The 57,671-nt window shown below is 62.7% G+C and carries 43 protein-coding genes and 1 pseudogene (1 of these 44 running past the window's edge); 24 read left to right on the top strand and 20 right to left on the bottom strand.

The window, feature by feature from the left end; genetic code table 11:
• The 3 genes from M2400_RS20045 to dnaQ all read left to right on the top strand — a co-directional run.
• Window positions 1-127 carry the 3' end of a class I SAM-dependent methyltransferase gene (locus tag M2400_RS20045; RefSeq protein WP_010171669.1) on the top strand. The gene continues 632 nt to the left of window position 1, outside the view, so only the last 127 of its 759 coding nucleotides appear in the window; its start codon lies off the left edge, out of view; it ends in the stop codon at window positions 125-127.
• A 102-nt stretch (window positions 128-229) separates the two neighbouring features.
• Window positions 230-682, top strand: a complete 453-nt coding sequence (gene rnhA, locus M2400_RS20040; RefSeq protein ID WP_053255695.1) for a ribonuclease HI — start codon at window positions 230-232, stop codon at window positions 680-682.
• Between the two features lie 70 nt (window positions 683-752).
• The gene (dnaQ, locus tag M2400_RS20035) at window positions 753-1,493 is read left to right on the top strand and encodes a DNA polymerase III subunit epsilon (RefSeq protein WP_169389386.1); all 741 of its coding nucleotides are present in this window, start codon (window positions 753-755) and stop codon (window positions 1,491-1,493) included.
• A gap of 3 nt (window positions 1,494-1,496) precedes the next feature.
• Here the strand turns inward: dnaQ and M2400_RS20030 are convergent, their stop codons facing one another.
• Window positions 1,497-2,357 (bottom strand): LysR substrate-binding domain-containing protein, encoded by an 861-nt coding sequence (locus tag M2400_RS20030; protein WP_371132002.1) that lies wholly within the window; start codon window positions 2,355-2,357, stop codon window positions 1,497-1,499.
• Between the two features lie 240 nt (window positions 2,358-2,597).
• On the opposite strand from M2400_RS20030, the gene M2400_RS20025 reads away from it, so the two are divergent.
• The 17 genes from M2400_RS20025 (at window position 2,598) to M2400_RS19945 (ending at window position 26,209) form a co-directional block, all read left to right on the top strand.
• Window positions 2,598-3,434: a transporter substrate-binding domain-containing protein gene (locus tag M2400_RS20025; protein WP_177121558.1), complete on the top strand. Its 837-nt coding sequence runs from the start codon at window positions 2,598-2,600 to the stop codon at window positions 3,432-3,434.
• Between the two features lie 2 nt (window positions 3,435-3,436).
• Window positions 3,437-4,243, top strand: coding sequence for a transporter substrate-binding domain-containing protein (locus M2400_RS20020; RefSeq protein WP_259197860.1), 807 nt, complete (start codon window positions 3,437-3,439; stop codon window positions 4,241-4,243).
• Entirely contained in the window at window positions 4,236-5,657 is a 1,422-nt protein-coding gene (locus M2400_RS20015; protein ID WP_177041693.1) for an FAD-binding oxidoreductase, read from the top strand. Before M2400_RS20020 ends, M2400_RS20015 begins: the two co-directional genes overlap by 8 nt.
• Window positions 5,654-6,865 carry an aminotransferase class I/II-fold pyridoxal phosphate-dependent enzyme gene (locus tag M2400_RS20010; RefSeq protein WP_259197862.1) on the top strand — a complete coding sequence of 404 codons (1,212 nt, stop codon included), beginning with the start codon at window positions 5,654-5,656 and terminating at the stop codon, window positions 6,863-6,865. Before M2400_RS20015 ends, M2400_RS20010 begins: the two co-directional genes overlap by 4 nt.
• Window positions 6,862-7,596, top strand: coding sequence for an amino acid ABC transporter permease (locus M2400_RS20005; protein ID WP_177041697.1), 735 nt, complete (start codon window positions 6,862-6,864; stop codon window positions 7,594-7,596). The genes M2400_RS20010 and M2400_RS20005 overlap by 4 nt, the downstream gene beginning before the upstream one ends.
• On the top strand, window positions 7,586-8,269 hold the full coding sequence (locus M2400_RS20000) for an amino acid ABC transporter permease (RefSeq protein WP_177114627.1): 684 nt from the start codon (window positions 7,586-7,588) through the stop codon (window positions 8,267-8,269). Before M2400_RS20005 ends, M2400_RS20000 begins: the two co-directional genes overlap by 11 nt.
• Window positions 8,256-9,080, top strand: coding sequence for an amino acid ABC transporter ATP-binding protein (locus M2400_RS19995; RefSeq protein WP_177041701.1), 825 nt, complete (start codon window positions 8,256-8,258; stop codon window positions 9,078-9,080). Before M2400_RS20000 ends, M2400_RS19995 begins: the two co-directional genes overlap by 14 nt.
• Window positions 9,081-9,096: 16 nt before the next feature.
• On the top strand, window positions 9,097-9,693 hold the full coding sequence (locus tag M2400_RS19990; protein WP_177041702.1) for a cysteine dioxygenase: 597 nt from the start codon (window positions 9,097-9,099) through the stop codon (window positions 9,691-9,693).
• A gap of 132 nt (window positions 9,694-9,825) precedes the next feature.
• Window positions 9,826-10,473: a glutathione S-transferase family protein gene (locus M2400_RS19985; protein ID WP_177041704.1), complete on the top strand. Its 648-nt coding sequence runs from the start codon at window positions 9,826-9,828 to the stop codon at window positions 10,471-10,473.
• Between the two features lie 25 nt (window positions 10,474-10,498).
• Window positions 10,499-13,213 (top strand): cystathionine beta-lyase, encoded by a 2,715-nt coding sequence (metC, locus tag M2400_RS19980; RefSeq protein ID WP_259197867.1) that lies wholly within the window; start codon window positions 10,499-10,501, stop codon window positions 13,211-13,213.
• Window positions 13,214-13,321: 108 nt separating this feature from the next.
• Window positions 13,322-13,822 (top strand): thiol peroxidase, encoded by a 501-nt coding sequence (tpx, locus tag M2400_RS19975; protein WP_259197868.1) that lies wholly within the window; start codon window positions 13,322-13,324, stop codon window positions 13,820-13,822.
• Between the two features lie 230 nt (window positions 13,823-14,052).
• Window positions 14,053-15,360, top strand: a complete 1,308-nt coding sequence (locus M2400_RS19970; RefSeq protein WP_177076489.1) for an MdtA/MuxA family multidrug efflux RND transporter periplasmic adaptor subunit — start codon at window positions 14,053-14,055, stop codon at window positions 15,358-15,360.
• A complete protein-coding gene (locus M2400_RS19965) occupies window positions 15,357-18,458 on the top strand; it encodes an MdtB/MuxB family multidrug efflux RND transporter permease subunit (RefSeq protein WP_177041712.1) in 3,102 nt (1,033 codons plus the stop codon). The genes M2400_RS19970 and M2400_RS19965 overlap by 4 nt, the downstream gene beginning before the upstream one ends.
• Window positions 18,455-21,562 carry an efflux RND transporter permease subunit gene (locus M2400_RS19960; RefSeq protein ID WP_177041714.1) on the top strand — a complete coding sequence of 1,036 codons (3,108 nt, stop codon included), beginning with the start codon at window positions 18,455-18,457 and terminating at the stop codon, window positions 21,560-21,562. The genes M2400_RS19965 and M2400_RS19960 overlap by 4 nt, the downstream gene beginning before the upstream one ends.
• Window positions 21,559-23,037, top strand: a complete 1,479-nt coding sequence (locus M2400_RS19955; protein ID WP_259197871.1) for an efflux transporter outer membrane subunit — start codon at window positions 21,559-21,561, stop codon at window positions 23,035-23,037. The genes M2400_RS19960 and M2400_RS19955 overlap by 4 nt, the downstream gene beginning before the upstream one ends.
• A 259-nt stretch (window positions 23,038-23,296) precedes the next feature.
• Window positions 23,297-25,390 (top strand): bifunctional diguanylate cyclase/phosphodiesterase, encoded by a 2,094-nt coding sequence (locus M2400_RS19950; protein WP_259197873.1) that lies wholly within the window; start codon window positions 23,297-23,299, stop codon window positions 25,388-25,390.
• A gap of 72 nt (window positions 25,391-25,462) precedes the next feature.
• Window positions 25,463-26,209: an SDR family oxidoreductase gene (locus tag M2400_RS19945; protein ID WP_177041720.1), complete on the top strand. Its 747-nt coding sequence runs from the start codon at window positions 25,463-25,465 to the stop codon at window positions 26,207-26,209.
• A 134-nt stretch (window positions 26,210-26,343) separates the two neighbouring features.
• Here the strand turns inward: M2400_RS19945 and mapR are convergent, their stop codons facing one another.
• The 3 genes from mapR to M2400_RS19930 form a co-directional block, all read right to left on the bottom strand.
• Complete coding sequence (mapR, locus tag M2400_RS19940; RefSeq protein WP_177131400.1) at window positions 26,344-27,753, bottom strand: GntR family transcriptional regulator MpaR; 1,410 nt, start codon at window positions 27,751-27,753, stop codon at window positions 26,344-26,346.
• A 166-nt stretch (window positions 27,754-27,919) separates the two neighbouring features.
• Complete coding sequence (gene ccoG, locus M2400_RS19935; RefSeq protein WP_177041723.1) at window positions 27,920-29,335, bottom strand: cytochrome c oxidase accessory protein CcoG; 1,416 nt, start codon at window positions 29,333-29,335, stop codon at window positions 27,920-27,922.
• A 184-nt stretch (window positions 29,336-29,519) separates the two neighbouring features.
• Window positions 29,520-29,759, bottom strand: a complete 240-nt coding sequence (locus tag M2400_RS19930) for a DUF3203 family protein (protein ID WP_177076481.1) — start codon at window positions 29,757-29,759, stop codon at window positions 29,520-29,522.
• A 120-nt stretch (window positions 29,760-29,879) separates the two neighbouring features.
• Between M2400_RS19930 and M2400_RS19925 the strand changes: the two genes are divergently transcribed.
• Window positions 29,880-30,374, top strand: coding sequence for an MgtC/SapB family protein (locus M2400_RS19925; RefSeq protein WP_010171626.1), 495 nt, complete (start codon window positions 29,880-29,882; stop codon window positions 30,372-30,374).
• Here M2400_RS19925 and M2400_RS19920 read toward each other — a convergent pair.
• Window positions 30,371-30,928: a hypothetical protein gene (locus M2400_RS19920; RefSeq protein ID WP_259197879.1), complete on the bottom strand. Its 558-nt coding sequence runs from the start codon at window positions 30,926-30,928 to the stop codon at window positions 30,371-30,373. The two genes, M2400_RS19925 and M2400_RS19920, sit on opposite strands and share 4 nt — an antisense overlap.
• Before the next feature lie 176 nt (window positions 30,929-31,104).
• Window positions 31,105-31,263, bottom strand: coding sequence for a hypothetical protein (locus tag M2400_RS19915; RefSeq protein ID WP_167664995.1), 159 nt, complete (start codon window positions 31,261-31,263; stop codon window positions 31,105-31,107).
• A 205-nt stretch (window positions 31,264-31,468) separates the two neighbouring features.
• On the opposite strand from M2400_RS19915, the gene M2400_RS19910 reads away from it, so the two are divergent.
• The 3 genes from M2400_RS19910 to glgB all read left to right on the top strand — a co-directional run bounded on the left by M2400_RS19910 (window position 31,469) and on the right by glgB (window position 39,218).
• Complete coding sequence (locus M2400_RS19910) at window positions 31,469-33,466, top strand: alpha-1,4-glucan--maltose-1-phosphate maltosyltransferase (protein WP_259197882.1); 1,998 nt, start codon at window positions 31,469-31,471, stop codon at window positions 33,464-33,466.
• A gap of 173 nt (window positions 33,467-33,639) precedes the next feature.
• Window positions 33,640-36,987, top strand: a complete 3,348-nt coding sequence (treS, locus tag M2400_RS19905) for a maltose alpha-D-glucosyltransferase (protein ID WP_177041731.1) — start codon at window positions 33,640-33,642, stop codon at window positions 36,985-36,987.
• Window positions 36,984-39,218 carry a 1,4-alpha-glucan branching protein GlgB gene (gene glgB, locus M2400_RS19900; protein WP_177041733.1) on the top strand — a complete coding sequence of 745 codons (2,235 nt, stop codon included), beginning with the start codon at window positions 36,984-36,986 and terminating at the stop codon, window positions 39,216-39,218. Before treS ends, glgB begins: the two co-directional genes overlap by 4 nt.
• Before the next feature lie 44 nt (window positions 39,219-39,262).
• Here glgB and M2400_RS19895 read toward each other — a convergent pair whose 3' ends face one another.
• The 14 genes and pseudogenes from M2400_RS19895 to M2400_RS19830 all read right to left on the bottom strand — a co-directional run.
• A complete protein-coding gene (locus M2400_RS19895) occupies window positions 39,263-40,024 on the bottom strand; it encodes a PIG-L deacetylase family protein (RefSeq protein ID WP_177041736.1) in 762 nt (253 codons plus the stop codon).
• Window positions 40,025-40,212: 188 nt separating this feature from the next.
• The gene (locus M2400_RS19890; RefSeq protein WP_177076473.1) at window positions 40,213-40,872 is read right to left on the bottom strand and encodes a glycosyltransferase family 2 protein; all 660 of its coding nucleotides are present in this window, start codon (window positions 40,870-40,872) and stop codon (window positions 40,213-40,215) included.
• Complete coding sequence (locus M2400_RS19885; protein WP_177041740.1) at window positions 40,869-41,468, bottom strand: SAM-dependent methyltransferase; 600 nt, start codon at window positions 41,466-41,468, stop codon at window positions 40,869-40,871. Before M2400_RS19885 ends, M2400_RS19890 begins: the two co-directional genes overlap by 4 nt.
• Entirely contained in the window at window positions 41,465-42,223 is a 759-nt protein-coding gene (locus M2400_RS19880; RefSeq protein WP_259197883.1) for a PIG-L deacetylase family protein, read from the bottom strand. Before M2400_RS19880 ends, M2400_RS19885 begins: the two co-directional genes overlap by 4 nt.
• Complete coding sequence (locus tag M2400_RS19875; RefSeq protein ID WP_177041744.1) at window positions 42,220-43,218, bottom strand: acyl-CoA dehydrogenase family protein; 999 nt, start codon at window positions 43,216-43,218, stop codon at window positions 42,220-42,222. The genes M2400_RS19880 and M2400_RS19875 overlap by 4 nt, the downstream gene beginning before the upstream one ends.
• A 1-nt stretch (window position 43,219) precedes the next feature.
• Complete coding sequence (gene glgX, locus M2400_RS19870) at window positions 43,220-45,379, bottom strand: glycogen debranching protein GlgX (protein ID WP_177041745.1); 2,160 nt, start codon at window positions 45,377-45,379, stop codon at window positions 43,220-43,222.
• 192 nt (window positions 45,380-45,571) lie between these two features.
• Window positions 45,572-45,820 (bottom strand): DUF2934 domain-containing protein, encoded by a 249-nt coding sequence (locus M2400_RS19865; protein ID WP_177041747.1) that lies wholly within the window; start codon window positions 45,818-45,820, stop codon window positions 45,572-45,574.
• 24 nt (window positions 45,821-45,844) lie between these two features.
• Complete coding sequence (locus M2400_RS19860; RefSeq protein ID WP_259197887.1) at window positions 45,845-48,601, bottom strand: malto-oligosyltrehalose synthase; 2,757 nt, start codon at window positions 48,599-48,601, stop codon at window positions 45,845-45,847.
• Window positions 48,598-50,682 (bottom strand): 4-alpha-glucanotransferase, encoded by a 2,085-nt coding sequence (gene malQ, locus M2400_RS19855; RefSeq protein WP_177121546.1) that lies wholly within the window; start codon window positions 50,680-50,682, stop codon window positions 48,598-48,600. The genes M2400_RS19860 and malQ overlap by 4 nt, the downstream gene beginning before the upstream one ends.
• The gene (treZ, locus tag M2400_RS19850; protein WP_259197891.1) at window positions 50,679-52,430 is read right to left on the bottom strand and encodes a malto-oligosyltrehalose trehalohydrolase; all 1,752 of its coding nucleotides are present in this window, start codon (window positions 52,428-52,430) and stop codon (window positions 50,679-50,681) included. Before treZ ends, malQ begins: the two co-directional genes overlap by 4 nt.
• A 17-nt stretch (window positions 52,431-52,447) precedes the next feature.
• Window positions 52,448-54,007, bottom strand: a complete 1,560-nt coding sequence (glgA, locus tag M2400_RS19845) for a glycogen synthase GlgA (RefSeq protein ID WP_177041756.1) — start codon at window positions 54,005-54,007, stop codon at window positions 52,448-52,450.
• Between the two features lie 487 nt (window positions 54,008-54,494).
• The gene (locus M2400_RS19840; RefSeq protein WP_177041758.1) at window positions 54,495-55,445 is read right to left on the bottom strand and encodes a D-2-hydroxyacid dehydrogenase family protein; all 951 of its coding nucleotides are present in this window, start codon (window positions 55,443-55,445) and stop codon (window positions 54,495-54,497) included.
• Between the two features lie 26 nt (window positions 55,446-55,471).
• Window positions 55,472-56,485, bottom strand: coding sequence for an alpha/beta fold hydrolase (locus M2400_RS19835; protein ID WP_259197894.1), 1,014 nt, complete (start codon window positions 56,483-56,485; stop codon window positions 55,472-55,474).
• A gap of 154 nt (window positions 56,486-56,639) precedes the next feature.
• Window positions 56,640-57,671: pseudogene (locus tag M2400_RS19830) on the bottom strand (hypothetical protein); the annotation flags it as partial.

The raw sequence follows: 57,671 nt of genomic DNA, 5'->3' as shown, positions 1-57,671 counted from the left end.
CTACCTGTTGGTGGCGCGCAAGATCGTCGTTGGCCTGCGCCCGGTGCGCCAGGTACGCCGCGAACCGATGGGCAAGCTGGTGCCGATGCCGATGGCCAAGGTCAATCGCAAGCAGAGCGAGCAGTAAACAACCCTTTTTTGATTTCAGGTCGAGCTTCTCGACCTCGGGCCTTTGTCGGTCGATTATCGGCAACCCGCTTTGATGGATCCCGCTTTAATGGACAGTGAAATGACCGATACCGTAGAACTCTTCACCGATGGCGCCTGCAAGGGCAACCCCGGTCCCGGCGGATGGGGCGCATTGCTGGTATGCAAGGGTGTGGAGAAGGAGCTGTGGGGCGGCGAAGCCAATACCACCAACAACCGTATGGAACTGATGGGCGCGATCCGCGGCCTTGAAGAGCTCAAGCGCCGTTGCGATGTGTTGCTGGTGACCGACTCCCAGTATGTGATGAAGGGCATCAACGAGTGGATGGTCAACTGGAAGAAGCGTGGCTGGAAGACCGCCGCCAAGGAACCGGTAAAAAACGCCGACCTGTGGCAATTGCTCGATGAACAATGCAACCGCCACAACATCACCTGGAAATGGGTGCGCGGCCACATCGGCCATCCCGGCAACGAGCGGGCCGATCAGTTGGCCAACCGTGGCGTGGATGACGTGCGCGGCTACAAGCAGAGCTGATGCCGGTTGACGTGTTAAGATCCCGCCCCTTGAAATGTCCCAAACCGTTGAGAGCTGAACCCTGATGGCCATCCGATCTGTTGTACTCGATACCGAAACCACCGGCATGCCGGTGACCGATGGCCACCGGATCATTGAAATCGGCTGTGTCGAGCTGATGGGCCGTCGCCTCACCGGCCGGCACTTCCACGTCTACCTGCAACCGGATCGGGAAAGTGACGAAGGCGCCATCGGCGTCCACGGCATCACCAACGAATTCCTGGTGGGCAAGCCGCGGTTCGCCGAAGTGGCCGATGAGTTCTTCGAGTTCATCAACGGCGCACAGCTGATCATCCATAACGCGGCGTTCGACGTTGGCTTCATCAACAACGAATTCGCGCTGATGGGTCAGACCGACCGGGCTGACATTACCCAGCACTGCTCGATCCTCGACACCCTGATGATGGCCCGTGAGCGTCACCCGGGCCAGCGCAACAGCCTCGATGCCTTGTGCAAACGCTATGGCGTCGACAACTCCGGCCGTGAACTCCACGGCGCCTTGCTCGACTCCGAGATTCTCGCCGACGTCTACCTGACCATGACCGGCGGCCAGACCAGCCTGTCCCTGGCCGGCAACGCTTCGGATGGCAACGGTTCGGCAGAAGGCTCGGGCAATCGCCCTTCGGAAATCCGCCGCTTGCCAGCGGATCGCCAGCCCACCACGATCATTCGCGCCAGCGAACAGGACATGGCCGAGCACGCGGCGCGCCTGGAGGCGATCGCCAAATCCGCCGGCGCACCGGCGTTGTGGACCCAATTGACCCAGCAATAATCGTCACCCCAGCGCCAGCCCCTGGCTGGCCCTGATCAAGTCATAGGCCTTGCGCGCAATCGGGTTCGCCGTGTTCGGGCGGATCCACAGGTAGTACGTCACCTCCGGCATCCTCGGCAGCCCATCGTTCTCCCCCAATACCCGCATGTCCGGCCCGAGCATTTCCATGCTACGCGGGGTCACGCCCAACCCTGCGCGCGTCGCCGCCTTGATCCCGATCAGGTTCGACGCCAGGTACGCCTGGCGCCACGGGATGTTCGCGCGTTCCAGTGCCTCAAGGGCATAGCGCCGATAGATGCTCGGCTCATCCACCAGAATCAACGGCAACGGCTCGCTCGGCGAATGAATGTACTGCGCCGAACAGATCCACCACACCGGCGAAGTGCGCAACGCAAAGCCTTCCAGGTTGGCATCGGCGCGGGTGGAAATCACCATGTCGACCTTGCCGCGGTGCAAGTCATCCATCAGGAACGGGCTGCGGCCCACGTCGATTTCCAGGCGCAGGCGCGGCGCCGAGCGGGCGATATGGCTGAGGATCGGCGGCAGGATGGTGTCGGCGATGTCGTGGGGCGAGCCGATGCGCAGCACGCCGCTGAGACTGCTTTCCCGCAGGGAATTAAGCGCATCGTCATTCAGCGACAGCATCTGCCGCGCATGCCGTAACAACTGCAAGCCGGGTTCCGTCAGCTGTTTTTGCCGGCCGCGTTTCTCAAACAGGCTGACCCCCACTTGCTGTTCCAGGCGCTGCATATGCTGGGTGACGGAGGATTGGGTGCGGGCCAGGTGGGTGCCGGCTTCGGCAAAGCTGTGGTGGTCGACCACGGCGATAAAGGTGCGGAGCAGTTCAAGATCGAGGGTCGACATGGCCATTCCAGGGCGTTTTTTATATCAAGGGTGCGAAGATAAACATTACAGATGTTTATGTTTTGTCGCGTCGAGTTTTTACGATGGCTAATGATTTCGAGTATATGGCCAAAAAACAGCGCGTCCATATACGGGAAGTTATAACGATATTAGATATTTGAATTTCCGTTACCCCGGCACTCTCCCTAGCATGCCCCCACATCAGGTCGGGGTACGCCGATCGCTAATGAGGGGAGTTCCATGGGTTTTGTGCGCGCGGCGGTAAAACGAAGGTTGCCTGTGGTCCTGGGCGCATTGATTGCCCTGGGCGGCAGCGCGGTGGCTCAGGCCGATGCGACCCTGGACAAGATCCAGCAGCGCCATGTGCTGGTGGTCGGCGTGCTGTTGTCCGGCGGGCCGTTTGGCGGCATCGACCCCACCACCCAGAAGCCCAAGGGCTTGAACGTCGACCTGGCCAACGAACTGGGCCGCCAGTTGGGCGCCGAAGTGCAACTGGTGCCGGTATTGCCAGCCAACCGCGTGCAGTTCCTGCAACAGGGCAAGGTCGACCTGCTGATCGCCAACATGGAATGGACCGCCGAGCGCGGCGAGATCCTTGGCTTCGTACCGACGCCGTTCTACAAGATCGGCGGCACCGCTGCGGTGCTCAAGGACAGCAAGATCACCCGCTGGGCAGACCTCAAGGACCAGCCGGTATGCACCTCCCAAGGCAGCAGCTACGTCAAGCCGCTGACCGAACTCGGCGCACAGATCAAAGCCTTCAAAAGCTCCTCCGAATCCCTGCTGGCCCTGCGCGGCAACAACTGCGTCGCGGCGGTGCATGACTCGACGCTGGTCAACCCGCTGATCAACGACAGCGCCGAATGGAAGGATTACCGCGCCCTCAGCCCCGAGCTGAATCCGGCGCCGTCGGTGATCTGGACCCGCCGTGGCGAGAGCGACACCCAGGCCAGACTCGACCCGATCATCAAGGAACTGCACCGCAGCGGCTGGCTGATCGATGCCCAGACCCGCAATCACATCACCCCGGCATCCCCGGCCTTGGTGGAATTGCAGAAACAGTTCAAGGGCGCCTGAGCATGAATTTCAAATCCCTGACCGCCCTCGGCCTGGTTTTGTGTGCCGGCCTGGCCCACGCCGACGCCACCCTCGACAAAATCCAGCAACGCCACGCCATCAGCGTCGGCGTGATTCTCAGCGGCCCGCCGTTTGGCACCATCGACCCCAAGACCGGCGAACACCTGGGCTACAACGTCGAATTGGCCAAGGGCCTCGGCCAGGCGCTGGGCGTGGAGACCAAGACCGTCTCGGTACTGGCCCCCAACCGCGTGCAGTTCCTGCAGCAAGGCAAGGTCGATGTGCTGATTGCCAACATGCAGTACACCGACGAGCGCGCCGAGATTCTCGACTACGTGCCCACGCCTTATGAAGAAGTCGGCGGCGCGGCGTTGATCCGCAAAGGCGCCGGCGTCACCCAGTGGGCCGACCTCAAAGACAAGCCGGTGTGCGTGTCCCAGGGCAGCAACTTCATCAAGCCATTGCAGGAAACCTACGGCGCGCAGATCAAGGCGTTCCGCAGCCAGTCCGAATCCCTGCTGTCGTTGCGTGGCAATGGCTGTGTGGCGGCGGTGCACGTCAGCCCGACCATGCACGCACTGCTGGGCGATGCCGAATGGTCCGGCTACGAGATCCCGTTGCCGGGGGATTTGATCCCGTCCAAATCGGTGATCTGGATTCGCAAGGGCGAGCACGACACCCAGGCCAGGCTCGACGCCATCGTGCGTGACTGGCATCGCAGCGGCTGGCTGATCGCCCTCGGCGAGCGCACCGGCATGCCACCGTCCCAGGCCCTGCGGGATTTGCATGAGCAGTACAGCCATGAGTGAACCGCTATTCGCCACCCTGCAACAGTTGCTCGGCGCCGCCCATGTGCAGCGCAGTGAAGACGCTGCCCAGTACCTCACCGACAAACAAGGCCGCTACACCGGCCAGGTGATCGCCGTGGTACACCCGGCCAACACCGAAGAAGTCGCCGCCGTGGTGCGTGCGTGTGTGGCCCTGGAGGCGCCCATTGTCGTCCAGGGCGGCAACACCGGCCTGATGGCAGGCGCCACACCGGACGCCAGCGGCCGCGCGGTATTGCTGTTGCTCGACCGCATGAACCGGGTGCGCGTGATCGACACCGACAACGACACCCTGACCGTCGAAGCCGGCTGCATCCTGCAAAACATCCAGGACGTGGCCCGTGAAGCCGGTCGCCTGTTTCCGCTGAGCCTGGGCGCCGAAGGCAGTTGCACCATTGGCGGCAACCTCGGCACCAATGCCGGCGGCACCGCCGTGCTGCGTTATGGCAACACCCGCGAGTTGACCCTGGGGCTGGAAGTGGTGACCGCAGAGGGCGAAATCTGGAATGGCCTGCGGGGTTTGCGCAAGGACAACACCGGCTACGACCTGCGGGATTTGTACGTCGGCAGCGAAGGCACCCTCGGCATTATCACCGCCGCCACCCTGAAGTTGTTCCCGCTGCCCAAGGCCCAGGCCACCGCGCTGCTGGCCTTTGATGAGTTGGCCCAGGCGGTGGCGTTCCTGTCCCACGCCCGCGCTGGTTTTGGCGCCAATCTCACCGCATTCGAACTGCTCAGCGCCGATTGCCTGGCGTTGTTGCGCGAGCAGTTTCCCGAAGGCCCGCAACCATTCCTGAAAGCCAGTCAGCCATGGTTCGCCTTGCTGGAACTGTCGGATAACCACGGCGAAACCCACGCCCGCGAAGCCTTCGAAACGGTCCTGGGTGAAGCCTTCGAGCAGTCACTGCTGGCTGACGCCCTGATCGCCGAAAGCCTGGCGCAGAGCGAAGCGCTGTGGCTGCTGCGCGAAAACATGAGCGAGGCGCAGAAGCGTGCCGGGCGCAACATGAAGCACGACATCTCGGTGCCCATCTCGCAAATCGTCGCCTTCGTGGCCCATACCGATGCGCTGTTGCAGGTGCATTTTCCCGGCGTGCGCAACTTCACGTTCGGGCACCTGGGGGACGGCAACCTGCATTACAACGTGGCCCATCCGCTGGGTTCAACGGTGGATGAACACATGGCCAACTACGCCGACCTGAGCCTGCTGGTGCACGACAGCGCCCATGCCCACGGCGGCTCGATCAGCGCCGAGCACGGGATTGGCCAGCGCAAGGTCGGCATGCTTAGCCGCTACAAAAGCCCGGTGGAGCTGGACCTGATGCGCCGCATCAAACGCGCCCTCGACCCGAAAAACCTGCTCAACCCCGGCAAAGTCCTGGAGGTGCAGCCATGACCGTTCGCTTGTCCAAGCGCGTGCAGCGCGTGTCGCTGTCGGCCAATGCAGCGGCCAAATCCCGCGCCACGGAACTGCGTGACGCCGGCCGCGACATTCTGGACCTGACCACCGGCGAGCCGGATTTCGACACCCCGGAGCACATCAAGCAAGCGGCCTATGCCGCCATTGCAGCAGGCGCCACCAAGTACACGCCGACACCTGGCGTAAAGGCTCTGCGGATTGCCGTGCAGCGAAAACTGGCCGAAGAAAACCACCTGGACTATGCGCTGCCGAACATCGTGATTGCCAACGGCGCGAAACAGATCATCTTCAACGCTTTTGCCGCCACCCTCGACGACGGTGATCAAGTACTGGTGCCGACGCCGTATTGGCCGTCATTCCCCGACAGCGTGCGCTTCAACGGTGGCGAGCCGGTATTTATCGAGTGCGGGCTGGAGCAGGGTTGCAAGCTGCTGCCGGCGCAACTGGCGCAGCACATCAACGAGCGCACCCGCTGGCTGATCCTCAACGGCCCGGGCAACCCGAGCGGCGCGGTGTATAGCGAGGCTGAACTGCACGCGCTGGCCGAGGTGTTGCGCCTTCATCCCCAGGTGCTGGTGCTGCTGGATGAACTCTACGAGCACATCCGCTTCGACGGTCGCCCGGCCCAGAGCCTGCTGAACGTCGCGCCGGATTTGCAGGACCGTTGCCTGTTGGTGGGCGGCGTGTCCAAGACCTATGCCATGACAGGCTGGCGCATCGGTTTCGGCGCCGGGCCGCAGACCCTGACCAACGCGATGGCGGTGGTGCAATCCCAATCCACCTCCGGTGCGTCTTCCGTCGGGCAGGCCGCCGCGTTGGCCGCCTTCACCGGCGGGCTTGGCTTTCTGGCCGAGCAGGTAGCGGCCTATCAACTGCGCCGCGACTTGCTGATGATGGCCCTCGGCACCGTCGACGGCCTGGAAGTGCTTGAGCCTCAAGGCGGGTTCTTTGTGTTTGTGCGCTGCGCCGGTTTGCTCGGCCGCTATCGCCCGGACGGTCAGCAGTTGAAGGATGACGGCGATGTCGTCGCTTACCTGTTGGAGGAGGGCGTGGCCGGTGTGGCGGGCAGCGCTTACGGCCTGTCGCCGTGGTTTCGCCTGTCCATCGCCACGGCGACCGACAGCGTGGCCGAGGCGGGGCGCCGTATTGCTGCTGCCTGCGGCAAGTTGCGGGGCGACGAATGAGTCATTGGCTGGAGATTTTTGTGCACTGGGCGGCCGGTATCGGCCTCAACTACAACTTCCTGCTGGATGCCTATCAACGCGGCACCCTGGAGCAGGGCGCGCTGACCACCGTGCTGTTGTGCCTGTTCACCATCGTCGGCAGCCTGCTGGCCGGGATCAGCCTGGCGGCGTTGCTGACTTCGGGCAACCCGTGGCTGGCCCGGCCTGCGCGGGTATTTATCGAAGTCACCCGCAACACCCCGACCCTGGTGCAGTTGTACTGCGCATTCCTGGTATTGAACATGCTGCTGACCCAGGCCGTCGGCGCAGCCAACCCGCTGACGCCGTTTGCCTGGGTGGTGATCGTGATCTCGCTGCACAAGGGCGCGTTCCACGCCGAAGCCCTGCGCGCCGGCATCGAGGCAGTGCCGGCCGTGACCCTGGAAGCCGCCAGTTCCCTGGCCTTCAGCAGCCGGCAATTGCTGTGGAATGTGCAGTTGCCACTGGCCCTGCGTTTCGCACTGCCGTCGCTGATCAACAACCTGATCGACCTGGTGAAAATGACTGCCGTGGCCTCGGCCATTGCCGTGGGCGATATCACCTACGCGTCGATCATGATCTGGACCCAGAGCGACAACGTGCTGGAACTGATGATTTTGATCCTGAGCTTTTTTGGCTTGCTGAGTTTTACCGTCAATTGTGTGGGGCGCTGGCTGGAAGCGCGCCTGAGGATGCCCGGCTATGGCCATTGATTCATTCCCGGTGCTGTCGGCGTTGCTGCAATGGTCGCCGGCGCTGGTCAGCGGTTTTGGCCAGAACATCCTGATCAGCGTGGTGGCGATTGCCATTGGTTCGGTGCTCGGCCTGTTGATCGGAGCGTTGGCCCTGTCACCCGCAGGCATTGTCGCGCGAGTGTGGGTGCAGGTATTTCGCAACGCGCCGTGGCTGGTGCTGATCTATTTCACCACCTACGTGTTCCCGTTCGAGATCCACATCGGCAGCAGCTACGTGTCGTTCCCGGACTGGGTCAAGGTGACCATCGGCCTGGCGTTGCCCGCCAGTGCCAACGTGGCGGAGATCTTTCGCGGCGCCATCGGCTCAATCCCCAGTACCCAGTGGGAAGCCGCGCGTTCACTGGCGTTCACCCGTGGCCAGATCTTCCGTTCGATCATCCTGCCCCAGTGCTTCAAGCGCATGTTGCCGCCATGGATGAACCTTTACGCGGTGGTCACCATGGGCACCGCCCTGGCGTCGCTGGTGGGCGTGCATGACGTGATCGACACCGCACAGATCGCCAGCAACACCGTGAACATGACCGGCTTCACCGTGGTGATCTACCTGAGCCTGCTGGTGCTGTTCTTCGCCTATTGCTACCCGATTTCCCGTTTGACCCAACGCCTGGAGCGCCGTTATGCCTTCTATTGAACCCCTGGTCAGCCTGCGGGACTTGCAGCTGTCGTTCGGTGACAACCGGGTGCTCAAGGGCATCGACCTCGACGTGCACCGCGGCCAGGCGGTGTCGATCATCGGCCCGTCGGGCTCGGGCAAGTCGACCATCCTGCGCTGCATCACCGGCCTGTTGCAGCCCCAGCGCGGCACCATTCGCGTGGGTGAAACCCGGGTCGATACCCTGACCCAGGAAGCCCAGCGCATCGAGCTGCGCAAGCGCGTCGGGTTTGTGTTCCAGCAATACAACCTGTTCCCGCATTTGTCGGTGCTGGAAAACCTGGTGATCGCCCCGCGCAAGGTGCTCGGCCGCAACCGCAGTGATGCCGAGAAAGATGCGCGGGCGCTGCTGGCCAAGGTGCGCATGGAGCACAAGGCCGATGCCTATCCCGGCCAACTCTCCGGCGGGCAGCAGCAGCGGGTGGCGATTGCCCGCGCGTTGGCCATGCGCCCGGAACTGATCCTGTTCGATGAAGTGACCTCGGCCCTGGACCCGGAAACCGTCGGTGAAGTGCTGACGGTGATCCGCGAGCTGACCGAAGAGGGCATGACCTGCGTGCTGGTGACCCACGAAATGCGCTTCGCCGAAGAGATCAGCGACATCGTCTACTTCACTGAAAACGGCGTGATCGTCGAACACGGCAGCGCCGAGCAGATCTTCCAGCGCCCCACCAGTGAACGCACCCAGGAGTTCCTGCGCCATGCCTTGGGCGATCCGGGCCGCCGTCCGCCGATCGCCAATGATCCGTACCTGTTGACCAACCTGAGCCGCTACACCCTGTCTGTCTAACAAGAGGAACCTCGTCATGAGTACCGCAAACCGTGCCGCCGTTATCGAAGACTTCCTGCAGCAGATCCGCGTGATCAACCAGCGTGGCGTAGACCGCGCGGCCCTGGTGGAAATCGTCGGCCTGCTGGAAACCCTGGCCGAGCGCCGGGACCTGTTCAACTTCAGCGAATTCCCCGCGCCAGTACCGGGGCAGGGCAGCACCGCGTTCCGTTATCGCCTGAACGACGATGGCGACACGCCGACCCTGTACCTGAACTCGCTGCTGCCGGGCAAAAGCACCATCCCCCACAACCATGAAACCTGGGCGATCATCAGCGCCGTTGAAGGCCAGGAGATCAACTACGTGTATGGCCGCAACGATGAAGGGCGTGACGCTGGCTTCACCACCTTGACCCTCGAGAAAGAAGTCATCGTGCAGCCGGGTACTTCCATCTCGTTCCTTGGTGAAGACCTGCACGGGATTCGCGTCGAGGGTGAGCAGGCGACCTTGCACTTCCACCTGTACGGCTTGCCGCTGGAATCCCTGAATGGCCGTTATGGCGTTGAAGCAGACGGGCGGATTCTCAACTACAACGCCTCTCAGATGGCGCCTTCAATCCGGGCCTATGCCTGAAAACGCTGCTCATGTGCGGCGAAAGTCGCTTTATGTGGGAGCTGGCTTGCCTGCGATTGCATCGACGCGGGTTACCTGATTCACCGCATCGCCTGCATCGCAGGCAAGCCAGCTCCCACACCAGGGGTTTTTATGATTGATCTGTATTACTGGCCTACGGGCAACGGCCTGAAAGTCGGCATCCTGCTTGAAGAACTGGAGGCGGAGTACCGCCTGATTCCGGTGAACATCCGCGAAGGCGCGCAGAAGCAGGAAAGCTTCCAGCGCATCAGCGCGAATGGGCGGATTCCGGCGATTGTCGACCACAGCCTTGAAGCACCACTGAGCCTGTTCGAATCCGGGGCGATCCTGAATTACCTGGCCGACCAGGCCGGGCGTTTCCTGCCGCCCGCCGGCACCGCCGAGCGTCAGAAAGTCCAGGAATGGCTGTTCTGGCAGGTGGGGCATATCACTCCGTATCTGAGCCAGTTGCAGCTGTTCAAGGAGAAGGCCCCGGAACCGATTCCCTTCGCCCTGGACCTGCTGAACGCCGAAGCCACGCGCCTGTATCGGGTGCTGGAGCAGCGCTTGGCCGAGGTGCCGTACGTGGCGGGCGAGTACTCGGTGGCCGACATGGCGATCTTCCCGTGGATCCAGCCCCTGCGCCAGGGCCAGGACCTGGCGGACTACCCGAACATCCAGGCCTGGCGCCTGCGGATCAAGGCGCGCCCGGCGGTCCAGCGGGCGTATGCCAAGGGGCGTGAAGTCGCCGCCGGCGAGCGCTCGTTGGCCTTGCAGTAATTCATCTCTTTTTTGCGGGATTTTCATGAGCCAGACCATCACACCCGGGCAATTGCAACAATGGCTGTTCGACGGCCAGGAAATCGCCCTGTTCGACGTACGCGAGCACGGCCAATACGGCGAGGCCCATCTGTTCCACGGGGTGAACCTGCCCTATAGCCGCCTGGAGCTGGAAGTGCAGCGTCTGGCGCCGAATCCTCAGGTGCGCCTGGTGATCTACGACCAGGATGGCGGCGCTGTGGCTGCGCGCACGGCGTTGCGCTTGCAGGCGTTGGGCTACAGCCATGTGCATGTGCTGCAAGGCGGCGCGGACGGTTGGCAGGCAGCGGGCTTGCAACTGTTTGCCGGGGTGCATGTGCCGTCAAAAGCCTTTGGCGAGTTGGTGGAAGAGGCCAGCCATACGCCTCATGTCACTGCGCAGCAGCTGGCGGACTGGCAGGCCACGGGCGAGCCGCTGGTGGTCCTGGACGGCAGGCCGTTCGATGAATACCGCAAGATGACCATCCCGGGTTCCATCTGCTGCCCCAACGGTGAGCTGGGCTACCGCGTGCACGACCTGGTGCCGGATGAAACCACGCCGATCGTGGTCAACTGCGCCGGTCGTACCCGCAGCATTATCGGCGCCCAGACGTTGATCAACCTGGGCGTGAAGAACCCGGTGTATGCGTTGGAAAACGGTACCCAGGGTTGGTACCTGGCGGACTTCAAGCTGGAACATGGCAGCACCCGGCGTTATGCCGATCAGGTCTCCACTGATCTGGCGCAGCAGCGCGAGGCCGCCCGGCAATTGGCGGAGCGCGCCGGGGTGGTCAGCGTTGCGGCGGAGCAGGTTCGCCAATGGGTGGCAGATTCGGCCCGTAGCCTGTTCCTGTGCGATGTGCGCACCGCCGAAGAGTTTGCCGCCGGTAGTCTGCCGGGGGCGCAACATACCCCGGGCGGGCAGTTGATTCAGTCCACCGACCTGTACATCGGCGTGCGTCAGGCGCGGGTGGTACTGGTGGACAGCGACGGCGTGCGTGCGCCGATTGTCGCCAGTTGGCTGCGGCAGTTGGGGCATGAGGCGTATGTGCTGGAAGAGGGGGTCCAGAGTGGGCTGGCGCTGCCGGTCACGCAGGCGGTGCCGTTCAAGGCATTGCCATTGATCTCGGCACAGGCGCTGGCGGATGCCTTGAACGATAACGCGGTAGACCTGGTGGACCTGCGCCCGAGCATGACCCATCGCAAGGGCCGGATTGCCGGTTCGCGCTGGTCGATTCGTTCGCTGTTGGCCGCCGGTGTGCGCCCGTTGGTGCTGCTGGCTGATGACCCGGCACTGGCGGCTTTTGCCGTGCTGGAGTTGGGCGAGGACGTGCGTTTGCTCGACGGCGGCTATGCCGCGTGGGTCGCTGCCGGGTTGCCGGTGATTGAGGACGCACAAACCCCACCGGATCATCAGTGCATCGACTTCCTGTTCTTCACCCACGACCGCCACAGTGGCAACAAGGACGCTGCCCGCCAATACCTGGCCTGGGAAATCGGCCTGCTGGCGCAGATGAGCGAGGCGGAAATCGCCAGTCTCAAACCATTGGCCCCGGCGTCGCGGGTGCGGACCCGGCTGATTCATGCGGCGCGTACCGAAGGCGGCAATGGCGGTCGGGCGGTGAACGTCCCCATCACCCGACTGAGCACCGTGCTGTTCGACAACCTGGCCCAGATGCGCGATGCGCGTTCCCGACGTGACAGCGAGCGTGTCCTGAGCTACGGCGCGCGTGGCAATCCCACCGCGTTTGCCCTGGAAGACCTGGTCACCGAGCTCGAGGGCGGCTACCGCACACGGTTGTATGGCTCCGGCCTCGCTGCAGCGGCGCAGACGTTCCTGGCCTACTTGCGGCCCGGCGATCACGTGCTGATCACCGACGCGGTGTATTCGCCGGTGCGCAAGCTGGCTCGCGAGTTCCTCCGGCCGTTCGGTATCGAAGTCAGCTATTTCACCCCGGACGGCAGCGGCCTGGAAGCGCAGCTTCAGGCCAACACCAAAATGGTCTACGCCGAAACGCCCGGTTCACTGCTGTATGAACTGTGTGACCTGCCCGCGATTGCCGCCCTGTGCAAGCCGCGTGGGATTCTGCTGGCGGTGGACAACACCTGGGGCTCGGCCTATCTGTACCGCCCGCTGGCGTTGGGCGCCGACATCTCGATCATGGCCCTGACCAAATACCTCGGCGGCCACAGCGACGTGATGATGGGCAGCGTCTGCACCACGCAAGCGGCATGGCCGGCCCTGGCAAAAATGAGCGACACCTTTGGCAATGCGGTCAGCGCCGACGATGCTTACCTGATCCTGCGTGGCGCGCGCACCCTGGCTTCCCGGCTGGATGTGCACGAGCGTCAGGCGCTGGCGATTGCGCAATGGTTGCAGGTGCAGCCGCAGGTCAAGCGGGTGTTTCATCCGGCCTTGCCCGAGCACCCAGGGCATGCGCTGTGGAAGCGTGATTTCAGCGGCAGTAATGGTTTGCTGTCGTTTGAACTCAACAGCGCGGACGGCGGTTATGTCGAACGGTTTATCGACGGCTTGCGGCTGTTTGGCCTGGGTGCGTCCTGGGGCGGCTTTGAGAGCCTGGTGACCCTGGCCGACACCCAGGATCGCCAGAGCGCCGCCGACCGTGGACTGAACCCGGTGGTGCGTCTGCATGTGGGGCTGGAGGATGTGGAAGCGTTGATCGAGGATTTGCAGCGGGGGTTCGTGGTGGCGGGGCGTTGAGCTGCGCTCCATGACAATTTGCGTCCGACCATAGGTGCCCATCGAACTTTGTGTTTAACTTCGGCACCTGAAATTCGTTTCACTACCACCACTAGAAGGATTCCGTTCATGGCTCAAGTTACCCTCCGAGGCAACCCTGTCCAGGTCGAAGGCGATTTGCCGAAAGTCGGCGCCAAGGCGCCAGACTTCACCCTGACTGCTGGCGATCTGTCTGACGCAACCCTGGCAACCTTTGCCGGCAAGCGCAAAGTGCTGAACATCTTCCCAAGCGTTGATACCCCGACCTGCGCCACTTCGGTTCGCAAGTTCAACGCTCAGGTCAACGACGTGAGCAACACCGTGGTGCTGTGCATCTCCACTGACCTGCCATTCGCCCAGGCGCGTTTCTGCGGTGCCGAAGGCCTGGAAAACGTGAAGAACCTGTCGGACTTCCGTGAGGCGGCATTTGCTGTCGACTACGGTGTTGCGATTGCTGATGGCCCGCTGCGCGGCCTGACCGCCCGCGCCGTCGTGGTGTTGGACGAAAATGACAACGTACTGCACAGCGAACTGGTCAGCGAAATCGGCCAAGAGCCGAACTACGAAGCAGCCCTGGCTGTTTTGAAGTAACTGTTGCTACGCATTACTGTCGTTTTGCAGTAACACGCGTGATGCAGTATTACGGCCTGGCCTAGTCCAGGCCGTTTTTATTTGTGCTTCAGACGCTTAGCCGGATAGCGAATGGACTAAGCAAAGAAGTTAAAAGTTGTAATCCAAGGTAAATAGCCGGTAAAGGCGCTTTTCTTAACGCGCCCCAGTGCTTATCTTTCAGCCTCCCAAAGAAGAAGCTCTCGCGCCCAATGGTTGATCACTCCATGCAATCCACCCCTCGTCACTCCCGTCGCTGGCTGTTCGGCCTGCTCGTGCTGCTGGTTATTGCCGGCCTGTGCTGGAAATTCTGGCCCGGCAGCCATAAAGACAGCGCCGAGAAGAAGCCCGCCGGGCATGCCGGCAAGTCGGGCATGATGCGCCCGGGCTTTGGTGGTGCTACCGGCCCGGTGCCGGTACGTGTGGCGCCTGCGGTGCTGGGTGAATTCCCGGTTTACTACAAGGCGTTGGGCACGGTCACCGCATTGAACACCATCAATGTGCGCAGCCGGGTAGGGGGAGAGCTGGTCAAGATCGCCTTTGAAGAAGGGCAGATGGTCAAGGCCGGTGACCTGCTGGCGGAAATCGACCCGCGCAGTTACCAGAATGCCTTGCTCCAGGCCCAGGGCACGTTGTTGCAAAACCAGGCCCAGCTGAAAAACGCCCAGGTCGACGTGCAGCGTTATCGCGACCTGTATGCCCAGGACAGTATCGCCAAGCAAACCCTGGACACCGCCGAAGCGCTGGTGTTGCAGTACCAGGGCACAGTCAAGACCAACCTGGGCGCGGTGGATGACGCCAAGCTCAACCTCGAATTCACCAAGATCCGCGCCCCGATTACCGGGCGTGTCGGCCTGCGTCAGGTGGACGTGGGCAACCTCGTCGCCGCCAACGACACCACCTTCCTGGCCGTGATCACCCAGACCCAGCCCATCAGCGTGGTCTTCACGTTGCCGGAAAACACCCTGGAAACCGTACTGGCGCGTTATCACGCCGGCAACAAGTTGCCGGTGGAAGCCTGGGACCGTGGTGACGTGGCCCTCAAGGCCCGCGGCGTGTTGCAGAGCCTGGACAACCAGATCGACGTCACCACCGGCACCCTGAAATTCAAGGCACGCTTCGATAACAAGGACCAGGCGCTGTTCCCCAACCAGTTCGTGAATGTGCACCTGCTGGCCGACACCCTGCACAACGTGGTGCTGGCACCGTCGGCGGCGATCCAATTCGGCAACACCGGCACCTTTGCCTACGTGCTCGATGGCGACAAGAAGGTCAAGGTGCGCCCGCTGGTGATCGGTGATTCCGACGGCGACAACACCGTGATCAAGGAAGGCCTGGCCGCCGGCGACCGTGTGGTGCTGGAAGGCACCGACCGCTTGAAAGACGGCAGTGAAATCGAAGTGGTCAACGACAGCAACGAGGTGCCGACCACTCCGACCGAACACCTCCAGGGCCAACCGGCAGCCAAGACGCAGCAAGGCCCGGCTGATGCCGGCAAGGCGCAAAAGGGCGGCGCATGAACCTCTCGCGGCTGTTCATCCTTCGCCCGGTAGCCACTACCCTGAGCATGCTGGCCATTATTTTGGCCGGCGTGATCGCCTACCGCCTGTTGCCGGTGTCGGCCTTGCCCCAGGTGGATTACCCGACCATCCGGGTGATGACCCTGTACCCCGGCGCCAGCCCGGACGTGATGACCAGCGCGGTGACGGCGCCCCTGGAGCGCCAGTTCGGGCAAATGCCCGGCCTGACCCAAATGGCGTCTACCAGCTCCGGCGGCGCCTCGGTGCTGACCCTGCGCTTCAACCTCGACATCAATATGGATGTCGCCGAGCAACAGGTGCAGGCTGCGATCAACGCCGCCACCAACCTGTTGCCCAAGGACTTGCCGGCGCCGCCGGTGTACAACAAGGTCAACCCGGCGGACACCCCGGTGCTGACCCTGGCCATCACCTCCAAGACCATGCTGTTGCCCAAGCTCAATGACCTGGTCGACACGCGCATGGCGCAGAAGATCGCGCAGATCAGCGGCGTCGGCATGGTCAGCATCGCCGGCGGCCAGCGCCAGGCGGTGCGGATCAAGGTCAACCCCGAGGCCCTCGCGGCCAACGGCTTGAACCTCTCGGACGTGCGCACCCTGATCGCCGCCTCCAACGTCAACCAGCCCAAGGGTAACTTCGACGGCCCCACGCGGGTCTCGATGCTTGACGCCAACGACCAGTTGGTCTCGCCCAAGGAATACGCCGAGCTGATCCTGGCCTACAACAACGGCGCGCCGTTGCGGCTCAAGGATGTGGCGCAGATCGTCGATGGCGCGGAGAACGAACGCCTCGCCGCCTGGGCCAATGAAAACCAGGCCGTGCTGCTGAACATCCAGCGCCAGCCCGGGGCCAACGTCATCGAGGTGGTGGACCGGATCAAGGCACTGTTGCCGAGCATCACCGACAACCTGCCGGCCGGCCTGGACGTAACGGTGCTCACCGACCGTACCCAGACCATCCGGGCGTCGGTCACGGACGTGCAACACGAATTGCTGATCGCCATTGCCCTGGTGGTGATGGTGACGTTCCTGTTCCTGCGCCGTTTCAGCGCGACCATCATTCCGTCCATCGCCGTGCCACTGTCCCTGGTGGGCACTTTTGGGGTGATGTACCTGGCCGGCTTCTCCATCAACAACCTGACGCTGATGGCCCTGACCATCGCCACCGGCTTTGTGGTGGATGACGCCATCGTGATGCTGGAGAACATCTCCCGCTATATCGAGGAGGGCGAGACCCCGCTCAATGCAGCGCTCAAGGGCGCCAAGCAGATCGGCTTCACCCTGATTTCCCTGACCCTGTCGCTGATCGCGGTATTGATCCCGTTGCTGTTCATGGCCGATGTGGTGGGGCGCCTGTTCCGTGAATTCGCCATCACCCTGGCGGTGGCGATCCTGATTTCCCTGGTGGTGTCCCTGACCCTCACGCCGATGATGTGCGCGCGTTTGCTCAAGCGTGAACCCAAGGAAGAGGAACAGGGCCGTTTCTACAAGGCCAGCGGCGCCTGGATCGACTGGCTGATCGAAGCCTACGGGCGCAAGTTGCAGTGGGTGCTCAAGCACCAGCCGCTGACCCTGCTGGTGGCCATCGCCACCCTGGGCCTGACGGTGGTGCTGTACCTGGCGGTGCCCAAGGGCTTCTTCCCGGTGCAGGACACCGGCGTGATCCAGGGCATTTCCGAAGCGCCACAGTCGATTTCCTTTGCGGCCATGAGCCAGCGCCAGCAGGAGTTGGCGAAGATCATCCTCGAAGACCCGGCGGTGGAGAGCCTGTCCTCCTATATCGGGGTGGACGGTGACAACGCCACCCTCAACAGCGGCCGCCTGCTGATCAACCTCAAGCCCCACGGACAACGGGACCTCAGCGCAGCGCAGATCATCACGCGCCTGCAACCGCAGCTGGACAAGCTGGTGGGTATCCGCCTGTTCATGCAGCCGGTGCAGGACCTGACCATTGAAGACCGTGTGAGCCGCACCCAATACCAGTTCAGCATGTCCTCGCCGGACGCCGAGTTGCTGGCCCTGTGGAGCGACAAGCTGGTACACGCCCTCAGCCAGTTGCCGGAACTCTCCGACGTTGCCAGCGACCTGCAGGACAAAGGCCTGCAGGTGTACCTGGTGATCGACCGCGACGCCGCTTCGCGCCTTGGCGTGACGGTGTCGACCATCACCGATGCGCTGTACGACGCCTTCGGCCAGCGGCAGATTTCCACGATCTATACGCAGGCCAGCCAGTACCGCGTGGTGTTGCAGGCCCAGTCGGGTGAAACTCTCGGCCCGGCCGCCCTGAACCAGATCCATGTGAAAACCACCGACGGCGGCCAGGTACGGCTGTCGAGCCTGGCCCATGTGGAACAGCGCCAGGCCCAGTTGGCGATCGCGCATATCGGGCAGTTCCCGGCGGTGATGATGTCGTTCAACCTGGCCCCCGGCGTGGCGCTGGGCAAGGGCGTGGAACTGATCAACCAGACCCAGAAAGACATCGGCATGCCGGTGGGCGTGCAGACCCAGTTCCAGGGCGCGGCCCAGGCGTTCGAGGCGTCGCTGTCGAGCACCTTGCTGCTGATTCTGGCGGCGGTGGTGACCATGTACATCGTGCTGGGTGTGCTCTACGAGAGCTACATCCACCCGATCACCATTCTCTCGACCCTGCCGTCGGCAGCGGTAGGGGCCTTGCTGGCCTTGCTGCTCAGTGGCAACGACCTGGGCATGATCGCGATCATCGGCATCATCCTGCTGATCGGCATCGTGAAGAAGAACGCGATCATGATGATCGACTTCGCCCTTGACGCCGAGCGCAACCAGGGCCTGGACCCGCAAACCGCGATCTACCAGGCGGCGCTGCTGCGCTTCCGGCCGATCCTGATGACCACCCTGGCCGCGCTGTTCGGTGCCGTGCCGTTGATGCTCGCCACCGGTTCCGGTGCGGAGCTGCGCCAGCCCCTGGGCCTGGTGATGGTCGGCGGGCTGCTGGTGAGCCAGGTATTGACCCTGTTCACCACCCCGGTGATCTATCTGTATTTCGACCGCCTGGGGCGTCGCTGGCGCAAAGAGCCGGTGCGTCTGGAGCCGGTTGAGTCATGAACCTGTCCGGACCTTTCATTCGCCGGCCCGTAGCGACCATGCTGTTGAGCCTGGCGATCATGTTGCTGGGAGGCGTGGCCTTCAACCTGTTGCCGGTGTCGCCGCTGCCGCAGATCAACTTCCCGGTGATCGTGGTATCCGCCAGCTTGCCCGGGGCCAGCCCCGAGGTCATGGCCTCCACGGTGGCGACGCCGCTGGAGCGCTCCTTCGGCGCCATTGCCGGCATCACCACCATGAGCAGTTCGTCGAGCCAGGGTTCGACGCGGGTGATCCTCGCGTTCGACTCCGACCGCGACATCAACGGCGCGGCCCGGGAAGTGCAGGCGGCCATCAACGCTTCGCGCAACCTGTTGCCCAGCGGCATGCGCAGCATGCCCACCTATAAGAAGGTCAACCCGTCCCAGGCGCCGATCATGGTGTTGTCCCTGACGTCGGACGTGTTGCCCAAGGGCCAGCTGTACGACCTCGCCTCGACCATCCTGTCCCAAAGCCTGTCCCAGGTACCCGGCGTGGGTGAAGTGCAGATCGGCGGCAGCTCCTTGCCTGCCGTGCGGATCGAACTTGAACCCAAGGCCCTCGACCAGTATGGCGTGGCCCTGGACGATGTGCGCAACACCATTGCCAACGCCAACGTGCGCCGGCCCAAGGGCTCCCTCGAAGACAGCGAGCGCAACTGGCAGATCCAGGCCAACGACCAGTTGGAAAAGGCCAAGGACTACGAACCGCTGTTGATTCGCTACCAGAACGGCGCAGCCCTGCGCCTGGGCGACGTGGCCAAGATCAGCGACGGCGTGGAGGACCGCTACAACAGCGGCTTCTTCAATAACGATTCGGCGGTGCTGCTGGTGATCAACCGCCAGTCCGACGCCAACATCATCGAGACGGTCAAGCAGATCAAGGCCCAGTTGCCGGCGTTGCAGGCGGTATTGCCGTCCAGCGTCAAGCTGAACCTGGCCATGGACCGTTCGCCCGTGATCACCGCCACCCTGCATGAAGCCGAGATGACGCTGCTGATCGCCGTGGCGCTGGTGATCCTGGTGGTGTACCTGTTCCTCGGTAACTTCCGCGCCTCGTTGATTCCTACCCTGGCGGTGCCGGTGTCCCTGGTGGGCACCTTTGCCGTGATGTACCTGTTCGGCTTTTCCCTGAACAACCTGTCGCTGATGGCGTTGATCCTTGCCACCGGCCTGGTGGTGGACGATGCCATCGTGGTGCTGGAGAACATTTCCCGGCATATCGATGACGGCGTGCCACCGATGAAGGCGGCGTACCTGGGGGCCCAGGAAGTCGGGTTCACCCTGCTGTCGATGAACGTGTCGCTGGTGGCAGTGTTCCTGTCGATCCTGTTCATGGGCGGGATCGTCACCAACCTGTTCCGCGAATTTTCCATCACCCTGGCGGCGGCGATCATGGTCTCGCTGGTGGTGTCGCTGACCCTGACCCCGATGCTCTGCGCCCGTTGGCTCAAGCCTCATGTCCCGGGGCAGGAAACCGGCTTGCAGCGCTGGAGCGAGAAGGCCCACACGCGCATGGTCGCCGGCTACGCCCGCAGCCTCGACTGGGTGCTGCGCCATCGGCGCCTGACCCTGCTCAGCCTGTTGATCACCATCGGTGTCAACGTGGCGCTGTACGTGGTGGTGCCGAAAACCTTCATGCCCCAGCAGGACACCGGCCAGTTGATCGGTTTTGTGCGCGGCGATGACGGGCTGTCGTTTGGCGTGATGCAGCCGAAGATGGAGATCTTCCGTCAGGCCGTGCTCAAGGATCCGGCGGTGCTCAGCGTGGCCGGTTTTATCGGCGGCAACAACGGCACCAATAATGCGGTGATGCTGGTGCGGCTCAAGCCCATCAGCGAGCGCAAGATTTCTGCCCAGGGTGTGATCGAGCGGCTGCGCAAGGATGTGCCGCTGGTACCGGGCGGGCGCTTGTTCCTGATGGCTGACCAGGACCTGCAGTTTGGCGGCAGCCGCGACCAGTCCAGTTCGCAATATTCCTACATCCTGCAAAGCGGTGACCTGGCGGCCTTGCGCCTGTGGTACCCGAAAGTGGTCGAGGCGTTACGCGGGTTGCCGGAACTGACTGCCATCGATGCCCGTGAAGGCCGTGGCGCCGCGCAGGTGACGCTGGTGGTCGACCGTGACCAGGCCAAGCGCCTGGGCATTGATATGAGCATGGTCACGGCGGTGTTGAACAACGCCTATAGCCAGCGGCAGATTTCCACCATCTATGACAGCCTCAACCAGTACCAGGTGGTGATGGAGGTCAATCCGAAATATGCCCAGGACCCGATCACCCTCAATCAGGTGCAGGTGATAACCGCCACGGGCGCCCGCGTCCCGTTGTCGACCATCGCGCATTACGAAAACAGCCTGGCCGATGACACGGTGCGGCATGAAGGGCAGTTCGCTTCGCAGAACATCGCGTTCGACATGGCCCCCGGTGTCACGGTGGAGCAGGGCACTGCGGCCATCGAGCGTGCCGTTGCCAAGGTCGGCTTGCCGGAGGAAGTGATTGCCAAGATGGCCGGCACCGCCGATGCCTTCGCCGCCACGCAAAAAGGCCAGCCGTTCATGATCCTCGGTGCGCTGGTGGCGGTGTACCTGGTGCTGGGGATCCTCTACGAAAGCTACATTCACCCGCTGACCATCCTCTCGACCTTGCCCTCGGCAGGTGTCGGCGCGCTGTTGTCGATCTACGTGCTGGGAGGCGAGTTCAGCCTGATTTCCCTGCTGGGGTTGTTCCTGTTGATCGGGGTGGTGAAGAAAAACGCGATCCTGATGATCGACTTGGCGCTGCAACTGGAACGCCACGACGGCATGAGCCCGCTGGAATCGATTCGCGCCGCCTGCCTTGTGCGGTTGCGGCCGATCCTGATGACCACCCTGGCGGCGATCCTTGGCGCCTTGCCGTTGCTGCTCAGCACTGCCGAAGGCGCGGAAATGCGCCAGCCCCTGGGCCTGACGATTATCGGCGGCCTGGTGGTCAGCCAGATCCTGACCCTTTACACCACGCCTGTGGTTTACCTTTATCTCGACCGCCTGCGCCACCGTTTCAACGGTTGGCGCGGAGTGCGTACCGATGCTGCCCTGGACACTGCGCTATGACCGATCCAACGTTTCCCACCGTGCAACGTCTGGCCATGACTCGCGGCTCCAGGCTGCTGAGCCTGGCCCTGTGCGGCGCGATGCTCAGCGCCTGCGCCGTCGGCCCGGATTACAAGCGCCCCGAGCTGACCGAGCCTGCCCAGTACAAGGAGGCCGAAGGCTGGCGCCAGGCGGCGCCCAGCGACTCGTTGGCCCGGGGGGCCTGGTGGGAGCTGTATGGCGACAAGCAACTCAATGAACTGGTAGAGAAACTCAACAGCTCCAACCAGACCGTGGCCCAGGCCGAGGCGCGTTATCGCCAGGCTGCATCGCAGGTGCGCAGTGCCCGTGGGGCGTTCTTCCCGACCGTCGACCTGAGTGCCGGGAAAACCCGCGCCAGCCAGGGCACCGGCAGCAGTAACGCCAGCCTGAGCAGCTCCAGCAGCGGTATCCGCGACACCTTGAACACTCAGGTGGGCGTGAGTTGGGAAGCCGACATCTGGGGCAAACTGCGGCGCGGCCTGGAAGCCAATGAAGCCAGCGCCGAGGCCAGCGCTGCAGACCTGGCGGCAATGCGTCTGAGCCAGCAGTCGGAACTGGTGCAGGATTACCTGCAACTGCGGGTGATGGACGAACAGACCCGTTTGCTGCAAGCCACGGTGGACACCTACCAGCGCTCCCTGCAAATGACCCAGAACCAATACCGCGCCGGTGTCTCGGGCAAGGACGCCATCGCCCAGGCCCAGACCCAGCTGAAAAGCACCCAGGCCAGCATGATCGACCTGATCTGGCAGCGCGCGCAGCTGGAAAACGCGATCGCCGTGCTGATCGGTGTGCCGCCGGCCAACTTCAACCTGGCGGTGAGCAAGGACATCCCGGCCCTGCCGCAGATTCCGGTGAGCCTGCCGTCGCAACTGCTGGAACGCCGCCCGGATATCTCCCAGGCCGAGCGCTCGGTGATCGCCGCCAACGCCAACATCGGCGTGGCCAAGACCGCCTATTACCCGGACCTGACCCTGAGCCTGGCCGGTGGCTATTCCAGCAGCACCTACGCCGACTGGATCAGCCTGCCGAACCGCTTCTGGTCGGTGGGGCCGAAACTCGCCATGACCCTGTTTGACGGCGGCCAGCGTTCGGCGGAAGTCGACCGCGCCGAAGCGTCCTACGATGAAACCGTGGCCAAGTACCGCCAGACCGTACTCGACGGTTTCCGCGAGGTGGAAAACTACATGGTCCAGCTCAAGGTCCTGGAAGACGAGGCGGTGGTCAGCAACGAAGCCCTCGATGCCGCCCGGGAATCCCTGCGCCTGACCCAGAACCAGTACAAGGCCGGTTTGATCGCGTATCTCGATGTGGTCACCGTGCAAGCCACGGCCCTGAGCAACGAGCGCACGGTGCTGACCCTGCTGCAAACCCGGCTGGTGGCCAGTGTGCAGCTGATCGCCGCATTGGGCGGTGGTTGGGACGGGCAGATGCAGTTGAGCGACAAGAAATAAGCACGTCACAATCCCTGTGGGAGCTGGCTTGCCTGCGATGGCATCACCTCGGTGTAACTGAAAAACCGAGTTGTCTGCATCGCAGGCAAGCCAGCTCCCACAGTTGATCCTGGTGTTTATTGAGTCAGGTGTTTGATGTCAAATTGCCAGTAATGGCTATACGACAATATTTCAGGTGTACAAGAATTATTCTCGCTACAATCCCTGACTTTTCAGCCCGGCACGGATGCCGTTCGGCCCATTGGTCACGAGAAGTCCCATGCTCACCGGTAGTTATTCCCCCGCCCTTGTCCTGATTTCCCTGTTTGTCGCGATCCTCGCGTCATATACCGCGCTGGACCTCACCGGGCGCATTGCCACGGCCAAGGGCCGCGCGGTGTACCTGTGGATGGGCGGCGGTGCGCTGGCGATGGGCGTGGGCATCTGGTCGATGCACTTTATCGGCATGCTCGCCTTTCGCCTGCCCATCAGCCTGGGCTATGACGTCGACATCACGGCGCTGTCATTGCTGATCGCAATCCTTTCCAGTGGTTTTGCCTTGTGGCTGGTGAGCCAGCCGCGCTTGCCGGCGTGGCAGCTGGCATTTGGCGCGTTGATCATGGGCGCCGGCATCAGCGCCATGCACTACACCGGCATGGCCGCCATGCGCATGACCCCGGGTATCGACTACGACCCCACGCTGTTCACCGCGTCCTTGTTGATTGCCGTCGGGGCGTCGGCGGCGGCTTTGTGGATTGCCTTCAACCTGCGGCGCAACACGCCATACGTGCGCTTGGCCCGGGGCGGGGCGGCGATGGTGATGGGCGTGGCAATCGTTGGCATGCACTACACCGGCATGGCCGCCGCGCGGTTCGCCGATGGCAGTTTTTGCGGCGCGGCCCTGAACGGCCTGAGTGGAAAAGGCCTGGACAACCTGGTGCTGGTGACCACCCTGGCGGTGCTGAGCATTGCACTGCTGACGTCTCTGCTGGACGCCCGCCTGGAAGCCCGCACTGCGGTGTTGGCCGATTCCCTGACCCAGGCCAACCAGGAACTCACCCACCTGGCCCTGCACGACATGCTCACCGGCTTGCCCAACCGCACCTTGCTCGCCGACCGGATTCAGCAAGCCATACAGCGGGTGAACGAAGAGGGCGGCTGCTTCGCATTGATGTTTATCGACCTGGACGGCTTCAAGCCGGTGAACGACGCGTTCGGTCACCACATGGGCGACCAGCTGTTGCAGCAAGTCGGCCTGCGCCTGCGGGAAGACTTGCGCAGCCATGACACCCTGGCCCGTATCGGCGGTGACGAGTTCGTGTTGCTGGTGCAGTTGGGCCAGCCTGACGATGCGTTGCGTCTGGCCGAGCGCCAGGTGGGCCTGATCAACCAGGCTTTTCGCGTGTCCGAGCATGAGCTGAAAATCTCCGCGAGCATCGGCATCGCGCTGTTCCCCGGCAACGGCGGCACGCCCCAGGAATTGCTGATGAACGCCGACGCGGCGATGTATCACGCCAAGGGCATGGGCAAGAACGGCTACAGCTTTTTCGACATCTCCATGAACACCAACGCGCGCAAGCAACTGCAACTGCTGCAGGATTTGCGCAACGCCGTGGAGCACGAGCAGTTCCGGTTGTATTACCAGCCCAAGTTCGACGCCATCAGCGGTCGCCCGGTGGGCGCCGAGGCGTTGCTGCGCTGGGAGCACCCGCAGCAGGGCCTGTTGTTGCCCGACAAGTTTATCGAGCTGGCGGAAAAGACCGGGTTGATCATTCCCATCGGCGACTGGGTGCTCAATGAAGCCTGCCGCCAGATGCAGGTGTGGTACGCCCAGGGCTATCGCGACTGGCGCATTGCGGTGAATCTTTCGGCGTTGCAGTTCTGCCATGCCGGCTTGGTGAAGAGCGTTGCCAATGCCCTGGAGCGCCACCGCTTGCCGGCCAACAGCCTGACCCTGGAAATCACCGAAACCACCGCCATGAGCGATGCCGATGCGAGCATGACGGTGTTGCAGAAGCTCTCGGACATGGGCGTCGACCTGTCCATCGACGACTTTGGCACCGGTTATTCGAGCCTGATGTACCTCAAGCGCCTGCCGGCCAACGAGCTGAAAATCGACCGGGGGTTTGTGCGCGACCTGGAGCATGACAGCGACGACGCCGCCATCGTCTCGGCCATCGTCGCCCTCGGCCAGGCCCTGGGCTTGCGTATTGTCGCCGAAGGGGTCGAGACCGACTCCCAGCAAAGCTTCCTCACGCGCCTGGGCTGTGATTCGTTGCAAGGTTATCTGCTGGGGCACCCGTTGCCGGCCGAGGGGTTCATGGCCGATATCCAGCGCGCCGAACACGTGGTGAGTGCACATTCGGCGACGTGAGCCCATGCAAAACCTGCAGGGCGCGGGTAGTATTGGATCCATCAGCTCACGTTGAATCAGGAGACCTTACACATGGACAAAGTCGTCGTCATCACCGGTGGCAGTCGTGGGATCGGCGCCGCCACGGCGTTGCTGGCCGCTGCCCAGGGCTATCGCATCTGCATCAACTACCAGGCCGATGAAGAAGCTGCCCATCGCGTACTTGAGCAAGTGCGCGCCCTTGGCGCCCAAGCAATTGCGGTGCGGGCCGATGTCAGTATCGAAGATGAAGTGATCGCCCTGTTCCACCGGGTCGATACCGAATTGGGCCGGGTGACGGCGCTGGTCAACAATGCCGGGACCGTGGGGCACAAGTCGCGGGTGGATGAGATGTCCGAATTCCGCATCCTGAAGACTCTGCGGACCAACGTGTTGGGCCCCATCCTGTGTGCCAAGCACGCGCTGCTGCGCATGTCGCCCAAGCATGGCGGGCAGGGCGGCAGCATCGTCAACGTTTCGTCGGCCGCTGCGCGCCTGGGTTCACCGGGGGAATATGTGGATTATGCCGCGTCCAAGGGTGCCCTCGACACCTTCACCCTCGGGCTTTCCAAGGAAGTGGCAGGTGAGGGGATCCGGGTCAATGGCGTGCGTCCCGGCTTTATCTTCACCGACTTCCACGCCCTGAGCGGCGACCCTGATCGGGTCAGCAAGCTGGAGCCGGGGATTCCCATGGCCCGTGGCGGGCGTGCCGAGGAGGTTGCGGAAGGGATTATCTGGCTGCTGTCGGACAAGGCGTCCTATGCCACCGGGACCTTTATTGACCTGGCGGGCGGTCGATAAAGCTGTAGCGTCTGTCCGGGCCTCATCGCGGGCAAGCCCGGCTCCCACATTTGATCTGCATTGTCAGAAAGAATGCATTCCAATGTGGGAGCCGGGCTTGCCCGCGATGACGTCAGTGGCCTTCACACAGCTCCTCAGAACGAACGCACAATCCGCCCCAGCGTCTCCATCGCCTTTTCACACGACTCATCCCACGGGCTGCCGTAGTTCAACCGAATGCAGTTGCTGAAACGCTGCGTGGGCGAAAAGATCGGCCCCGGCGCAATGCTGATGCCCTGGGCCAGCGCCATCTGGAACAATTTCAACGAGTCGGTCTGCTCCGGCAACTCCAGCCACAGGAAGTAACCGCCAGCGGGCTGGCTGACACGGGTCTGCGCCGGGAAGTAGCGGGCGATGGCCGCAAGCATTGCGCTTTGTTGCTCCTCCAGCGCATACCGCAACTTGCGCAGGTGCCGGTCGTAGCCGCCGTGTTGCAGGTAATCGGCAATCGCCGCCTGGGCCGGCATCGAGGCGCACAGCGAGGTCATCAGCTTCAACCGTTCGATCTTCTGCGCATATCGCCCGGCCGCAACCCAGCCAATGCGGTAGCCGGGGGCCAGGCTCTTGGCGAAAGAGCCGCAATGCATCACCAGGCCTTCAGTGTCGAACGCCTTGGCCGGTTTGGGCGCCTGTTGGCCGTAGTACAACTCGGCGTACACGTCGTCTTCGATCAGCGGCACCTGATGGCTGCGCAGTAACTCCACCAGTTCCTGTTTCCTGGCCTCGGGCATGGTTGCGCCCATGGGGTTCTGGAAGCTGGTCATGCACCAGCAGGCCTTGATCGGATAGCGTTCCAGGCTTTGTGCGAGCACCTTGAGGTCGATGCCGTCGCGCGGGTGTACGGGGATCTCCACGGCCTTGAGTTTCAGGCGCTCGAGAATTTGCAGGCTGGCGTAGAACGCGGGCGCTTCAATGGCCACCAGGTCGCCCGGTTCGGTCACGGCTTGCAGGCACAGGTTCAGCGCTTCAAGGGCGCCGTTGGTGATCAACAGTTCTTCCATGGGCAGCATCAGCCCGCCCACCATGTAGCGCAGGGCGATCTGCCGACGCAGTTGCGGGTTGCCCGGCGACATGTCGGTAACCACCATGCGCGGGTCCATTTCCCGGCTGGCACTGGCCAGGGAGCGGGCCAGGCGTTGCAGCGGGAACAGGGTGGGGCTGGGGAAGGCCGAGCCGAAAGGCACGGTTTGCGGGTCCTTGATGGAGTCGAGCACCGAGAACACCAATTCGCTTACGTCCACTTCGGTGGACTCATGCACGTGGGCGCTCACCACCGGCTCGGAAAACGGGCTCGGCGCATGGGTGTTCACGAAGTAACCGGAACGCGGTCGGGCGCGGATCAGCCCGCGACGTTCCAGCAGGTAGTAAGCCTGGAACACCGTGGACGGGCTGACGCCGTAGGTCTGGCTGGCATAACGTACTGACGGCACACGCTGGCCGGGCCCGAGGACGCCGGAGCGGATCAGTTCTGCGATGTCGTCGGCGAATTTTTCGTAGCGTTTCATTGGGGCTCAGTGCGCTTGATACAGTTTTTGGAGTGAATACAGATCTAATGTGGGAGCTGGCTTGCCTGCGATAGCGGTCTTTCAGCTGGAAAAAGTGTGACTGATGCACCGCCATCGCAGGCAAGCCAGCTCCCACATAGAGTCCTCGTGATCTTCAATATCGGGTTTAACGATTCAACGGCGCCACAAACCGGCTATCCGCCGCGCTATAAATCCATGGCTCATCCACATCCGACACCTTGAAGCGAATAGTCTGGGAACTGCTGGCCGGTTTGTCTGCGGTCATCGCCACCGACACCGGTACATCGGTAATCTCCCCCGGTGCCAGGCTGATGTCGGTCTTGCCCTGCAACTGGAAGCCGTCGCCATCCACCAGCTCCAGGCGATAATCCTGACGCTGCTGGGTCTTGTTGATGACCTTGAGGCTGTAGATGTTCTCGATCAGGCCTTCGCTGTTCTCGCGAAACATCCCACGGTCCTTGGTCACGTCCAGCGACACCATCGGCCGCTCCACCAGCGCCACCACCAGCGCACCGATCATGACCAGCAACACGGCACTGTAGCCGATCAGCCGTGGCCTGAGCAGGTGGGTCTTGCCACCTTGCAGCTGATGCTCCGAGGTATAGCTGACCAGTCCACGGGCATAGCCCATTTTGTCCATGATCGAATCACAGGCATCGATACACGCCGCGCAGCCGATGCATTCCATTTGCAGGCCGTCACGGATGTCGATGCCGGTAGGGCATACCTGGACGCACAGTTGGCAATCGATGCAGTCGCCCAGGCCGACATCCGCCGGTTGCACCTCACGTTTACGCGGGCCGCGATGCTCGCCGCGGGCCACGTCGTAGGAAATGGTCAGGGTGTCCTTGTCGAACATCACGCTCTGGAACCGCGCATACGGACACATGTGCATGCACACCGCTTCCCGCAACCAGCCCGCGTTGATGTAGGTGGCACCGGTAAAAAACAGCACCCAGAACAAGCTCACGCCGCCCATTTGCCAGGTCAGCATTTCTTCGGCCAACGGCCGGATTGGCGTGAAGTAGCCGACAAACGTCAGCCCGGTCATTACGCTGATGCCCAGCCACAGGGTGTGTTTGGCCGAGCGCCTGGCCAGCTTGTTCAAGCCCCAGGGCGCGGCTTGCAGCTTGATGCGCTGGTTTCGCTCGCCTTCGGTGACCTTTTCGCACCACATGAACAGCCAGGTAAACGAGCTTTGCGGGCAGGTATAACCGCACCATACCCGGCCGGCGAACACGGTGATCGCGAACAGGCCGAACGCGCAGATGATCAGCAGGGCCGAGAGCAGGATGAAGTCCTGGGGCCAGAACGTTGCACCAAAGATATGGAATTTGCTTTCAGCCAGGTCCCATAACACCGCCTGCCTGCCGCCCCAGTTCAGCCACACGGTGCCGAAAAAGGCCAGGAACAGGAAGCCCGCGCCTGCCACACGCAAGGTACGGAACAGCCCAGTGAAACTGCGGGTGTGAATCAGGTTATCGCTGGATTTGGCCTTCATCTTCTTTGGATGCGCAGGCTCATACACTTCTACGGTTCGGACGGGGATTCTATCGCTCATGGTCTTTCGCTCATCAGCCTCCATCAGGCAGATGAACTATGACCGGCGCTCTGTTTGCATAACAGACTCAGGTATGGCGATAAAAAGCGGATCAGATGGGCCGCCAGTACGACCCTGCGACAATGTGCTGCACCCTGTGGCACACGGGGTGCAGCGCTTTTCAGGCGGGGATGATCCAGGTCAATCAAATCACCGAATCACCATCAGTAGCCTTCAGATGCTTACGACCGTCGGTGGCGCCTGCTACGGTCAATGCGTCCGCTTCTGCTTCGGTGATGTACACGCGCTCGCCGTTCAACTCGACGGCCGACATGGACTTGGCGCTGTCGGTAATCACAGTGACATCGGTGGCAGGCAGGCTTTTTTCGTCGCCGTGCTCATCGACCTTGAAGTAACAGGTCTGGTTTTCGATACGTACGGGCATGGTGCTGTCCTTTTCCAGGGGTACTGGGGGTTAGGCGTTGCCCGTGGCTGAATGGTTCTGCGCAACTGACTGACGGTCGGCGTTGTCCATCCCGTATCGACCTCTTGAAAGGACACGACCATGGACGCCTGGTGGCATGAAGTCTGGCAAACCCTGCAAGCGGAATTTGCGGACATCGGTGATGCCCGGCAACTGACACAGATCACCGTGCGGTTGCTGATTGCGGCCATTCTGGGCGGCATTCTCGGTTTTGAACGTGAACAGAAGGGTAAGGCCGCCGGGGTGCGCACCCATATGCTGGTGGCCATGGGGGCAGCGCTGTTTGTATTGGTGCCGAATTTGTCCGGCTCCCAGGCCGACGCCATGAGCCGCGTGTTGCAAGGCGTGATTGCGGGCATTGGTTTTCTCGGCGCCGGCACTATCCTCAAGGGCAAGGAAGACGAGGAGGGCCAGCACGTCAAAGGCCTGACCACCGCCGCCGGCCTTTGGATGACCGCCGCCATTGGCGTGGCGGCCGGGATGGGACGTGAGTCGACGGCGGTCTTGAGTACGGTGCTGGCACTGATGGTGTTCAGTGTGATGCCAAGGATTGTCAGGTTGCTGGAGAAGGATTAGCTGGAGCCCATCCCGGCATCAATGTTGTGCTTGCTGAGGCGCGCGCCCAGGTCTGTCAAGGTGTTAGCCATCGTCCCGGAGTGTCGAGCCCTTTGACGTGCCTGAGCCGCGGATTGGCGCCAGTTTGCCAAGGATTCCAGTATCGCGCTGTCGTCATCGGGGTCGGTTGCCATTTGAATGAGCATCTCGGTTTTTCGTTTTTGAGTGTCCTCATCGATCGCTTTTTCCATGGCTTGCGTGGCGGCGCTCAGTCCAGGGTTGATAGCGTCTTTATTCAACAACTCGCCGATATCCGTTAGCGTCCGGGCATTCTCCTGGGCATCGGGACCACGCAGCAGGGCGCTGATGTTCGCCGGGGTCAATAGATCACGGAGCTTGTTCAGGGTGTTGACGCTTCGTTGAGCGTCAGGATTGCGCAACAGCTGACCAATGTTGTCCTTGGTCAGTAGCGCTTTCAGGTCGTTAAGGGGGTGCCCGGTCGGGGGGCAGTTCGGGGGCAGCGCATTATGCAGACAGAGATGGTAGGCACTCGGCTGGGTATTGATCGTCGACATGATGTTTTCTCGCAGGATGATGAAATAAACGCTACATCCCGAGGGTGCGCGTTTTCCCGAGACAAGTCTTATGGGGCGAATAGGCTCTGACTCTAAGAGCCATCTCTGTTTCCGGTAGGAAGTTTCGGTTTTGACGATCGGCCTGGATCGTCAAAACCTAAACTGTCACGCTCGCTTCAGACAATCACTGGCGGCATCGTCGTCGGTGGTTCCTCCACCGGTGGTGGCTGAGTGCCAGGCGGTTCTTGCTCGGGAATCGGGTCCGGCTCGGTGGGTGGCAGGGTGGGCTTGTCAATGTTCGGGTCTGGGGTTTCAGCCGGAATCGGGATATTCATCGGTGTGGCCTCCTTTGTGCTTTGCTCTATCGGTGGACAATCGCGCGGTGGATTTGATTCCCCGCCCGATGGCGGCATATCCACCTGAACTTTTCACCGGCCGGCATGCTCGGAACCTAGACGGCCCTGCTCAGGGAGAGCGGCGTCGTTTCAGAATTTGAATCAGGCACAAGAGCGTCCACTGGGCGTTAAGGGGAGATGCTCGATGACTGCTGAAACACTGACCCAAGACGATTCAACCTCCACATTACCGCTGTCCCAGGCGCTGTTGCTGCCCAGGATTGCGATTGAAGGCACCACCCCGGTGATCGATGGCGGCGAGTTTGCGGTCAAGGCTGTGGTGGGCCAACGCGTCCAGGTCGCCAGCAAGGTATTCGCCGACGGCCACGACAAGCTTGCGGTAATGATCCGCTGGCGCCCGCGCAGTGAAGAAAGCTGGCACAGCGTGGTGATGACCGATGTGGGCAACAATGGCTGGGAAGGTGCGTTCACCGTGGCCGCCCAGGGCCCCCATGAGTATTGCATCGAGGCCTGGATCGACACCTTCGCCAGCTTCCGCTACGAATTGAGCAAGAAGCACGAGGCGGGCGTGCCGGTCAGCCTGGAATTGCAGGAAGGCCGCAGCCAGGTGCTGCAAGCCGCCGAGCGCAGCGACAACGAACTGCGCGACCGCCTGATGCTGCTGCATCACGAACTCTCGGGCCTGCTGGAAACCGAGCAGGTGGCGCTGTTCCTGCACGAAGACAGTGCACACCTGATGACCCAGGCCGATCATCGCGCCTATTTGAGCATCAGCCCGGTATTCCCGATTGACGTCGAGCGCGAGGCTGCAGAGTTTGCCAGTTGGTACGAACTGTTTCCCCGCTCGATCACCGACGATCCAGCACGTCACGGCACTTTTAACGACGTGCACTCACGTCTGTCGATGATCCATGACATGGGCTTTGATGTGCTGTACTTCCCGCCGATCCATCCCATCGGCCGCAGCCATCGCAAGGGCAAGAACAATTCCCTGACCGCCGGGCCGGATGATCCGGGCAGCCCGTATGCCATCGGCAGCGAAGAGGGCGGCCACGAGGCGATCCACTCGCAACTGGGCACTCGCGAAGACTTCCGCAACCTGGTCAAGGCCGCCGCCGACCATGGCCTGGAAATCGCCCTGGACTTTGCCATTCAGTGTTCCCAGGACCACCCGTGGCTCAAGCAGCATCCGGGCTGGTTCAACTGGCGGCCCGACGGCACCATCAAATACGCCGAGAACCCGCCGAAGAAATACCAGGACATCGTCAACGTCGACTTTTACGCGGCAGACGCCATTCCCAGCCTGTGGGTGGAGTTGCGTGACATCGTGGTCGGCTGGGTGGAAGAGGGCGTGAAGACCTTTCGCGTCGACAACCCCCACACGAAACCGCTGCCGTTCTGGCAATGGCTGATCAGCGATGTGCGCGCCAAATACCCTGAGGTGATCTTCCTCGCCGAAGCCTTCACCACCCCGGCAATGATGGCGCGACTGGGCAAGGTCGGTTACTCCCAGAGCTACACCTACTTTACCTGGCGCAACACCAAGGCTGAATTGAGCGAGTACCTGGGCGAGCTGAACGAGTCGCCGTGGCGTGACTGTTTCCGGCCCAACTTCTTCGTCAATACGCCGGACATCAACCCGGGCTTCCTGCATGAATCCGGGCGCGCCGGCTTTTTGATCCGCGCTGCGCTGGCCACCATGGGCTCGGGCCTGTGGGGCATGTACTCCGGCTTTGAACTGTGCGAGGCGGCCCCGGTGCCGGGCAAGGAAGAATACCTGGACTCGGAGAAGTACGAGATCCGCCCGCGAGACTTCACCGCGCCGGGCAACATCATTGCCGAGATCGCCCAGCTCAACCGCATCCGCCGGCAAAACCCGGCCTTGCAGACGCACCTGGGCTTGAAGCTCTACAACGCGTGGAACGACAACATCCTGTACTTCGGCAAGCGTAGCGAGGACGGCAGCAACTTCATTCTGGTGGCCGTCAGCCTCGACCCGTTCAATGCCCAGGAGGCGAACTTCGAGTTGCCGCTGTGGGAGCTAGGCTTGCCGGATGACGCCCAGACCCAGGGCGAGGACCTGATGACCGGCCACCGCTGGACCTGGTACGGCAAGACCCAGTGGATGCGGATCGAACCCTGGCACCAGCCGTTCGGCATCTGGCGCATTACCGTTTCCTGAATCGAACACCGATCTCCAAGACACCGGAGATCAAATGTAGGAGCTGGCTTGCCTGCGATAGCGGTCTTTCAGCTGGAAAAAGTGTGATTGATGCACCGCCATCGCAGGCAAGCCAGCTCCTACATTGATCGAGTTCCTTCAGGCAGATTTCTTAGAATTCCCAGGAGTTTCCAATGGCGAAGAAACCCAAGGCTGCCACCTTTATCAAAGACCCGCTCTGGTACAAGGACGCGGTGATTTATCAGGTTCACGTCAAATCCTATTTCGACTCCAACAACGACGGCATCGGTGACTTTCCCGGGCTGATCGCCAAACTCGACTACATCGCCGACCTCGGCGTGAACACCATCTGGCTGCTGCCGTTCTACCCCTCCCCACGCCGTGACGACGGCTACGACATCGCCGAATACCGCGGTGTGCACAGCGACTACGGGACCATGGCCGACGCCAAGCGCTTTATCGCCGAGGCGCATAACCGTGGCCTGCGGGTCATCACCGAGCTGGTGATCAACCATACGTCCGATCAGCACCCGTGGTTCCAGCGCGCGCGCAAGGCCAAGCCAGGCTCGGCGGCACGGGACTTCTACGTGTGGTCCGATGACGACCAGAAATACGACGGCACCCGCATCATTTTCCTCGACACCGAAAAGTCCAACTGGACCTGGGACCCGGTCGCCGGCCAGTACTTCTGGCACCGCTTCTATTCCCATCAGCCTGACCTCAACTTCGACAACCCGCAGGTAATGAAGGCCGTGCTGTCGGTGATGCGCTACTGGCTCGACATGGGCATCGACGGCCTGCGCCTGGACGCCATCCCGTACCTGATCGAACGCGACGGCACCAACAACGAAAACCTCCCCGAAACCCACGACGTGCTCAAGCAGATCCGCGCCGAGATCGATGCCAATTACCCGGACCGCATGCTGCTGGCCGAAGCCAACCAGTGGCCGGAAGACACCCAGCTGTACTTTGGTGACAAGAAGGGCGATGACGGCGACGAATGCCACATGGCCTTCCACTTCCCGCTGATGCCGCGCATGTACATGGCGCTGGCCCAGGAAGACCGTTTCCCGATCACCGACATTTTGCGCCAGACCCCGGAAATCCCGGCCAATTGCCAATGGGCAATCTTCCTGCGCAACCACGATGAACTGACCCTGGAAATGGTCACTGATAAGGAACGTGACTACCTCTGGAACTACTACGCCGCCGACCGCCGCGCGCGGATCAACCTGGGGATTCGCCGCCGCCTGGCGCCGTTGATGGAACGTGACCGCCGCCGCATCGAGCTGCTCAACAGCCTGCTGCTGTCGATGCCCGGCACGCCGACCCTGTACTACGGCGATGAAATCGGCATGGGCGACAACATCTACCTCGGTGACCGCGACGGCGTGCGCACCCCAATGCAATGGTCCATCGACCGCAACGGCGGCTTCTCCCGTGCCGACCCGGCCAGCCTGGTGCTGCCGCCGATCATGGACCCGCAATACGGCTACCAGTCGGTGAACGTTGAAACCCAGACCCAGGATCCGCACTCGCTGCTGAACTGGACCCGGCGCATGTTGGCCGTGCGTAAACAGTCGAAGGCTTTTGGTCGCGGCAGCCTGAAAATGCTCTCGCCCACCAACCGCCGCATCCTGGCTTATACGCGTGAATACGTGGGTGCCGACGGCAAGAATGAAATCATCCTGTGCGTGGCCAACGTGTCCCGCAGTGCCCAGGCGGCCGAGCTGGACCTTTCGGCATTTGCCGGCATGGTCCCGGTGGAGATGCTCGGCGGCAATGCGTTCCCGCCCATTGGCCAGCTGAATTTCCTGCTGACCCTGGCACCGTACGGCTTCTATTGGTTCGTGCTGGCGGCGGAAAACCAGATGCCGAGCTGGCACGTGGAACCGGCGCAAAGCATTCCGGACTTCACCACCCTGGTGCTGAAAAAACGCATGGAAGAACTCCTCGAAGCGCCATGCCGTACCACCCTGGAACAGAATGCCTTGCCGGCGTGGCTGCCCAAGCGCCGCTGGTTTGCCAGCAAGGACACGGCGATCGACGGCGTGCACATCGCCTACGGCGTGCGCTTTGGCGACCCGCAGCATCCGGTGTTGCTCAGCGAAATCGAAGTCACCAGCGCCGGGCAGGTCAGCCGCTATCAACTGCCGTTCGGCTTCCTCGGCGAAGACCAGTTCACCAGCGCGTTGCCGCAACAGCTGGCACTTGCCCGTGTGCGGCGGGTGCGCCAGGTCGGCCTGGTGACGGACGCCTTCAGCCTCGACACCTATATTCGTGCGGTGATCCAGGGCCTGCAGGCCAACACCGTGCTCAGCTCCACCGATGGCGAGATTCGCTTCGAGCCCACGGCGCAGTTGGCCAAACTGGAGTTGAACGACGAATCGGAAGTGCGCTACCTCGCGGCCGAGCAATCCAACAGTTCGGTGGTAGTGGGCGGCAGCCTGGTGCTCAAGCTGATCCGCAAAGTCAGTGCCGGGGTGCACCCGGAGCTGGAAATGGGCGCCTACCTGACCGAAGCCGGCTACGAACACATCTCGCCGCTGCTGGGCTCGGTGATTCGCCACGATGCCGAGGGCCAGGACAACCTGTTGATGATTGCCCAGGGGTACCTGAACAACCAGGGCGATGCCTGGAGCTGGACCCAGAACAACCTGGAACGGGCGATTCGCGACGAACTGGCCGAAGCCATCTCCGAGCAGGAGCAGCACTACAACGCGCTCGGCGAACTGGCGGACTTCGCCGGCTTGCTCGGCCAGCGCCTCGGTGAAATGCACCAGGTGCTGGCAGCACCGACCACCGACAAAGCCTTCAAACCCGAGGTGACCTCGGTCAAGGACAGCCAGGCCTGGAGCAAGCAGGTGGGCGCGCAAATCGACCGCGCCTTGCAGTTGCTCAAACAGCATCAAACCCGGTTGAACCCTGCCGACCAGGCGTTGGTCAGTGCTTTACTGGATCAGAAAAAGGCCATCGCCAGTTACGTCCAGGACCTGGCGAAAGCCACGGTGGGCGGGTTGCGCATTCGCGTGCATGGCGACCTGCACCTGGGCCAGGTACTGGTGGTGAAGGGCGATGCCTACCTGATCGACTTCGAGGGCGAACCGGCGCGGCCACTGCATGAGCGTCGCGGCAAACACAGCCCGTACAAGGATGTGAGCGGGGTGCTACGGTCGTTCGATTACGCGGCGGCCATGGCGGTGAATGTGCAGGGCGTGGACCAGTCACCCGAGGCCAATGCGTCACGGCAGCGGGTCGCGGATCGCTACTTGCAGGAGGCCAGGCAGGCATTTATCCAGGCTTATCACGGGGCTACGGCTACACTGGCCCATGACTGGCAGGATGCCAAGGGCCAGGACGCTGCGCTGGCGTTGTTCAGCCTGGAGAAGGCCGCGTACGAAGTGGCCTACGAAGCAGAGAATCGCCCGAGCTGGTTGCCGGTGCCGTTGCAAGGTTTGCACGGGCTGCTCAGTGGGCTGAAACCATTATCGAAAACTGCACGCGGTGGGGAGACGTCATGAGTTTTACAAGCAAAGAACCGCTGCAGCCAAAGTTGAGTGTGATGCCTGCTGCCAAGGACATCGAGGCGCTGGTGCGCGCAGAGCACCATGACCCGTTCTCGATACTCGGGCCCCATGATGACGAGCAGGGCGGCCAGTTCATTCGCGCCTTCCTGCCTGAGGCCTTGAGCGTCCAGGTGTTGGCCCGCGACAGTGGCGAGCACATCGGCAGCCTTGACGCGACTCACGTGCCGGGCCTGTTTGTCGGGCATTTCGGCAGCCGCCAGGCGTACCTGCTGAAGATCCAGTGGGCCGGTGGCGAACAGATCACTGAAGACCCTTACAGCTTCAGCCAGCTGCTGCTGGGGGAGATGGACCTGTACCTGTTCGCCGAAGGCAATCACCGCGACCTGAGCAGTTGCCTCGGTGCACAGGTGACCAGCGTCGACGGCGTCCAGGGCGTGCGCTTTGCGGTATGGGCGCCGAATGCGCGCCGGGTATCGGTAGTGGGCGACTTCAATATCTGGGACGGCCGCCGTCACCCGATGCGCCTGCGGCACCCGTCCGGGGTTTGGGAAATCTTTATCCCGCGCCTGCAACCCGGCGCTGCCTACAAGTATGAAATTCTCGGGGCCCACGGGATTCTGCCGCTCAAGGCCGACCCGATGGCCCTGGCCACGCAGATGCCACCGGACACCGCCTCCAAAGTCGCTTCGCCGCTGCAGGTCGACTGGCAGGATGAAGCCTGGATGCAGTCGCGCAGTGAACGGCAAAAGCCCAGCGCACCGCTGTCGATCTACGAGCTGCATGCCGGCTCGTGGCAGTGTGAGCTGGACGAAGTCGGCGAAGTGGCCCGCCAGTACAGTTGGCGCGAGCTGACCGAGCGCTTGATTCCGTATGTGCAGCAACTGGGCTTCACCCATATCGAGCTGATGCCGATCATGGAGCACCCGTTCGGCGGCTCCTGGGGCTACCAGGCCCTGTCACAATTTGCCCCGACGGCGCGCTTCGGCTCGCCGGACGACTTCGCGTTTTTCGTCAATGCCTGCCACCAGGCGGATATCGGCGTGATCCTCGATTGGGTGCCGGCGCATTTCCCTACCGATACCCACGGCCTGGCGCAATTCGACGGCACCGCGCTGTACGAATACGCCAACCCGCTGGAAGGCTTCCATCAGGATTGGGACACCCTGATCTACAACCTCGGCCGCACCGAAGTCCATGGCTTCATGCTGGCGTCGGCGTTGCACTGGCTCAAGCACTTCCATATCGACGGCCTGCGGGTGGATGCGGTGGCCTCGATGCTGTATCGCGACTATTCGCGCAAGGCCGGTGAGTGGGTGCCGAACCGCCATGGCGGGCGTGAAAACCTCGAAGCCATCGACTTCCTGCGTCACCTCAACGACGTCGTTGCCCTTGAGGCCCCCGGTGCGCTGGTGATCGCCGAGGAGTCCACCGCCTGGCCGGGCGTGAGTCAGCCCACCCAACAAGGCGGGCTGGGGTTCAACTACAAGTGGAACATGGGCTGGATGCACGATTCGCTGCATTACATCCAGCAAGACCCGGTGTACCGCGCTCATCACCACAACGAGCTGAGTTTCGGCCTGGTGTATGCCTGGTCCGAGCGCTTTATCCTGCCGATTTCCCACGATGAAGTGGTGCACGGCAAACACTCGCTGATCGACAAGATGCCCGGTGATCGCTGGCAGAAATTTGCCAACCTGCGGGCCTACCTCAGCTTCATGTGGATGCACCCGGGCAAGAAGCTGTTGTTCATGGGCTGCGAGTTTGGCCAATGGCGCGAGTGGAACCACGACCAGCAACTGGACTGGTACCTGCTGCAATACCCGGAACACCGGGGCGTGCAGAAACTGGTAGGCGACCTCAACCGCCTGTACCGCGAAGAACCGGCGCTGCACGACCAGGACGACGCGCCTCAGGGCTTCCAATGGCTGATTGGGGATGACGCCATCAACAGCGTCTACGCCTGGCTGCGCTGGAGCAAGGACGGCCGGCCGGTACTGGTGGTGGCCAACTTCACGCCGGTGCCGAGGGAGGCCTACCAGGTAGGCGTACCGTTCGCCGGGCGCTGGAGCGAAGTGATCAACAGCGACGCCGATACCTATGCCGGTTCCAACTTCGGCAACGGTGGCGGGGCGTTTACGGTGGAAGAGCCCAAGCATGGGCAGCCGTTGTCGCTGTCGTTGAATTTGCCGCCGTTGGGCGTGCTGATCCTGCGCCCGGAAGGCTGATTTCCACAGCAGGGACGCGGGCTTGTCCGCGTCCTTGTCACTCCCTACAAAAACACAATCTCATAGGGCTCGCGCATGCGCTCGAGCAGCACTTGGGCCAAGATTGGCGCCAGGCCGATTTCCGGGTCACCGGCCAATTGGCTGGCATAGGCGTGGGCGGCATGCAGCTTGCGAGCGACGCTCCAGGTATCGAGCCGTACTTTGCGTGCACGTTGCCAAGGGATCGCAGCTGTATCGCGCAAGGGCCAGTGCCACGCCCAGATCGGCAACTCGTGCAGGTGTATGCCTTTGAGCGCACAGGCTTTGGCGGCAGCGCGGCCTACGGCCTCATGGTCGTCGTTACCGTCGTTGCGCCAGGTGGTGAACACCACGTCGCCGGGTTGCAGATAGCGCGCGATGAACTGGCTCATCTGCTGCTCCCGCGCCGACAGGGCGTTGTCGGCAAACCCGCCGCGAATCCATTTCAGGCTGTGCAGGGGCACACCCAGGCGGCGCAGGGCCTCGACACTTTCCTGGGGCCGCACCACGCTCAGGCGTTTGGCCGGCCACACGCTGGAGCCCGGATGGCTGGCGCTGCCGTCGGTGATGGAGATCAGTTGCAGGGCATATTCACGGGTGCTGAGCAATTGCAGCAGGCCGCCACAGGCGATCACTTCATCGCCGGGATGCGGCGCGATGACCACCACGCGGGCGCCTTCGGGCACCAGGGTTGCGGGGTTGATGGCAGGGATTTGCGCGAGTTGCGGGGCGCTGTTCCAGATTTGCGCGGGGCCCCGGCGGCTGTCAATTAACGGTGCTGGTTTCATGGGTGTCACGTCCTTGTTCATCGGTGGTGCAGGCCGTACCCCGTTGACGGGACGACTCTTGTTGGTCCGCGAGCGTCATGCAGCTCATGCTCGCGGCGCGACGGCGTTCCAACCCTGGATTGCCGCGCAAGGAGTACTGATCATAGTTATGAATCGTCGCTTTTACACAGTCGGATGTCGCTATTTTTTCAAGACGCCTGCATCAGGCTCTTCAGGTAATCGCCAAAGCCGCCCTGTGCCCGGCAATCCAGGCGGGCGCTGGTGATCACCTGGGGCGAATGGCTCCAGGCGATGGACGCACCGCAGCGTTCCAGCTGGCGCACCAGCTCCACATCTTCGTGGCACGGCAGGGGATCAAAACCGCCGGACCGCACGTAGGCACTGGCACTCACGCCCAGATTGGCGCCGTGGATATGCCGATGCCCGTCTCGGGCCGCATAGGCCTGGTGATAGCGAATCTGCGCCGCCGGGTCGAAGCCTTCGCTCCAGGCATCGACCGTCACCGTGCCGCACACCGCATCCGCGCCCAACGCCAACTGCGCCACCAGCCAATCCGGGGCGACGCGGCTGTCGGCGTCGGTGCAGGAAATCCAGCGCGCGCCGTTGTTGAGCAAGTGCCGCGCACCCACGCCGCGCACGTGCCCCACGTTACGCGCCTGCACTTCCAGGCTCTGCACCCGGTATTGGCGGGTGATCTCGGCGCTGCGATCGCTGCAGCTGTCGAGCACCGCCAGAATCTGCACCTCTTCACCCAGCAACCCCGGATGGCTGGCCGCGATCATCGCGGCTTTCAGGCAGTCGGGCAGCAGTGTTTCTTCGTTATGCACGGGTATCAGGATGCCGATCATCGCAGTCCCTCCAAGGTTGCAACGGTGGTGCCGTCGTGGCTCCACAAGTCCAGTAGAAAATCGCTTTCGTGATGCTGCACCAGGTGCGACATGCCCAGGCGTTGGTCGAGGCGCGCGTGCACCTGGTCGGCCGTTTGCGGGCAGCCTTCGATGGGCGGTCGCCAATGGCAGGCGAGGAGTTGTCCGTCAGGCGTCAGTGACGCGAGCGCGCGATCAATCAGCCCATCGAAATCCTTCGGGTCGAGGTAGTAGCACAGCTCGCTGAGCACAATCAGTTCAAAGGTCTCAGTGGGCCATTGCTCCGGCAGGCGGCTCTGCTGCACCTGGGCATGGCTGAAACCCCGCAGCCGCGCCTGTGCCAGGCTGACGGCGGCCTGCGCCGTGTCACAGCACAGCAGGCGGTCACAGCGCGGGGCCAGCTCGAAGCTCAGTTCGCCGTTGGCGCAGCCGGGCTCGAAGATCGAGGCGTAGCGTGGTCGGGTCAGCAGCGCCAGGGTCAGCGCGCGCTTGCGCCGTTCGTACCAGCGTTGGCGGAAGGCCCAGGGGTCGTCGTTGCCGGCAAACAGCTCATCGAAGTAGGGTGTGGCGACGCTCATACAAACACCACTTCAAAGGGTTGCAGCAGGCGTTCCAGAACATATGGGGCGAGCACCGGCGGCAGGCCGATCTGCGGGTCGCCTTCCAGCTGGCTGGCGAACGCATGGATCGCATGGCGCTTGCGGGCCACGGCTTCAGGCGTGAGGAGGATTTTGCGCGCGCGGTGCCAGGGCACCTGGCTGTCTTCGGGGGTTGCCCAATGCCAGGTCCACACCGGCAGCTCCAGCAAGGTCGCGCCCACGGCCTGGGCCGCCCTGGCACTGGCGCGGCCTACGGCTTCGTGGTCGCAATGGCCGTCTTCGCGCCAGGTGGTGAAGACCACGTCGCCGGGCTTGAGGTAGCGTTCGATAAATTGGCTGAGGTCTTCTTCGCCCGCTGCGACCTGGCTGTCGCCGAAGCCCGCTCGCAGCCATTTCAGGCTGTGCAGCGGCAACCCCAGGCGATGCAGGGCCTGGGCCGACTCTTGCGGCCGGACCACGCTCAGGCGCTCCACCGGCCAGCGACGGGAGCCCGGATGGCTGGCGCTGCCGTCGGTGACAGAGATCAACAGCATCGGCCGGTCCAGCGCCGCCAAGCCTTGGAGCAGGCCGCCGCAGCCCAGCACTTCATCGTCAGGGTGGGGCGCGATGATCACGGCGCGGCTGCCATCGGGCACCAGGTCGGCGATATCGACGCAGCCCAGCTCGGCCAGGCGCGAGGAGCTTTGCCACAGGTGCAACGGTGTGCCCTGGCCAACGATAGGGTTGGTTTTCATAATTCCCATCTCCCTGGGCGCTCATTGGCGACCTGTTGACCGAGGGCGGCCAGGTCGCGTTCGGCGTGGCTTTGCCGCAGGTACACCGGCAAGTCGGCCATCAACCGGGCAAAGTGCGGGTCCTTGCAATACGGGCCGGCCCCCAGTGCGCGCCCGACGTGATGGATCACCTGGTCGACTGTTTCTTCGATACAGGCCCGTGCCTGCTGCGCCAGTAATTGGGCATTGGCCTTGGGGTGCCGGTCGATGTGGGTGGCGCTTTCCCGCAACACGCAGGCCGCGCTATGCAAGGCACTGTCCACACTGCCCAGGTGAGCGAGGGCGTGAGGCTCCGCACGCTTGGCGCACTGTTCGCGCAAGGCCTCAGACAGGCGCTGTGCCGCGCCATACCAGCACGCGGCGATACCGATGCCGCCTTGCCAGAAGCCTGGGCGAGCCAGGTAATCCCCAGGCTCGCCAATGGCCAGGCCGCTGGCCTCGCTGAACAGCACTTCAACACTGCCGGTGGCCGCCATGCCCACGGCCTGCCAGCCTTCGTCGGTGACGGTTACCCCGGGCTGATGCATTTCCACCGCAACCAACTGTTGGCGGTCTTCTTCATCCCACGCCGTGAGCAAGCCGTGGCTGACCACCGCAGCCCCCGAGCACCAGGCCTTGCGGCCCTGCAGCCACACGCGATGGCCGTCGCGACGGATTTTCACCCTGGCGGTGGGCGGCTCGGCTGCCCACATGCCCCAGGTGCTGCCAACCGGTGGCAAGGGGCTGCCGAGTTCGGCAATGATCGCCAGGGCGTCGGTGTGGCCTTCATACAGCTTGCACAAGCGCAGGTCATGGCCGGCCACTTGTGCCAGCCGGCTGAAGCGTTCCAGGGTTTGCCCGCTGCCCGGCAAGGGCAACTGATCCAGGCCTTCCTCCACCAGTGCCCTCAGTGCCGCACCGAGGGCCTGGGTGTCCGGGTATTCCCGGTAGCCGCGAAGAAATCCATGCAGGGCCATCTCACACCTCATCCTCATGCTGCAGTTCGAACAGCAACAGCGAACGCCCGGTGACTGCATATTCGTGGTCGAAATCGAAGCGTTCCTGGCCGCGCACCGACGGTTGGTTGGTGTCGAGCATGCAGGTCCAGAAGCCACCATCCGGCACCGGTGGCAGGCGGAAATTGACCATGTCGTGGTGGGCGTTGACCACCAGCAGCAGGGTGGCATCGGCCCCCGGGCGGCGAATCCCGGTTTCCTGGGCGCGGCCATCCATCAACATGCCCAGGCAGCGACCGTGGCTGTCTTGCCACTGCTCGATGGTCATTTCATCACCGCTCGGCGCCAGCCATGTCACGTCCTTGACGCCGATGTCTTCGTTGTAGTCGCCCACCAGGAAGCGTCCGCGACGCAGGATCGGGTACGCCAGGCGCAGCTTGATCAGGCGCTTGACGAACTTGAGCAGGGCCTTGCCGTCTTCATCCAGGTCCCAGTTGATCCAGCCGATCTCGCTGTCCTGGCAATAGGCGTTGTTGTTGCCGTGCTGGGTGCGGGCGAACTCGTCACCGGCCACCAGCATCGGCGTGCCCTGGGCCAGCAGCAGGGTGGCGAAGAAGTTGCGCATCTGGCGCAGGCGCAGTGCGTTGATTTCCGGGTCGTCGGTGGGGCCTTCAACACCGTGGTTCCACGACAGGTTGTTGTTGCTGCCGTCCTGGTTGTTCTCGTCGTTGGCTTCGTTGTGCTTGTCGTTGTAGGACACCAGGTCGTGCAGGGTGAACCCGTCGTGCGCGGTGATGAAGTTCACCGAGCTGTACGGGCGACGCCCGCGCTGGTTGAACATCTCGCCCGAGGCGGTCATGCGCCCGGCGAAGTCCGCCAATTGGCCGTCGTCGCCTTTCCAGAACGAGCGCACGGTGTCGCGGAAGCGGTCGTTCCATTCCACCCAGCCCGGCGGGAAGCCGCCGACCTGATAGCCGCCGGGGCCGCAGTCCCAGGGCTCGGCGATCATTTTCACCTGGCGCAGCACCGGGTCCTGGCGGCAGGCCACGAGGAAACTGTGGCGCTCGTCGAAACCGTCGCGGTAGCGGCCGAGAATGGTCGCCAGGTCGAAGCGGAAACCGTCCACGTGCATCTCGGTGGCCCAGTAGCGCAGCGAGTCAGTGACCATTTGCAGAACGCACGGGTGGCTCAGGTCGAGGGTGTTGCCGGTGCCGGAATCGTTGATGTAGAAACGCTTGTCATCGGGCATCAGGCGGTAGTACGAGGCGTTGTCGATGCCGCGCATGGACAGGGTCGGACCTTGCTCGTTGCCTTCGGCCGTGTGGTTGTAGACCACGTCCAGGATCACTTCCAGCTTGGCTTCATGCAGGTGCGCGACCATCTCCTTGAACTCGGCGATCTTGCCGCTGGCCAGGTAGCGCGGGTCCGGGGCGAAGAAGGCAATGCTGTTGTAGCCCCAATAGTTGGTCATGCCTTTTTGCAGCAGGTGCTGGTCGTTGACGAAGGCGTGTACCGGCAGCAGTTCCACCGAGGAGACGCCCAACTGGCGAATGTGCTTGAGTACATCGTCGACCATCAGCCCGGCGCAGGTGCCGCGCACTTCTTCAGGCACTGAAGGGTGGCGCATGGTGATGCCGCGCAGGTGGGTTTCGTAGATGATCGTGCGATCCCACGGCGTGCGCACTGGCTGGTCATTGCCCCAGGTGTGGGCCGGGTCGATGACTTTGCATTTAGGTACAAAGGGCGCGCTGTCGCGTTCGTCGAAACTCAGGTCGGCGTCGGGGTGGCCGATGGTGTAGCCAAACAGTGCTTCGGACCATTTGAGTTCGCCCACCAACTGTTTGGCGTAGGGGTCGATCAGCAATTTGTTGTGGTTGAAGCGATGACCGTTGGCGGGGTCATACGGACCGTACACGCGATAGCCGTAGATCAGCCCTGGATGGGCGTCGGGCAGGTAGCCGTGGAAGGTCTCGTCGGTGTATTCCGGCAGCTCGATGCGTTCGAGTTCGACTTCGCCGCTGTCGTCGAAAATGCACAGCTCGACTTTGGTGGCGTTGGCCGAGAACAACGCAAAGTTGACGCCCAGGCCATCCCAGGTCGCGCCGAGGGGGAAGGGCAAACCTTCACGAATCCGCGACGGCTCGTTTTCCGGCGTCGAGTTGGGCTTGTTGGGTTTGCTCATTGAGGTGCTCCTGCAAAGGGTTTTTCCGGGCCGAACGGGGCCGTGCCGGCGTGAAGCCAGATGAAAATCTTGAATTGGATGCGGTTTCCCCTGTGGTAGCTGGCTTGCCTGCGATGGCGGAGTATGTGGCGACATCGATGCTGAATGTGCCGCCGCCATCGCGGGCAAGCCCGCTCCCACAAGGGGCCTTTGTCAGCTGGCGGGCTTGCGCGGCGCCTTGGGTTTTTTGTCGGCAACAGGCTTGGCCGGCGCTGCTGCGGCCTTGGGTTTCGGCGCGGCTTTGGGCTTGGCGGCAGCCTTTGGCTTGGAAGGCGTCAGTGCTTCGGCTTCCGCCAGTTTGCGCGCCATCTCCCAGTGTCGCGCGTCCTCGCCGTGGGGTTTGCCTTCAGACTCCCAGATCTGATGCGCTAATTCGCGTATGCGTTTGTCTTCAGTACTCATCACAATGCTCCTCGCAGAAAATTTTCAGCTTTCTTGACCATCAGGATTGATAAAGACATTGACCGGGAAATCCCCCAGGGCAGCGCTGATCATGAGCTCCTTGTCTGGTGTGACTGCGCCTGTTCGGAAAAGTCCCTTCCAATTTCGGGTTGGAGCGGCGAACGGTAATCGGACCCGGGTATCGCCCCAAATCTGCGCGTTGATCAGGGGGTACACACCGTTTTCAAGCAGACGGTGCGGCCAGCGTGGCACCACCACCAGCAGCTGTTTGCCCTGGTATTCGCGGTAGAAGGCAACCACCCGTTCAGCGTGTTCGCCGACCACTTCCAGCGGCTCGTAGCTGCCCTGGCGAAACAGTTGCGCATGCGCCTTGCGCAACGTCAGGACCTGGCTGATCACCGCCTGTTTTATACGCCCGTCATGCCAGTTGAACAGCAACTCGCCGATGTCCGGCGGTGTGTGCAGCCCCTGTTGCCGTGCATGAAAATCCACCGGCCGGCGGTTATCCGGGTCTACCAGGGTGAAGTCCCAAAACTCATCGCCCTGATACAGATCCGGCACCCCCGGCACCGTGAGACGAAGCAAGGTTTGCGCCAGCCCGTTGAGCGCACCCGCCGGGGCGATGGCCTGAGCGGCTTCGCCGATGGCGTCGCGCAGGGCCTTGCCGGAGTCCTCCAGCAGCAACCGTGACAGGAACGCTTCGACACCTTGCTCATACAGCTCGTTGGGTGCGCTCCAACTGCTGTTCAACTTGGCTTCACGCAAGGCTTTCTGCTGCCACTGCCAGAGGCGCCGGTGATAGTCCGCCAGGCCCTCGGCATCGTCGCGGTGCAGGTCCAGGGGCCAACTGCCCAGCAGCACCTGGTAGAGGATCAGTTCGTCACCCGCCGAAGGCGTTTGCCCATCGCTGCGCAAGCGAGCGGCGAGGGTGCGCCATTGCTCGACCTGTTCGGCGTACCACTCGGCGCATTCGCTCAGTACCGCCAGGCGCGCACGGGTGTCTTCGCCGCGCTTGTGGTCATGGGTGGCGGTGGCCAGCAGGTTGTCGGGGAAGGTGCGCAGGCGCTGCTGGTTGACGGCGTGGAAGGCTTCCAGCGGTGCGCTGAATTGTTCCGTACTGAAGCCCACGTCATTGCGCGAGAGCAACACGCCCGAGCGATAGAACGCGGTGTCTTCAACCGCCTTGGCTGCTGCCGGCGAGGTCAGTTGCTGGAAGCGCACGCACGCGTGCTTGAGCATCTTGCGTTCGCGGCCCAGCGGGCGGTCGCGCCAGGGTTGGCCACCGAGCCATTTTTCCAGGTAGTCGAGCACCGGCCAGTCGCCTTCGCCCAAGGTGCTGCGGGCACCGGCCAGAGCTTGCAGGAAAAACACGTCATCCAGTTCACTGCGGCCCCGGGCGCTGATGTAGGTGCGATACACCGGGAAGTGCACGATCAGTTCCTGCAACGCCCGGCGAATCGCGCCCAGCGTCAGGTCGCGGCTCATCACATCGTCCCGGGCCACTTGCAGCAGGGCCTGGGCCACGCTTTCGAAGTCGCCGGCCAGGGAGCCGTTGAGGATTTGCTGGCGGGCCAGCCAGGCTTCTTCGATAAACGAAGACGGGCGTTCGGTGTGGCGGGTCCAAAGCTCGGCCAGGGGCTCGAAGCCTTTAGGGTCATGTTGCAGCAACGACAGCTGGTTCATGAATTCGTAGCCGGTGGTGCCGTCTACGCGCCAGTCTTCGCGCAGGGTTTCGCCTTCGCCGAGGATCTTCTCGACGAAGATCGGCAAGTGCCGCCCGCCCGCCAGGGAATCGACGCGGCGACGCAGTTTGCGGCAGTAACCGCGCGGGTCGGCAAGGCCGTCGATGTGGTCGATGCGCAGGCCGTCGATCAGGCCTTCGCCGATCAGTTGGAAGATCTTGCCGTGGGTGGCTTCGAACACCGCGCTGCGCTCGACCCGCAGGCCGCCCAGCTCGTTGACGTCGAAGAAGCGTCGCCAGTTGATATCGTCCGCCGCCGTGCGCCAGCTGGCCAGGCGGTAGCTTTGTTGTTCCAGCAGGTTGTGCAGGCGGGCAAAGCCTTCGGGCTGGCGGGCGTCGTAGAGGCCGAGGTTATCTTCGATGGCCTTGAGTGTTCCGGGATCCCGGGCGGCCTCGCTCAGTTCCTGTTTCAGCGCGGTGGCCAGGGGATAGGCGTCCGGCTGGTAGGCCAGGCCGCTGAACCGATCGGCCAGGGCCTTGATGGGCACCAGTTCGCCGTACTCCCGTGGGCAGATCGGAAAGCGATGTTCGTAATGCTCGACGTAGAACGCGCCTTGCTGCGGATCAAAACGCAGGGGCAGGGCACCGGATTGCAGGGCTTCGCCGTAGTCGCTGCCGAGGAATGGCATCAGCAACTGGCCCTTGAGCAATGGGTCTGGCGAGTGCCACTGAATGTCGAAGAACTCGCTGTAGGGACTCAGGCGGCCCCACTCCAGCAGGTCCAGCCACCAGGGGTTATCTGCACCGCCGACGGCCATGTGGTTGGACACGATATCGAGGATCAGCCCCATCTCATGTTCGCGCAGGGCCGCTACCAATCGGCGCAGTGCGGGTTCGCCACCGAGTTCGGGATTGACGGTGGTGGGATCGACCACGTCATAGCCGTGCATCGAGCCGGCGCGCGCGCTCAGCAGCGGCGAGGCGTAGAGGTGGCTGATGCCCAGTTCGGCGAAGTACGGCACCAGCGGCACGGCGTCGTCGAGGGTGAAGCCTTTATGAAATTGCAGGCGTTGGGTGGCCCGCAGGGTCAACGGCTTCATCGGTCACGCTCGTGGGCCTGGATGCGCGCTACGGCCAGCAGCTCAAGGCGGCGGGCGGCATTTTCATCGTCGAGCAGAGTGGCTGCATCGCCCGGCAGGCGGCGGCGCCAGTTCGGGTGGGTGTCGGTGGTGCCGGGCAGATTGGATTGTTCCTCAACGCCCAGGGCATCTTCCAGTGGCAGCAATACCAACGGCGCACGGGTATGGCCCAGGTAGCGCACGCTGGCGTCGATGACGTGGTCGGTTTCGTTGCGTATTTCATCGGTGAAGTTCTGCGGGTCCTGGCTCAAGGCCTGGCGCAGTGCCTGGCGTTCCCGCAGGCGGTGTTCGCTCCATTGCTCCACGGTTGGGGCATCGATCAGGCCCAACTGGATATTCCAGTCGATATCGCGACTGTGCCACCAGCCGTTGAGGGTCGGCAGGTCATGGGTGCTGGTGGTGGCCAGCGCGTTGTCCGGCCAATCCAGGATCGGTTTGAACTGGCCGCTGTGGTCTTGCTCGAACAGCAGCACACGCATGCCGAGGATCGAGCGGGCGATGAGCTTTTCCCGCAGGCCGTCGGGCACGGTGCCGAGGTCTTCGCCGAGGACGATCGCCTGGTGGCGGCTCGATTCCAGGGCCAATAGCCGCAGCAGGTCATCCACCGGGTAATACAGGTAGGCACCGTCCCGTGGCGAGGCGTCCATCGGGATCACCCACAGGCGTTGCAGGCCCATCACGTGGTCGATGCGCAAGCCACCGGCATGGGCGAAGTTGGCCCGCAGCATTTCAATGAAGGCGCGAAAGCCGTTGCGCTTGAGGCCTTCGGGGGAAAATGCGGAGATGCCCCAGCCCTGGCCGGAGCGGTTGAGAATGTCGGGCGGCGCACCCACGGTGAGGTCCGCCAGCAGTTCGTCCTGACGGCTCCAGGCCTGGCTGCCGCCGCCATCGGCGCCGACGGCCAGGTCGGCGATCAGGCCCACGCCCATGCCACTGCCCCGGGCGGCTTGTTGCGCGCGTTCCAGGCAGCGGGCGATCAGCCATTGATTGAAGGCGTAGAAGCCGATTTCATCCCGATTGTCTTCGGCGAACTGCGCCAGTGCCGGGCTTTGAGGGCTGTGCCAGTCCTCGGGCCAGTGGCGCCAGTCGAGGCTCTCTCCGTCCGCTGCACGCTGGGCCTGAATGGCTTCGAAGCGGCAGTGGTTTTCCAGGGCTTCGCCGCCGGCCTGGCGGAAGCTCAGGAAGTCGGCGTGCTGCGGGTGGTCGCCCCGGCGGAAGTCTTCATACAGGGTACGCAGCAGGCGCTGCTTGGCTTTGGCGGCGGCCGGCCAGTCGATCAGGCTTTGCTGCTCGAGGTCTTGCAGCTCATCGGCCAGGCCGCTGGCTTCGATGGCGATTTGCACCGCACGCTCGCCGAGTATGCAGCCGGGGGAGGCGTACAAACTGTTGAGGAACAGGCGGCTGGACGGGGAATACGGGCTGAAGCGCTCGGTGTCGGCGCTGAACATCGCGTGCATCGGGCTGATGGCCAGGGCATCGGCGCCGCGCTCGGCGGCGGCCCGGGCCAGTTGCTCCAGGGCCTGGGTGTCGCCAAAGCCGCCGTCGCCGCTGCGGCGCAGGGAATACAGTTGCGCACTCAGGCCCCAGGCACGGGCGGTTTGGGTGTCGACCGCTTCCGCGACGGTGTAGCAGTGGGTCGGGGCGACGGCCAGGGTGAAATGCTGGTCGGCGATATGCACCTGGTGGTAGCCCTCTGCAATCGTTGCGGGCAACACGGCGTCATCGTCCAGGCTCAGGTTCAGCACGCTTTCGTCTTCGAGGTGAATCCGGCACGGCGTGCCCGGGGCGAAGTAGCGCGCCAGGTCCAGGCCGGCGCCGCTGTCGACGGTCATCAGCGGCGGCAGGTGCTTGTCTTGTTGCACGCGCTCCAGGTCCAGCAGGCTGGCTTCGATCTCGGCATCGTTGTCGGCCGGGTGGCCGAGGCCTTTCAGTACGGCGCGCAGGGCGTCGGCTTTCACATGTTGCGGGCGGCCGTTTGCGTCGATCCAATCGACGGCCAGGCCCGCTCGGCTGGCGAGTATTTCCAATTGCGCGTCGCTCAAGGGTGCTCTCCAACAGGGGAATGGGTAAGGCTGACGCGGGCGCTGAAGGGAGCCAGTTGTCGGGCTCCACTTTCCTGCGTCACAAATAGGAGGTGCGAGGCTGCCGGGTAGTTCAGAGATTCGGCGCTCAGGTTGAGGTCGATCTGCAACAGGCTGCCATTGCCCAGGCGCCAGCGTGCGGTGACGGCGTGGTCGGCCAGCACTTGGGCGCCCAAGGCCACGCTGCCTGGCAGGTGCGGCACGATGTACTGGTGGCGCAGGCTCAGCAGGTGGCGGTAGAGCTGCGAGTCGCCGCAGTCGGCGAGGGCGGGTGCCGAGCGGCGGAAGGTTTGCAGGGAGTTGGGGTCGGGAATCCGCTCGCGGCGCTCGGGGTCGCTGAACGCGGCAAAGTCGGCAAACTCGTTGCGCCGGCCTTCACGCACTGCCTCGGCCAGTTCGCCGTGGTGGTCGGTGAAGAACAGGAACGGTTCTTCGGCGCTGACTTCATCGCCCATGAACATCAAGGGGATCATCGGCGACATCAGCAGCAAGGTCGTCGCGGCGCTCAGGGCCTGGGGCGAACACAGCTGATGCAGACGCTCGCCCAAGGCACGGTTGCCGATCTGGTCGTGGTTCTGCAGGAACAGCACAAAGGCACTGGGCGGCAGGTGGCCGCTGGGCTCGCCGCGCGTGTGGCCGTGGCGGGTGGTGTGGCCCTGGTAGATAAAACCTTCGCTCAGGCAGCGGGCGAGCTTGCCGGTGGGGTCCTGGGCGAAGTCGGTGTAGTAGGCGTCGGTTTCGCCGGTAAGCAGCACGTGCAGGGCGTTGTGCCCGTCGTCATTCCACTGGGCGTCGAAACCGGCCTCCAGCAGGCTGGCCTGGTTGAATTCGTTTTCCAGCATCAGCCACACATGGCGCCCGGCATCGACTTGCTGGCGGACCTTTTGCGCCAGTTCCTCAAGAAACTCGGGGTCGTTGATGGCGTGCACGGCGTCCAGGCGCAAGCCGTCGAAGCGGTATTCCAGCAGCCACATCAGTGCGTTGTCGATGAAGAAGTCCCGGACCTCCCTGCGATCAAAGTCGATGCCGGCGCCCCAGGGCGTGTGCACGTCTTCGCGGAAGAAGCCTTTGGCGTAGGTGCCGAGGTAATTGCCGTCGGGGCCGAAGTGGTTGTAGACCACATCCAGGATCACCGCGAGGCCATGATGATGGGCGCTGTCGATCAGCTGTTTCAGCTGTTCGGGCGAACCGTAGGAAGATTGGGGGGCGTAGGGCAGGACACCGTCGTAGCCCCAGTTGCGTTCGCCGGGGAACTGCGCGATGGGCATCAGCTCAATGGCGGTGACGCCCAGCTCCGCGAGGCGCGGCAGTTGTTTCTCGACTTCGGCGTAGCCCCCCAGCACGCCCACGTGCAACTCGTAGATCACGGCTTCGTGCCAGGGCCGGCCTTGCCAGTGGCTGTGGCGCCACTGATAGGCCAGCGGGTCGACCACTACGCTGAAGCCGTGAACGTCCGTGGCCTGGGCCCGGGAAGCCGGGTCGGGAACGTCCTGTTCGCCGTCGATGTTGTAGCGGTAGCGCGTGCCCGGTGGGCATTGCAGCTGCACCACAAACCAGCCATCGGCCTGGGGCAGCATTGCCACCGATTTACCTTCTTCAAATTCAACGCTGACATAAAACGCGTCTGGCGCCCACAAGGCGAAACGGGTGTGTTCCGCATCCAGCATGATCGCGCCGTGGGGCCAGGTTTCCAGAGTCCTTGACGGCATCTATGAAGACCTCTTTTTTACTGTTTCCCCGATCTTCCCAGCGCTTTCGCCACCAGTTTTTCATAAAGTTCGGCGTAGGGTTCCACTGCCTGGCTCCAGTTGAACGGAGCGGCCATGGCTCGGCAACGCATCGCATTGAGCAAGCCTGGGAAGGCGAACACCTTGAACGCGCGGCTCAGGGCCGCTTCATAGCTTTCGACAGTGGATTCGTTGAACAGGAAGCCGGTGACGCCATCCTCAATGGTGTCGGCCAGGCCACCGGTGTTGCGCGCCACCGGCAACGAGCCGAAGCGCTGGGCGTACATCTGGCTCAGGCCGCAGGGTTCATAACGGGACGGCATCAGCAGGAAGTCGCTGCCGGCAAACATACGGCGGGCGTCGGTCTCGTTGAAGCCGATGCGCACGCCGATCTGGCCGGGAAAGCGCAGGGCCAGGGCGCGCATGGCTTGTTCTTCTTCAGGCTCGCCGCGACCGATGATCGCGATCTGGCCGCCGTTTTCGACGATAAAGCTTGCGACCGCTTCGGTCAGGTCCAGGCCTTTCTGGTAGACCAGGCGCGACACCACGGCGAACAGCGGGCCGGTGGAGTCATGCAGGCCGAACAGGTTGCGCACATGGGCGGCGTTCAGCGCCTTGCCTTCCCAGTCACCGATATTGAAGGGGTGAGTCAGGTGCGAGTCGGTGGACGCTTCCCAGCTTTCATCGATGCCGTTGGGAATGCCGCTGAGCAGGCCTTGCTGGGTCTTGCTGGCGAGGAAACCGTCCAGGCCACAGCCGAATTCGGGGGTGGTGATTTCCTGGGCGTAGGTCGCGCTGACCGTGGTGATATGGCTGGAGTACGCCATGCCGGCCTTCAGGAATGACAGCTTGCCGTAGAACTCCATGCCTTCCTGTTGCAAGGCGTGTTCGGGAATCCCCAGTTCCGGGCACGAGGCCAGGCTGACCACACCCTGGTAGGCCAGGTTATGAATGGTGAACAGCGTCGGGGTGCGTGACCCACGCCAGTGCATGTAGGCGGGTGCCAGGCCGGCGGGCCAGTCATGGGCGTGCACCAGGTCCGGGCACCAGTGGATCTGCGCCAGGTTGGCGGCAATATCGGCGGCGGCCAGGCCCAGGCGGGCGAAGCGGATATGGTTGTCGGGCCAGTCACGGCCGTTGTTGGCGCCGTAGGGCGTGCCTTCACGCTCATACAGTTCGGGGCAGATCAGCACGTAGATGACCAGGCCATCCTTGAGGTCCATGCGCCCGATCTTGCACGGTGGCAATGCGGCGTGGCCGCCCAGCTCACCGATGATATGAATGGGGTTGTCGCTGTCCAGCACCTGCGGGTAGCCGGGGATCAGCACGCGCACATCGTGCAGGTGCGCCATGGCGCGGGGCAGGGCAGCGGACACGTCGCCCAGGCCGCCGGTTTTCACCAGGTCAGCCAGTTCGGAGGTGACAAACAGCACTTTCTTGCGATTGGGATTCTGACTCTGTACCGGCCGCAGCGCGTTCGGCAGGTCGGCCAGTGAGGTCGGCCCGCCAACCGGCTGACTAAAACGCTCTCCCTGAGTATCTACAGCGGCACTGATCATAGTTCTCTCCCATGTGTTGGTCGGCTGATGGCATATGGCAATCAGCGAAGGTTGACCGCATCCTGCGGCCAGGCGCACAAGCGCTACACAGACTGGCAAGCCTTATGCCAGTTGTGCTGGAGTTTTAAATAGAGTGGATGGACGGGCATTCGGCGTGAACCGTCAGCGCTCGCCTTACCTTAAACCTGACCTACGGCAGAGTTCGAAAGTTTCGATTTTTTGCGGGGTTTTTGTTTTGGAACGGACCCATCGGTCATGAGTCTAGGACAGATCCCAGAGCCCGTGGGGTCTGTGGGGGAATTTTGTAGGACAAATTTTTTTCATCCGCACCGTAGCACCCGTAGCGCGCCGGTACCGCTTGCGTAGTAGCAGCTGTCGAGCGCCAGCGAGGCTGCGTCGGGCGCACTGCCGATTCTGAACCGGGTCGCGCCCTACGCAGCCTCGCTGGCGCTCGACAGCTGCTACGGGAGGTGGGAGGAGTGCACCGCTATAGTGCGCGGACAGGCACGCCTTTGGCCCACGCCTGAATGTCTTCGATCATCTGCTCGTAGAACTGGCGGTAATTCTGCTCGCTGACATAACCGACGTGTGGCGTGGCCAATACATTCGGCAATTGGCGGAACGGGTGCCCGGCAGGCAACGGCTCCTGGGCGTAGACATCCAGTGCTGCGCCTGCCAGCCGGCCATTGGCCAGTGCGTCAATCAAGGCCGCCTCATCGACAATCGGCCCGCGCGCCGTATTCACCAGGTGCGCCGCAGGCTTCATCCATCCCAGCGCCTCGGCGTCCACCAGCCCGCGGCTGCGGTCGCTGAGCACCAGGTGAATCGACAACACATCCGCCTGTTCAAACAGCTCACGCTTGCTGACCCAGGTCACGCCGGTCTCGGCGGCGCGTTCCGGGGTGAGGTTTTCGCTCCAGGCAATCACGCGCATGCCGAATGCCTGGCCATACTTGGCGATCTTCTGGCCAATGCTGCCCAGGCCGAGAATGCCCAGGGTCTTGCCGTACAGATCGCCGCCCAGGCCCACCTGCCAGCCGTCGGCGCGCAGGGAATTGGCTTCGGCCAGCAGGTTGCGGGTGGAGGCCATGATCAGTGCCCAGGTCAGTTCCGGGGCGGCGTGTTTGTAGCTGTCGGTGCCGCACACCTGGATGCCCAGGGCCTTGGCGGCGGGAATGTCGATGGCCGCGTTGCGCATGCCGCCGGTCACCAGCAGCTTGAGCTTGGGCAAGCCTTGCAGCAGGGCCTGGTCAAACGTGGTGCGCTCGCGCATCACGCAGATCACTTCGAAACCCTGCAAGCGCTCGATCAGCGTGGCGGTATCCGCCGGGTACTCGTGGAGGAAATGCACCTGGCCGACCGACGCCAGGACTGACCAGTCCACCACGCCGCTGGCCACATTCTGCCAATCATCAATCACTGCGATCTGTACCGACATTCACGCGTGCCTCGAAAAAGGTTGGATTAGAGGGCATTCAGCCCTTGCAACAGCGCCTTGTGAAACTGTGCCGGTTCTTCCATTTGCGGCGCATGGCCCAGGCCCGGGAATTCCACCAGGGTGGCGTGGGGGATCAACTTGGCCACCTGCTTGCCCAATACCGCGTAGTTGCCGATCTTCGCCTTGACCGCCGGTGGGGCGATGTCTTTGCCAATGGCGGTGTTGTCGGCGGTGCCGATCAGCAGCAGGGTGGGCATCTGCAGGTCCTTGAACTCGTAGTACACCGGCTGGGTGAAGATCATGTCGTAAATCAGCGCCGAGTTCCATGCCACCACGGTGTGGCCGGGGCCCTTGTTCATCCCGGCGAGCATCTGCACCCAGCGCTCGTATTCTGGCTTCCAGTGGCCGGCGTAGTAGGTGTCGCGTTCGTAGTTGCGGATGCCGTCGGCGGTGAGCTTCAGCTCGCGCTCGTACCATTGGTCAACGCTGCGATAGGGCGCGCCAATGGCTTTCCAGTCTTCCAGGCCGATAGGGTTTACCAGTGCAAGTTGTTCGGTTTGTTCCGGATATAGCAGGGCGTAGCGCGTGGCGAGCATGCCGCCGGTGGAATGGCCAAGAAGCGTGGCCTTTTGAATGCCGAGTTTTTCCAGCAACTGGTGAGTGTTGATCGCCAGTTGCTGGAAGCTGTACTGGTAATTGTCCGGTTTGCTGGAGGTGCAGAAACCGATCTGGTCGGGAGCGATCACCCGGTAGCCGGCGTCACTCAAGGCCTTGATCGACTCATCCCAGGTGGCGCCGCAGAAGTTCTTGCCGTGCATCAGCACGATGCTGCGGCCATTGGCCTTGCCCTTGGCGGGAACGTCCATGTAGCCCATTTGCAGGGATTTGCCCTGGGACTGGAAGGTGAAGTGTTCCACTGGATAAGGGTATTGGAAGCCTTGCAGTTCGGGGCCGTAGGTTGGGCCTTCAGTGGCGGCGAAGGCGGGCAGGACGCTGCCGAGCAGCAGGCTGGCGACACACAATGAGTGGATTTTGGACATTGGTATTGGCTCCGGGAACAGTGCCCGGATGCTGTGGCGGGGGGATTAAGCGAGGATTAAGGTAGCGAGTGGGCTTCTGGGAACGCAGAAAAACGGGGCAAATCTGTTTAAGTAGATTTGTCCCGTTTATCCGTCCGTTATGTTTTTCGGTTACCTAAGCTGGCCATTTCCAGTTGAGTTGTCTTGAACTGGTGGAGACTAGATTTGCATCGCCGTCAGCAATCCGGACCCGCACAAATCCTTTGTTTAATGGGTAACCTTGATACAGGCCCGTACTCCATGTTCCATCGGCTGCAACTCTCGTAGGAAAATAGAGTATTTCGACAGGAGGTGTGTCTGTCGTAACACCCAGTATGTGTCCGGGAGTGCCTGTGCCGGAAACATTGATTGTCCGTCCGTTCCAGGTGCCGCCGTCGGGTATGGTTTCTCCAGTACCACTGCCAAAGTCGTAGCCACCTCCGACTCTGGTGATTTGTGGAGCAATTACCGCCAGGACGGTCAGTACCCAGGGATCAGACGTCAGGCCACCACCGACGGTAACGGCCGTAAAGCTCTGAGTGCCTACGGTCAGGTCGGTCACCGTCAGTGTCCAGACTCCAGAGTTATTGGCTGTTGCAAAGCCTTTAGATGTAGCGCCGTAGAACACCTCGACCTCCTGCAGCGGTTCCGCGCGCCCGGTGAGTGTTGCTCTGGGTTCGTAGCTTGAGCCCCCGTTCGGGACTGAGCTGCTTACTACGGTAGCCAGCCTTGTGATTTCGGGCCGTACACCGGCCTTAATCACGTATGTTGCCATTTCGAACTGCTGCGCCGTTGCCTTATTGTTCGTCCCATCCAGCGACACATAAGCTGTGATTTCCAGGGTGCTGGTGTCCCTCAGCGTCATCAGGTAGCTGGCTGGGATCGGCTCCAGTATAAGTTTGGCATTGAACTCGGCAGCGGTTACCGTGCGCCCATTGCGTAGCGCCAAGTCTTCGGTCCCGTGCAAGTCAATCCAGAGTGGTTGTCCTGGTTGCATAAAGGGCCAGCCGTCAATCTGTACGTTATTGATCTTGCCGGCATCAATCACACCACCCGTTGCTTCAGCTACGGTTACCAGGTCCCATTCCTGTGCTGCCAGGGCTTCCACCTCCAGGCTCAGGGTCTTGGACTGAGTGCTCGCCCCGCCCCGAATGACGTCGTAATACAC

It is taken from the genome of Pseudomonas sp. BIGb0558, from assembly GCF_024807515.1.
GTDB classification, from domain to species: domain Bacteria; phylum Pseudomonadota; class Gammaproteobacteria; order Pseudomonadales; family Pseudomonadaceae; genus Aquipseudomonas; species Aquipseudomonas yamanorum_A.
Note: the sequence above shows the minus strand (reverse complement) of the source record. Positions and strands in the feature narration are given on the sequence as shown.

Excerpts from the sequence above, each read along its gene's own strand:
- rnhA (WP_053255695.1), top strand. The coding sequence starts at position 230 with ATGACCGATACCGTAGAACTCTTCACCGATGGCGCCTGCAAGGGCAAC.
- M2400_RS20030 (WP_371132002.1), bottom strand. The coding sequence starts at position 2,357 with ATGTCGACCCTCGATCTTGAACTGCTCCGCACCTTTATCGCCGTGGTC.
- M2400_RS20025 (WP_177121558.1), top strand. The coding sequence starts at position 2,598 with ATGGGTTTTGTGCGCGCGGCGGTAAAACGAAGGTTGCCTGTGGTCCTG.
- M2400_RS20020 (WP_259197860.1), top strand. The coding sequence starts at position 3,437 with ATGAATTTCAAATCCCTGACCGCCCTCGGCCTGGTTTTGTGTGCCGGC.
- M2400_RS20015 (WP_177041693.1), top strand. The coding sequence starts at position 4,236 with ATGAGTGAACCGCTATTCGCCACCCTGCAACAGTTGCTCGGCGCCGCC.
- M2400_RS20010 (WP_259197862.1), top strand. The coding sequence starts at position 5,654 with ATGACCGTTCGCTTGTCCAAGCGCGTGCAGCGCGTGTCGCTGTCGGCC.
- M2400_RS20005 (WP_177041697.1), top strand. The coding sequence starts at position 6,862 with ATGAGTCATTGGCTGGAGATTTTTGTGCACTGGGCGGCCGGTATCGGC.
- M2400_RS20000 (WP_177114627.1), top strand. The coding sequence starts at position 7,586 with ATGGCCATTGATTCATTCCCGGTGCTGTCGGCGTTGCTGCAATGGTCG.
- M2400_RS19995 (WP_177041701.1), top strand. The coding sequence starts at position 8,256 with ATGCCTTCTATTGAACCCCTGGTCAGCCTGCGGGACTTGCAGCTGTCG.
- M2400_RS19990 (WP_177041702.1), top strand. The coding sequence starts at position 9,097 with ATGAGTACCGCAAACCGTGCCGCCGTTATCGAAGACTTCCTGCAGCAG.
- M2400_RS19985 (WP_177041704.1), top strand. The coding sequence starts at position 9,826 with ATGATTGATCTGTATTACTGGCCTACGGGCAACGGCCTGAAAGTCGGC.
- metC (WP_259197867.1), top strand. The coding sequence starts at position 10,499 with ATGAGCCAGACCATCACACCCGGGCAATTGCAACAATGGCTGTTCGAC.
- tpx (WP_259197868.1), top strand. The coding sequence starts at position 13,322 with ATGGCTCAAGTTACCCTCCGAGGCAACCCTGTCCAGGTCGAAGGCGAT.
- M2400_RS19970 (WP_177076489.1), top strand. The coding sequence starts at position 14,053 with ATGGTTGATCACTCCATGCAATCCACCCCTCGTCACTCCCGTCGCTGG.
- M2400_RS19965 (WP_177041712.1), top strand. The coding sequence starts at position 15,357 with ATGAACCTCTCGCGGCTGTTCATCCTTCGCCCGGTAGCCACTACCCTG.
- M2400_RS19960 (WP_177041714.1), top strand. The coding sequence starts at position 18,455 with ATGAACCTGTCCGGACCTTTCATTCGCCGGCCCGTAGCGACCATGCTG.
- M2400_RS19955 (WP_259197871.1), top strand. The coding sequence starts at position 21,559 with ATGACCGATCCAACGTTTCCCACCGTGCAACGTCTGGCCATGACTCGC.
- M2400_RS19950 (WP_259197873.1), top strand. The coding sequence starts at position 23,297 with ATGCTCACCGGTAGTTATTCCCCCGCCCTTGTCCTGATTTCCCTGTTT.
- M2400_RS19945 (WP_177041720.1), top strand. The coding sequence starts at position 25,463 with ATGGACAAAGTCGTCGTCATCACCGGTGGCAGTCGTGGGATCGGCGCC.
- mapR (WP_177131400.1), bottom strand. The coding sequence starts at position 27,753 with ATGAAACGCTACGAAAAATTCGCCGACGACATCGCAGAACTGATCCGC.
- ccoG (WP_177041723.1), bottom strand. The coding sequence starts at position 29,335 with ATGAGCGATAGAATCCCCGTCCGAACCGTAGAAGTGTATGAGCCTGCG.
- M2400_RS19930 (WP_177076481.1), bottom strand. The coding sequence starts at position 29,759 with ATGCCCGTACGTATCGAAAACCAGACCTGTTACTTCAAGGTCGATGAG.
- M2400_RS19925 (WP_010171626.1), top strand. The coding sequence starts at position 29,880 with ATGGACGCCTGGTGGCATGAAGTCTGGCAAACCCTGCAAGCGGAATTT.
- M2400_RS19920 (WP_259197879.1), bottom strand. The coding sequence starts at position 30,928 with ATGTCGACGATCAATACCCAGCCGAGTGCCTACCATCTCTGTCTGCAT.
- M2400_RS19915 (WP_167664995.1), bottom strand. The coding sequence starts at position 31,263 with ATGAATATCCCGATTCCGGCTGAAACCCCAGACCCGAACATTGACAAG.
- M2400_RS19910 (WP_259197882.1), top strand. The coding sequence starts at position 31,469 with ATGACTGCTGAAACACTGACCCAAGACGATTCAACCTCCACATTACCG.
- treS (WP_177041731.1), top strand. The coding sequence starts at position 33,640 with ATGGCGAAGAAACCCAAGGCTGCCACCTTTATCAAAGACCCGCTCTGG.
- glgB (WP_177041733.1), top strand. The coding sequence starts at position 36,984 with ATGAGTTTTACAAGCAAAGAACCGCTGCAGCCAAAGTTGAGTGTGATG.
- M2400_RS19895 (WP_177041736.1), bottom strand. The coding sequence starts at position 40,024 with ATGAAACCAGCACCGTTAATTGACAGCCGCCGGGGCCCCGCGCAAATC.
- M2400_RS19890 (WP_177076473.1), bottom strand. The coding sequence starts at position 40,872 with ATGATCGGCATCCTGATACCCGTGCATAACGAAGAAACACTGCTGCCC.
- M2400_RS19885 (WP_177041740.1), bottom strand. The coding sequence starts at position 41,468 with ATGAGCGTCGCCACACCCTACTTCGATGAGCTGTTTGCCGGCAACGAC.
- M2400_RS19880 (WP_259197883.1), bottom strand. The coding sequence starts at position 42,223 with ATGAAAACCAACCCTATCGTTGGCCAGGGCACACCGTTGCACCTGTGG.
- M2400_RS19875 (WP_177041744.1), bottom strand. The coding sequence starts at position 43,218 with ATGGCCCTGCATGGATTTCTTCGCGGCTACCGGGAATACCCGGACACC.
- glgX (WP_177041745.1), bottom strand. The coding sequence starts at position 45,379 with ATGAGCAAACCCAACAAGCCCAACTCGACGCCGGAAAACGAGCCGTCG.
- M2400_RS19865 (WP_177041747.1), bottom strand. The coding sequence starts at position 45,820 with ATGAGTACTGAAGACAAACGCATACGCGAATTAGCGCATCAGATCTGG.
- M2400_RS19860 (WP_259197887.1), bottom strand. The coding sequence starts at position 48,601 with ATGAAGCCGTTGACCCTGCGGGCCACCCAACGCCTGCAATTTCATAAA.
- treZ (WP_259197891.1), bottom strand. The coding sequence starts at position 52,430 with ATGCCGTCAAGGACTCTGGAAACCTGGCCCCACGGCGCGATCATGCTG.
- glgA (WP_177041756.1), bottom strand. The coding sequence starts at position 54,007 with ATGATCAGTGCCGCTGTAGATACTCAGGGAGAGCGTTTTAGTCAGCCG.
- M2400_RS19840 (WP_177041758.1), bottom strand. The coding sequence starts at position 55,445 with ATGTCGGTACAGATCGCAGTGATTGATGATTGGCAGAATGTGGCCAGC.
- M2400_RS19835 (WP_259197894.1), bottom strand. The coding sequence starts at position 56,485 with ATGTCCAAAATCCACTCATTGTGTGTCGCCAGCCTGCTGCTCGGCAGC.